The 49051-nt window shown below is 73.7% G+C and carries 48 protein-coding genes and 2 pseudogenes; 28 read left to right on the forward strand and 22 right to left on the reverse strand.

All coding sequences use genetic code 11. The features are described 5' to 3' along the window. The coding region (locus TR48_RS40320) for a MerR family DNA-binding transcriptional regulator (protein ID WP_439654465.1) at positions 1–163 on the reverse strand (163 nt) is incomplete at its 3' end. A gap of 431 nt (positions 164–594) precedes the next feature. Here TR48_RS40320 and TR48_RS12015 point away from each other — a divergent pair. From TR48_RS12015 to TR48_RS12025, 3 genes are read left to right on the forward strand one after another with little or no spacing between them, the layout of a single operon-like run. After that, positions 595–1899: an NAD(P)/FAD-dependent oxidoreductase gene (locus TR48_RS12015; RefSeq protein ID WP_042366135.1), complete on the forward strand. Its 1305-nt coding sequence runs from the start codon at positions 595–597 to the stop codon at positions 1897–1899. 42 nt (positions 1900–1941) lie between these two features. Next, positions 1942–2331 carry a hypothetical protein gene (locus TR48_RS12020; RefSeq protein WP_042366068.1) on the forward strand — a complete coding sequence of 130 codons (390 nt, stop codon included), beginning with the start codon at positions 1942–1944 and terminating at the stop codon, positions 2329–2331. Further along, positions 2328–3887 carry an SDR family oxidoreductase gene (locus tag TR48_RS12025; RefSeq protein ID WP_042366069.1) on the forward strand — a complete coding sequence of 520 codons (1560 nt, stop codon included), beginning with the start codon at positions 2328–2330 and terminating at the stop codon, positions 3885–3887. The genes TR48_RS12020 and TR48_RS12025 overlap by 4 nt, the downstream gene beginning before the upstream one ends. A 301-nt stretch (positions 3888–4188) precedes the next feature. Here the strand turns inward: TR48_RS12025 and TR48_RS12030 are convergent, their stop codons facing one another. Further along, the gene (locus TR48_RS12030; RefSeq protein WP_042366070.1) at positions 4189–4638 is read right to left on the reverse strand and encodes an ATP-binding protein; all 450 of its coding nucleotides are present in this window, start codon (positions 4636–4638) and stop codon (positions 4189–4191) included. Beyond that, positions 4635–5015 (reverse strand): STAS domain-containing protein, encoded by a 381-nt coding sequence (locus tag TR48_RS12035; RefSeq protein WP_042366071.1) that lies wholly within the window; start codon positions 5013–5015, stop codon positions 4635–4637. Before TR48_RS12035 ends, TR48_RS12030 begins: the two co-directional genes overlap by 4 nt. A 445-nt stretch (positions 5016–5460) precedes the next feature. Between TR48_RS12035 and TR48_RS41830 the strand changes: the two genes are divergently transcribed. From TR48_RS41830 to TR48_RS38810, 4 genes are all read left to right on the forward strand, one after another. Next, entirely contained in the window at positions 5461–5868 is a 408-nt protein-coding gene (locus TR48_RS41830) for an ATP-binding protein (RefSeq protein ID WP_052442599.1), read from the forward strand. Positions 5869–5939: 71 nt separating this feature from the next. Then, positions 5940–6839 carry a SigB/SigF/SigG family RNA polymerase sigma factor gene (locus tag TR48_RS12045; RefSeq protein ID WP_052442600.1) on the forward strand — a complete coding sequence of 300 codons (900 nt, stop codon included), beginning with the start codon at positions 5940–5942 and terminating at the stop codon, positions 6837–6839. A gap of 225 nt (positions 6840–7064) precedes the next feature. After that, entirely contained in the window at positions 7065–7295 is a 231-nt protein-coding gene (locus TR48_RS12050; protein ID WP_042366072.1) for a DUF6458 family protein, read from the forward strand. Between the two features lie 65 nt (positions 7296–7360). Beyond that, complete coding sequence (locus TR48_RS38810) at positions 7361–7783, forward strand: SsgA family sporulation/cell division regulator (RefSeq protein WP_052442601.1); 423 nt, start codon at positions 7361–7363, stop codon at positions 7781–7783. A 75-nt stretch (positions 7784–7858) separates the two neighbouring features. Here the strand turns inward: TR48_RS38810 and TR48_RS12060 are convergent, their stop codons facing one another. Further along, the gene (locus TR48_RS12060; protein ID WP_052442602.1) at positions 7859–10318 is read right to left on the reverse strand and encodes a SpoIIE family protein phosphatase; all 2460 of its coding nucleotides are present in this window, start codon (positions 10316–10318) and stop codon (positions 7859–7861) included. Continuing rightward, positions 10315–13977, reverse strand: coding sequence for a HAMP domain-containing protein (locus tag TR48_RS12065; RefSeq protein WP_042366140.1), 3663 nt, complete (start codon positions 13975–13977; stop codon positions 10315–10317). The genes TR48_RS12060 and TR48_RS12065 overlap by 4 nt, the downstream gene beginning before the upstream one ends. Positions 13978–14335: 358 nt before the next feature. On the opposite strand from TR48_RS12065, the gene TR48_RS12070 reads away from it, so the two are divergent. Beyond that, positions 14336–14689 carry a PRC-barrel domain-containing protein gene (locus TR48_RS12070; protein WP_042366073.1) on the forward strand — a complete coding sequence of 118 codons (354 nt, stop codon included), beginning with the start codon at positions 14336–14338 and terminating at the stop codon, positions 14687–14689. 489 nt (positions 14690–15178) lie between these two features. Here the strand turns inward: TR48_RS12070 and TR48_RS12075 are convergent, their stop codons facing one another. After that, a complete protein-coding gene (locus TR48_RS12075; RefSeq protein WP_052442603.1) occupies positions 15179–16243 on the reverse strand; it encodes a mechanosensitive ion channel family protein in 1065 nt (354 codons plus the stop codon). A 256-nt stretch (positions 16244–16499) separates the two neighbouring features. Between TR48_RS12075 and TR48_RS12080 the strand changes: the two genes are divergently transcribed. The 5 genes and pseudogenes from TR48_RS12080 to TR48_RS12095 all read left to right on the forward strand — a co-directional run bounded on the left by TR48_RS12080 (position 16500) and on the right by TR48_RS12095 (position 19691). Beyond that, entirely contained in the window at positions 16500–16964 is a 465-nt protein-coding gene (locus tag TR48_RS12080; protein WP_042366074.1) for a CBS domain-containing protein, read from the forward strand. A 119-nt stretch (positions 16965–17083) separates the two neighbouring features. Continuing rightward, positions 17084–17250, forward strand: a pseudogene (locus tag TR48_RS45415) (BBE domain-containing protein); the annotation flags it as partial. 52 nt (positions 17251–17302) lie between these two features. Next, positions 17303–18055 carry an alpha/beta fold hydrolase gene (locus TR48_RS12085; protein ID WP_042366075.1) on the forward strand — a complete coding sequence of 251 codons (753 nt, stop codon included), beginning with the start codon at positions 17303–17305 and terminating at the stop codon, positions 18053–18055. Then, complete coding sequence (locus TR48_RS12090; protein ID WP_042366076.1) at positions 18049–19296, forward strand: cytochrome P450; 1248 nt, start codon at positions 18049–18051, stop codon at positions 19294–19296. The genes TR48_RS12085 and TR48_RS12090 overlap by 7 nt, the downstream gene beginning before the upstream one ends. Positions 19297–19463: 167 nt before the next feature. Then, positions 19464–19691, forward strand: coding sequence for a hypothetical protein (locus tag TR48_RS12095; protein WP_042366077.1), 228 nt, complete (start codon positions 19464–19466; stop codon positions 19689–19691). 25 nt (positions 19692–19716) lie between these two features. Here TR48_RS12095 and TR48_RS12100 read toward each other — a convergent pair whose 3' ends face one another. Then, positions 19717–20748: a PP2C family protein-serine/threonine phosphatase gene (locus TR48_RS12100; protein ID WP_052442604.1), complete on the reverse strand. Its 1032-nt coding sequence runs from the start codon at positions 20746–20748 to the stop codon at positions 19717–19719. Between the two features lie 404 nt (positions 20749–21152). On the opposite strand from TR48_RS12100, the gene TR48_RS12105 reads away from it, so the two are divergent. Then, positions 21153–22094 (forward strand): hypothetical protein, encoded by a 942-nt coding sequence (locus TR48_RS12105; protein ID WP_042366079.1) that lies wholly within the window; start codon positions 21153–21155, stop codon positions 22092–22094. 94 nt (positions 22095–22188) lie between these two features. Here the strand turns inward: TR48_RS12105 and TR48_RS12110 are convergent, their stop codons facing one another. Beyond that, a complete protein-coding gene (locus TR48_RS12110) occupies positions 22189–24039 on the reverse strand; it encodes a gamma-glutamyltransferase family protein (protein WP_042366080.1) in 1851 nt (616 codons plus the stop codon). A 499-nt stretch (positions 24040–24538) separates the two neighbouring features. Between TR48_RS12110 and TR48_RS12115 the strand changes: the two genes are divergently transcribed. The 5 genes from TR48_RS12115 to TR48_RS12135 all read left to right on the forward strand — a co-directional run bounded on the left by TR48_RS12115 (position 24539) and on the right by TR48_RS12135 (position 29570). Next, a complete protein-coding gene (locus tag TR48_RS12115) occupies positions 24539–24961 on the forward strand; it encodes an SSI family serine proteinase inhibitor (protein WP_042366081.1) in 423 nt (140 codons plus the stop codon). A gap of 10 nt (positions 24962–24971) precedes the next feature. After that, positions 24972–25202 carry a hypothetical protein gene (locus TR48_RS12120; protein ID WP_042366082.1) on the forward strand — a complete coding sequence of 77 codons (231 nt, stop codon included), beginning with the start codon at positions 24972–24974 and terminating at the stop codon, positions 25200–25202. 111 nt (positions 25203–25313) lie between these two features. Next, positions 25314–25889 carry an adenylate kinase gene (locus tag TR48_RS12125; protein ID WP_042366083.1) on the forward strand — a complete coding sequence of 192 codons (576 nt, stop codon included), beginning with the start codon at positions 25314–25316 and terminating at the stop codon, positions 25887–25889. Between the two features lie 168 nt (positions 25890–26057). Then, complete coding sequence (locus tag TR48_RS12130; protein WP_042366084.1) at positions 26058–28589, forward strand: SpoIIE family protein phosphatase; 2532 nt, start codon at positions 26058–26060, stop codon at positions 28587–28589. Between the two features lie 90 nt (positions 28590–28679). Further along, a complete protein-coding gene (locus TR48_RS12135) occupies positions 28680–29570 on the forward strand; it encodes an NAD-dependent protein deacetylase (RefSeq protein ID WP_042366085.1) in 891 nt (296 codons plus the stop codon). A gap of 191 nt (positions 29571–29761) precedes the next feature. Here TR48_RS12135 and TR48_RS46800 read toward each other — a convergent pair whose 3' ends face one another. From TR48_RS46800 to TR48_RS12155, 4 genes are all read right to left on the reverse strand, one after another. After that, the gene (locus tag TR48_RS46800; RefSeq protein WP_042366086.1) at positions 29762–30331 is read right to left on the reverse strand and encodes a Clp protease N-terminal domain-containing protein; all 570 of its coding nucleotides are present in this window, start codon (positions 30329–30331) and stop codon (positions 29762–29764) included. 2 nt (positions 30332–30333) lie between these two features. Beyond that, positions 30334–30570 (reverse strand): hypothetical protein, encoded by a 237-nt coding sequence (locus TR48_RS12145; RefSeq protein WP_042366087.1) that lies wholly within the window; start codon positions 30568–30570, stop codon positions 30334–30336. Between the two features lie 71 nt (positions 30571–30641). Next, positions 30642–30923 (reverse strand): hypothetical protein, encoded by a 282-nt coding sequence (locus TR48_RS12150; RefSeq protein WP_052442606.1) that lies wholly within the window; start codon positions 30921–30923, stop codon positions 30642–30644. Between the two features lie 199 nt (positions 30924–31122). Beyond that, a complete protein-coding gene (locus TR48_RS12155; RefSeq protein ID WP_042366088.1) occupies positions 31123–31773 on the reverse strand; it encodes a TetR/AcrR family transcriptional regulator in 651 nt (216 codons plus the stop codon). A 109-nt stretch (positions 31774–31882) separates the two neighbouring features. Between TR48_RS12155 and TR48_RS12160 the strand changes: the two genes are divergently transcribed. After that, entirely contained in the window at positions 31883–32914 is a 1032-nt protein-coding gene (locus TR48_RS12160) for a medium chain dehydrogenase/reductase family protein (protein WP_042366089.1), read from the forward strand. Positions 32915–32964: 50 nt separating this feature from the next. On the opposite strand, the gene TR48_RS12165 is transcribed toward TR48_RS12160, so the two are convergent. Next, positions 32965–33441: a MarR family winged helix-turn-helix transcriptional regulator gene (locus tag TR48_RS12165; protein WP_042366090.1), complete on the reverse strand. Its 477-nt coding sequence runs from the start codon at positions 33439–33441 to the stop codon at positions 32965–32967. Positions 33442–33508: 67 nt separating this feature from the next. Here TR48_RS12165 and TR48_RS12170 point away from each other — a divergent pair, with 67 nt between their 5' ends. Together TR48_RS12170 and TR48_RS12175 are read left to right on the forward strand one after the other, a co-directional pair. Continuing rightward, positions 33509–34462 (forward strand): alpha/beta hydrolase, encoded by a 954-nt coding sequence (locus TR48_RS12170; protein WP_042366091.1) that lies wholly within the window; start codon positions 33509–33511, stop codon positions 34460–34462. Positions 34463–34521: 59 nt separating this feature from the next. Beyond that, positions 34522–35331: an MBL fold metallo-hydrolase gene (locus tag TR48_RS12175; protein WP_042366092.1), complete on the forward strand. Its 810-nt coding sequence runs from the start codon at positions 34522–34524 to the stop codon at positions 35329–35331. 45 nt (positions 35332–35376) lie between these two features. On the opposite strand, the gene TR48_RS12180 is transcribed toward TR48_RS12175, so the two are convergent. Together TR48_RS12180 and TR48_RS12185 are read right to left on the reverse strand one after the other, a co-directional pair. Then, positions 35377–37803, reverse strand: coding sequence for an ABC transporter permease (locus tag TR48_RS12180; RefSeq protein WP_084729272.1), 2427 nt, complete (start codon positions 37801–37803; stop codon positions 35377–35379). After that, positions 37800–38528 carry an ABC transporter ATP-binding protein gene (locus TR48_RS12185; protein ID WP_042366144.1) on the reverse strand — a complete coding sequence of 243 codons (729 nt, stop codon included), beginning with the start codon at positions 38526–38528 and terminating at the stop codon, positions 37800–37802. Before TR48_RS12185 ends, TR48_RS12180 begins: the two co-directional genes overlap by 4 nt. Positions 38529–38726: 198 nt before the next feature. Between TR48_RS12185 and TR48_RS12190 the strand changes: the two genes are divergently transcribed. Continuing rightward, a complete protein-coding gene (locus tag TR48_RS12190) occupies positions 38727–39971 on the forward strand; it encodes a sensor histidine kinase (RefSeq protein WP_042366093.1) in 1245 nt (414 codons plus the stop codon). After that, complete coding sequence (locus TR48_RS12195; protein WP_042366094.1) at positions 39968–40684, forward strand: response regulator; 717 nt, start codon at positions 39968–39970, stop codon at positions 40682–40684. The genes TR48_RS12190 and TR48_RS12195 overlap by 4 nt, the downstream gene beginning before the upstream one ends. A 57-nt stretch (positions 40685–40741) precedes the next feature. Here TR48_RS12195 and TR48_RS12200 read toward each other — a convergent pair whose 3' ends face one another. Beyond that, positions 40742–41971 carry a serine hydrolase domain-containing protein gene (locus tag TR48_RS12200; RefSeq protein ID WP_152627929.1) on the reverse strand — a complete coding sequence of 410 codons (1230 nt, stop codon included), beginning with the start codon at positions 41969–41971 and terminating at the stop codon, positions 40742–40744. 646 nt (positions 41972–42617) lie between these two features. After that, a pseudogene (locus TR48_RS46975) lies at positions 42618–42719 on the reverse strand (HAD domain-containing protein); the annotation flags it as partial. 148 nt (positions 42720–42867) lie between these two features. Between TR48_RS46975 and TR48_RS12205 the strand changes: the two are divergent. Then, positions 42868–43098, forward strand: a complete 231-nt coding sequence (locus TR48_RS12205; RefSeq protein ID WP_042366095.1) for a hypothetical protein — start codon at positions 42868–42870, stop codon at positions 43096–43098. Positions 43099–43121: 23 nt separating this feature from the next. Here TR48_RS12205 and TR48_RS12210 read toward each other — a convergent pair whose 3' ends face one another. The 4 genes from TR48_RS12210 to TR48_RS12225 form a co-directional block, all read right to left on the reverse strand. Continuing rightward, the gene (locus tag TR48_RS12210; RefSeq protein WP_152627931.1) at positions 43122–43529 is read right to left on the reverse strand and encodes a hypothetical protein; all 408 of its coding nucleotides are present in this window, start codon (positions 43527–43529) and stop codon (positions 43122–43124) included. 164 nt (positions 43530–43693) lie between these two features. Continuing rightward, a complete protein-coding gene (locus TR48_RS12215) occupies positions 43694–44506 on the reverse strand; it encodes an SAM-dependent methyltransferase (protein ID WP_042366097.1) in 813 nt (270 codons plus the stop codon). 60 nt (positions 44507–44566) lie between these two features. Then, a complete protein-coding gene (locus tag TR48_RS12220; RefSeq protein ID WP_042366098.1) occupies positions 44567–44833 on the reverse strand; it encodes a DUF397 domain-containing protein in 267 nt (88 codons plus the stop codon). After that, positions 44830–45702 carry a Sco1979 family transcriptional regulator gene (locus TR48_RS12225; protein ID WP_042366146.1) on the reverse strand — a complete coding sequence of 291 codons (873 nt, stop codon included), beginning with the start codon at positions 45700–45702 and terminating at the stop codon, positions 44830–44832. Before TR48_RS12225 ends, TR48_RS12220 begins: the two co-directional genes overlap by 4 nt. A gap of 157 nt (positions 45703–45859) precedes the next feature. On the opposite strand from TR48_RS12225, the gene TR48_RS12230 reads away from it, so the two are divergent. Then, a complete protein-coding gene (locus TR48_RS12230; protein WP_084729282.1) occupies positions 45860–46315 on the forward strand; it encodes an ATP-binding protein in 456 nt (151 codons plus the stop codon). Between the two features lie 3 nt (positions 46316–46318). Here TR48_RS12230 and TR48_RS12235 read toward each other — a convergent pair whose 3' ends face one another. Next, the gene (locus TR48_RS12235) at positions 46319–46675 is read right to left on the reverse strand and encodes a DUF8825 domain-containing protein (RefSeq protein WP_042366099.1); all 357 of its coding nucleotides are present in this window, start codon (positions 46673–46675) and stop codon (positions 46319–46321) included. A gap of 454 nt (positions 46676–47129) precedes the next feature. Between TR48_RS12235 and TR48_RS12240 the strand changes: the two genes are divergently transcribed. Both TR48_RS12240 and TR48_RS12245 read left to right on the forward strand, forming a co-directional pair. Continuing rightward, a complete protein-coding gene (locus TR48_RS12240) occupies positions 47130–47747 on the forward strand; it encodes a hypothetical protein (protein WP_042366100.1) in 618 nt (205 codons plus the stop codon). 42 nt (positions 47748–47789) lie between these two features. Beyond that, positions 47790–48965, forward strand: a complete 1176-nt coding sequence (locus TR48_RS12245) for an AI-2E family transporter (RefSeq protein ID WP_236652112.1) — start codon at positions 47790–47792, stop codon at positions 48963–48965. Positions 48966–49051: the final 86 nt, after the last annotated feature.

A 49051-nucleotide genomic window follows, 5' to 3' on the forward strand; every position in this document is an offset into this window, starting at 1 on the left:
CCTCGGTGCGCTGCGCCGGGCCGATCCCGTAGCGGCGCTCCCACGAGCGCACCGTCACCGGCGACACCCCGAGCCGCCGCGCCACCTCGCCCGTCGGCAGGCCGCTCTCCTCCACCGCATCCTCCACGGCCTCGTCCTCGGCGCCGGCGCCCCGGGGGCTCACGCGGCGACGGAGGGGAAGGCGTGACCGGGCATGGCGTCCTCCTGGTACTCGGTTCTCGCCACATCACCCTGGCCGTCGGCACGGACAGCAAGCTCCATGCATCGATGGTGCATCGCTTCACCCGCTCCCGCCACGCGAGGCCCACGCTCCGCGCGGAGCCGAAGCGGTCGCGGGATCCCGGACGGCTGCGCCTGCGGCGACAGCCGTGGCGCGCGGCGGGCTGCCGCGCATGCGTGACTGGGTCGCGTCAGCGCGCGTGACGACGGGCGCGCCCCGCGCGCAGTGAGCGCACCCGGTTCTCGCCCGCCTGCCCCACCCGCGCGCGGGCGCTTCGGGCCCGGCACGCCCGCGCGCGGGTCGATGCGGAATCGCTGCGCATCGACTCCGCTGGGGCGGGCGGCGACGGTGGGCGCGAGAGGGTGGTGGTGCAGATGTCGCGGACCGTGCGGGTGGACGCCGTCGTCGTGGGTGCGGGGATGGCCGGGCTGGCCTGCGCCGCGGACCTGTGCGCGGCGGGGCTGGAGGTCATGCTGCTGGAGGCGTCCCGGCAGGTGGGCGGCCGGATGGCCTCCGACCGACGCGACGGGTACGTGCTCGACCACGGCTTCCAGGTCTTCAACACCGCGTACCCACAGGTCCGGCGGCGTGTGGACCTGGCTGCGCTGCGGCTGCGCCCCTTCGACCCCGGATACGTGCTCGCAGACGGCGACCGGCGGCTGGCGCTGGCCGACCCGACCCGTCGCCCGGGCGACCTCCTCGGCGCCGTCGCCGGGCTGCTGGGGGACGGACAGCGGCCGCGCGACCTGGCGGCCCTCGCCGCCCTGAGCGGGCGGGACATGCTCGTGCCCGCCCGGTTGCTCAAGCGCGGGCCGGACATGACCACCCGTCAGGCCCTGCGGGGCGCCGGGCTCGACGACGACTTCGTCGACGCCGTCCTCGCGCCGTTCCTGCACGGCGTCTTCCTGGAACCGCGGCTCGACACCTCCGCCCGCTTCTTCCACCTGGTGTGGCGCAGCATGCTGCGCGGCTCGCTGTGCCTGCCCGAGCGCGGCATCGGCGCGGTGCCACGGCAGCTGGCCGACGGGCTGCCGCTCGGCACGCTGCGGCTCGGGGCGGGCGTCGAGCGGCTCACCGACGACGGCGTGGCCCTGACGGGCGGCCTCGCCGTGCACGCCCGCGCGGTCGTCGTGGCAACCGGGCCGACGGCCGCGCGGGCACTGCTCCCGGCGTTGCCGCCGGTGCCGACGCACGCCGTCACCACCGTGCACCACGCGGCGCCCGAGGTTCCCTGGCCGCGCAAGGCCCTCCTGGTGGACGGGGACGGCCCGCTGCTGCACACCAGCGTCGTGAGCAACGTCCAGCCCGCGTACGCCCCGCGCGGCGTCGCCCTGGTCTCCACCTCGCTGCCCGGCGTCGCCGACGAGGAGCAGCTCACGGCCGCCGAGGCGCGCCTGGCCGACCTGTACCGGACCTCCACGCGCGCGTGGGAGCGGATCGCGGTGCACCGCGTCGCCGAGGCGCTGCCCGCCTCGCCCGCGCCGTGGCCGCTCAGCCGCGGCACCCGCCTCGCGCCGGGCCGCTATGTCTGCGGCGACCACCGCGCCACCGCCTCTGTGCAGGGCGCGCTCGCCTCGGGGGCCCGCGCCGCCCGCGAGGTGCTGCGCGACCTGTCGACGGCGCAGACCTCCCCCCGGAAGGCGCGGACCCCGGCCCCCGCCGACACGGCGGCCGGCTGAGGAGTCGTCCGCACGAACCGACCGACCCCGAAGGAGACCGCGATGAGCGAGCACGACCTGCTGCTCGGCGACACCGTCGGCACGATCGTCGCCACCGGCGTCGACGCGCTGATCGAGCTCGTGGCCGACGGCGTCATGTGGCGGGGCACGCCGATGGCGGGCTCCACCTGGGCGGCGCGAAACCTGCCTCGTCCTCTCGAGGGCCGCGCGGACCTGCGGGACCGGCTGGCCGTGAGCGGGTTCCTGCATCTGGAGCGGGCGTCGTACCGGGTCGGCGAGCGGTGGGTGCCGGCCGGGGCCGTGCGGCTGCGGCTCGAGTCCGTCTCGGCCTGGTGGCTGCGCGGCGCCGCCGGCGTGCCCGAGGCCTCGTCGGCGACGACGGCCGACCGGAGCGGGACGCCGGAGCCGGCGGTCGCCGAGGTGGCGTCATGACGGCGCGCGGGGCGAGCGGCGCCGCGACTGGTCCCGGCGCGCTGTGCCTGGTCACCGGCGCGACCGGTTACATCGGCGGGCGACTGGTAAGGGAACTGCTCGACGCCGGATACCGGGTGCGCTGTCTCAGCCGGAACCCGGACCGGCTGCGCGACCAGCCGTGGGCGGGCCACGTCGAGACGGTCCGCGCCGACCTGGGCGACCCGGCCTCGCTGACTGCGGCTCTGGACGGCGTCGACGTGGTGCACTACCTGGTCCACTCCCTGGGCACCGGGCCCGACTTCGAACAGGCGGAGGCCGCCGCCGCGCGCAACCTCGCCGACGCGGCGGCCCGCGCGGGCACGCGCCGGATCGTGTACCTCGGCGGGCTGCTGCCGCGCGGCGTCGAACCGGCCGCGCTCTCCCCGCACCTGCGCTCGCGGGCGGCGGTCGGGGAGATCCTGCGGTCCGGCGCGGTGCCGACGGCGGAGCTGCGCGCCGCGGTGGTGCTGGGCTCGGGCTCGGCCTCGTTCGAGATGCTGCGCCACCTGACCGAGCGGCTGCCGGTGATGGTGACCCCGCGCTGGGTGCGCACGCTGATCCAGCCAATCGCCGTGCGCGACGTGCTGCGCTACCTGGTCGCCGCGGCCGCGCTGCCGCCGGAGGTGAACCGCAGCTTCGACATCGGCGGCCCCGAGGTGCTCAGCTACCGCGAGATGATGCTGCGATACGCCCGTGTCGCCGGGCTGCCGCGCCGTGTGATCGTCCCTGTGCCGGTGCTGTCGCCCGCCCTGTCCAGCCACTGGGTGGGTCTGGTCACTCCCGTGCCCAGGGGGCTGGCGCGGCCGCTCGTCGAATCGCTGCGGCACGAGGTGGTCTGCCGGGAGCACGACATCGCGCGGTTCGTCCCCGACCCGCCGCAGGGCCTGGTGGGCTTCGACGAGGCCGTCGCGCTCGCGCTGACCCGGATCAAGGACGCCGAGGTGTCGACCCGCTGGTCCTCGGCGGCGCTGCCCGGCGCGCCGAGCGACCCGCTGCCCACCGACCCGGGCTGGGCGGGCGGTTCGCTCTACGAGGACGTGCGCCAGGCAGCGGTGGCGGCGAGCGCCCGCGACCTGTGGCAGGTGGTCGAGGGCATCGGCGGCGAGAACGGCTGGTACTCCTTCCCGCTCGCCTGGGCGCTGCGCGGCTGGCTGGACCGGATCGCCGGCGGGGTGGGCCTGCGGCGCGGACGCCGTGATCCGCACCGGCTCCGCGTCGGGGACTCGCTGGACTTCTGGCGGGTGGAGGAGATCGAGCCGGGCCGGCTGCTGCGGCTGCGCGCGGAGATGCGGCTGCCCGGGCTGGCCTGGCTGGAACTGCGGGTCCAGCCGGACGGGCCGCGGCGCTCGCGCTACGTGCAGCGCGCCGTCTTCCACCCCCGCGGCCTGGCGGGCCACCTGTACTGGTGGAGCGTGGCGCCCTTCCACTCGGTCGTCTTCGGCGGCATGACCCGCAACATCGCCCACGAGGCCGCCCGGCACGACCACGCGCCCGCCAGCCGCGGGCACGCGGGCCTCGCCGGCGGCCTGTCCTGACGCCCGCTCCCACCCCATGGTCTGCTGCACGAACGATGCACCCTGCGCCCCGCCGCCCGCATCCGCTTTCCTGACCCCGCGGGGCCTCCTCCGGCGGCATTCCAAGGCCCCGCACCGAGGCGGCCGAGGACGCCCGACCCCCGTCCCCGGCCGCCCGCCCGCGTGCGGCGGCATCGGGAGCTTCTCGGCCGCAGCCCGCGCAGGGCCGTACACCGGCCGGTAGCACCTTCCCTGGCCGCCCTCGCTCCTGGACGGCCACGGAGGACCGGCACGACGACCCGCCCGGCTGCAACCGGCCGGGTCAGCGGGCGAAGCGGGCCCAGACGGTCTTGCCGGAGGACTGGGGCGTGCTGCCCCAGGTGGTGCTGAGGCGGTGGACGACCTGGAGGCCGTGGCCGCCCGGCTGGGACGGGTCGCCCGGTTTCTGGAGCTCGGGGGGACGGGACTCGCCGTCCGTCGCGCCGACGACGAGCGTGTCGCCGTCGAGGGTGACCACGAGTTCCCGGACGCCGCCGCCGTGCGTCATCGCGTTGGCGACGAGTTCCGAGACGACGAGCAGGACGTCCTCCGCGCGCTCGCGCTCCTCCGGGTCGGCGGCCTCGGGATCCGCCCAGCCCCACTCCGCCAGCGCGCTGGCGGTGAAGGCGCGGGCCCGACGGACCGGGCCGCTGACGTCGCGCAGCCCAAGTCGGCGCACCTGCGGGCCGGGCGTAGAGCGCTGCAGGCCGGACTCGGCGCGCGGCGCGTTCATGCGTCCGCCAGCGCGGTCGCGAGGTCGCTGTGCGTCTCGAAGACGCCGTCCGCGCCCGTGAGTTCCAGCAGCCGGCGCAGCTGCGGGCCGGGACCGGCGAGCAGGAACCGGCCGCCGTCCTCGGTGGTGGCGAGCCGCGCCTTCAGCAGCACGTTCAGTCCGGTCGAGTCGCAGAAGCCCAGCTGTGAGCAGTCGACGACGACGCAGGTGACGCCGGCGTCCGCGAGCGAGCCGATGGCGCGCGCCAGCGCCGGCGCGGTGTCGTGGTCGAGCTCGCCCACGACCTCGACTACTCCGGCCCCGCCCTGTCTGCGGACCGAGACGGTCAACTGCTCCTGGTCGGGGTCCTCGTGGGGAGTCTCGGGCCGTTCGGACATGCGGGCGGTCTCCAAGGGTCGGTGGTCGTCTCAGCGCAGAGGCTACCGCGCACGTTCCCCGGCCGGGACGGCGCCATGCACGGACCGGGTGCACGTTTGCGGCCGCCGAACGCGGTCAGACGCCTGGCGTCCGGGGTGGACGCGGGGCCCGGACCGTTGTGGAGCCCCCGGCACCCTCACCCGGGTGCCGGGGGCTCCGGCGTGTGCAGGCCGCGTGCGGGGCCGCGGACAGGCCGGGGCGAGACGGAGACGGGGTGGCGAGGTGGACTGCGGCCAGACGGACAGGACTTGGCACAGGACGTGGCCCGCAGAAGGGCGGGACGCCCGAAGGTGCGCCCGGCTGACGCTGCGGGACAGCGCGGCGCCCGCCTCAGCGGCGCGGCGATTCTCCCGGCTCACGCTCGACACCTGGGGGTTGTGGAACGGCGCGGAGGAGCCGGCGGGCGTGAGCGACATCGTGCTGGTGGTCTCCGAGCTGGTGACCAACGCCGCCCGGCACGGCGGCGGCGCACAGTGGATCATCCTGTCCGCGCCGGGCGAGGACACGATCCGGGTCGAGGTGGCTGACGTGAACCGGCGGCTGCCGGTGGTGCGCCGGTCCCCCGTCCCCGCTCGCCCGGGAGGCCACGGACTGCGGCTGGTCCAGCACGCGGCCGACCGCGTCGGCGTCAGGCTCTGGGAGCACCGGCCGGGCAAGTCCGTCTGGGCCGAGTTCCACCGGATCCTCCCCCACGCCCTCACTGCGGTCCTCCCGCCTGACGAGGCGACAGCAGGCAGCGCGGAAGAGCCACTCGCCCCGGATCATCACAGAACGGTCACGGCCGTCCTGCATCATCCGGGGGAACGGGGGTAGGCGGCGGGAGAAGCCCGAAGAAACCGAGCCCTGCCGCAGCGGCGGCGGGGCCACGTCGACGGAGGAGCCTCATGCCCCGCACTGTCACCGCACCCGCTGCCGGCGGCCGCGCACCGGAGGCCCGTGACACCGGCAACAGTGCCGTCACCCCGGTGGACGCCGCTCTGCCCGAGATGCCCGCCGACCCCTCCGCTGTGGACACGGCCACGGCGAAGGAGCTGTCCCGGGTCCTCTTCGTGCGGCTGCGCGCCCTGGAGGAGGGGACGGCCGAGTACTCGTACGTCCGCAACTCGCTGGTCGAGCTCAACCTCAGCCTGGTGCGGTACGCGGCGTCGCAGTTCGCGCACCGCAGCGAGCCGATGGAGGACATCGTCCAGGTCGGCACGGTCGGACTGATCAAGGCGATCAACCGCTTCGACCCGGACCGCGACGTCGAGTTCCTCACCTACGCGCTGCCGACCATCGCCGGCGAGATCAAGCGGTACTTCCGGGACTCGAGTTGGGCCGTGCACGTGCCGCGCCGCCTGCAGGAGCTGCGCCTGCGCCTCGCCAAGGCCAACGACGCGCTCGAGCAGGAGCTGAACCGGGAGCCCACGACCAGGGAGCTGGCGGAGCACCTCGGCCTGCCGGAGCAGGAGGTGGTCGACGGTCGGCTCGCCGCGAACGGCTACACCGCGGGCACGTTGGAGGCCCCCGGGACGGCGGACGCGGACCAGGACAACCCGCTGGAGCAGCGTATCGGCATCGTCGACGACGGCTTCGACCAGGTCGAGGCGGTCACCTCGCTCAAGCCGCTGATCGCGCGGCTGCCGGAGCGGGACCGGCTGATCCTCGGGCTGCGCTTCGTCGACGAGTTGACCCAGTCGGAGATCGGCAAGCGGATCGGTGTCTCCCAGATGCAGGTCTCCCGGCTGCTCGCGAACACCCTGGCGAACCTGCGTGCGGGGCTGGACGCCGACGAGACCGGCTGACCCGCTTCCCCCGCACGGCACTTGGGCCCGCCCGCGCGACACCGCGCGGGCGGGCCCTCGTCATGCCCGCCCCACCTTCCCGGCACCGTTCCCGGCACCCGTCTCCCGCACCGTTTCCCGCACCGTTTCCGCCGACGGTTCCGGGGCAGGCGCGAACTGACGAACTGTCGGTCCCGACAGCGGGGCCGCGCACCACCGAACTACCGGAAAGGGAAGGGTGAGCTCATGGGCATCGGAGGCTGCATCCTCGTCTTCGCCGCCGGGGCGGTCCTCGCCTTCGGCGTCGACTGGCACGTCAAGGGAATCGACATACCCGTGGTCGGCGTGATCCTGATGATCGCCGGGCTGCTCGGACTTCTGACCTACAGCGCGGTCCTGCGGCGCCGCCGCCTTCTCGTCGACCGTGCGCCGGACGCCGAGATCGTGGAAGAGCGCCACTACCGCCAGGACTACTGACCGCTGCTCCGCCCGCAGCACCCGCCGTCCCCTCCTTCCGCCCCGCCCCGCCCCGAGGAGCCGCGTTGTTCTCCGAGATCGAGCATGCCGTCCCGCTCGTGCTGGTCGTCGACCCGTCCACCTCCGGGCTCCGGGTGCCCGCGCTGCTGGGCTACCGGCGCGACGACCCGTTCGCGGTCCGGCTCACCTTCCCCGGGATCCTCGGTCCGGACGAGAAGGACCTCACCTGGCTGCTCTCGCTCGAACTGCTGGAGGCCGGGCTGCTGACCGCCGTCGGCGACGGCGACGTGCGGGTGGTCCCGGCGTCGGCGGGAGCGATCCGCCTGCACCTGCGCTCCGGTGCCGCGGAGGCCGTGCTGGAGGCGCCGAGCCGCCGGGTGGAGCGGTTCCTGCGGGCCTGCCGCCAGTGCGTCCGCCCCGGCGAGGAGGAGACCGGCTACGACTGGGACGGCGCCTGGGCCGACCTGCTGCGCCGCGAGTGCTCCTGACGGGCCGCCACGCGACCTCGAACGCCCAGGGCCCGCGCGCGGCCCGCCCGTCCCGCGGCCGGTCGCCTCGGCCGGCTACGCGGGGCGGTGGATGCCGACCAGGCAGGTGTCGTCGTCGGTGTTGGAGCGGCTGTGGGCCAGCAGGTGGTCCAACTGCTGGGCCACGCTGCCCGACGCGGGGAAGGACCCGCCGCGCAGGGTCGCGTGGAGGTCCTCGAAGCCGCTGCTGTCCTTGCGCTCGATCAGGCCGTCGGTGAAGAGCAGCAGGGTGGCGCCCTCCGGCAGCGGCATCTCGTGCTCCTCGTAGTCGGCGTCGGGGACCGCGCCGAGCAGGATGCCGTGGCCGAAGTCGACGGAACGGGAGGCGCCCTGGTGCAGCAGCACGGGCGGCGGGTGACCGGCGCTGGCCCAGCGCAGCAGGCTCTCCCCGGGGTGGTAGATCCCGCAGACCGCCGTCGCCGTGACGTTGTCGGTGAGGTGGAAGGCGACGTCGTTGAGCCAGGCCAGCAGCTGCGCGGGCCCGGCGCCGGTGGTCGCCAGCCCGCGCAGCGAGTTGCGCAGCACGACCATGCCGGTGGCCGCCTCGATGCCGTGACCGGCGACGTCGCCGACCGAGAGCAGCACGTCCCCGTTGGGCAGCGGCACCGCGTCGTACCAGTCGCCGCCGACGGCGTGCTCCTGGTGGGCGGGGCGGTAGCGGACCCCGATGGTCAGCCCGGCCATGGCCACCGTGCCGGGTGTGGGCGGCATGATGGCGTGCTGGAGCCGCAGCGCGAGCCGCGCGCGCTCGTCGGCCTCGGCCTGGGTGTGGGCGAGTTGGTCGAGGGTGGCGCTCAGGGCCACCTCGGTCCAGTGGTGCGCGGAGATGTCCTGGCAGACGCCGCGGATCGCGACCAGGGTGCCCGCCTCGTCGGCGACGGGCTCGGCCACCACCCGCACGTGCCGCACCACGCGGTCGCCGCGATGGAAACGCACCGCGACGTCCCGCGGCTCCCGGTGCAGGGTGACGCCGGCGAGGAAGGCGTCGAACGCCTCGCGGTCGTCGCGGTGCACGCGCGCCCGCAGGTGCGACAGCGGCAGCGGCTGGCTGTCGGGCGCGAGGCCGAACAGCTCGAACAGCTCGGGGTTCCAGGTGGCCCGTGAGGTGAGCAGGTCGTCCTCGAACCCGCCGATGCGGCCCAGGCGTTGGGCGTGCTGCAACAGCGTGCCGAGCCCGGCGTCGTCCTCCTGGGCCCGCCAGGTCAGCAGCACGGCGTCGTGGATCCGGCTCACGCCCACCCGCGCCTGGTTGATGACGGGGATGTCGCCGATCTCGGCGACCAGCGCCAACCGGTCCGCGCGGAACGGCTCGCCGGTCGCGTAGACGTGCTCGACCTTCTCCGCCGGGCCGCCCGCGCGCCCGAACCCCGGGTACGCCTGGAGCAGCGGCCGCCCCTCGACGAGGGCGGCGGGCCGCCCGGCGGGGTCGGCGAAGCGGTCGTTGAGGTAGGCGATGCGGAAGTCGGTCAGCCGCCCGTCGCCGTCGAAGAGCGGGGTGAGCACCAGCGCCGGGTCGTGGAGGCTCTCGGCGATCTGCCGCGCCACCGGGTCGACGTGCGGGGTCGCGGGTTCGTCGCCCTCAGTCCCGGCGGCCGGGGCGTGGGGGGCGCCGCCCGGCTCGTCCAGGGTGTGGGCGGCGAGCTCGGCCAGGGCCAGCAGCTGCCGCTCGACGCGGCGGTCGCGGACGGGCGCTCCCGAGGTCCAGCTGATCTCCAGCGCGCCGAGCACCCGGCCGCGGCGGACGGCCGGAGCCACGACGGTCACCGCCGCCGAGCCGGGGGCCTCCTCCTGCTCGGCTGCGGCGGCCCAGACGATCGTTCCGCCGCGCACCGCCTCGCCCACGGCGTCCGCGGGAGCCGCCGGGGCCGGCGAGCCCCCGGGCGTGAGCCGCACTCCGGCGCGGCCGGCGAGCAGGAGACCGCCGTCCTCCCGGGCCGCCCACAGCTGGACGCCGTCCGCACCGAACGGCTGCAGTGCGTGCTCCAGGATGGCACTGGCCGCACGCTGGCCGTCCTCGGCGTGCCAGCGGGGCAGCCCGGCCGCGGGCGCTCCTCCAGGACCGGGCGGCCCGCTCGGACCTCCGGGCCCGGTCACCGACCCCGGCAGCGTCGCCGTCGTCTCCCCCGTCGACGCCCGTGTTCGCGCGCCCGGCGTCCCGCCGTCGCGAGCCGCAGCGCCCGCGAGGATCTCGTCCGCGCAGCGCAGCACGGCCCGGCCTCCGGTGCGGGCCTGCGTGTGCAGGTGCCGCAACGCCTCCTCCGGTCCGCAGCACAGACGCTCCATCAGCACGCCGGTGGCCCGGTCGACCAGGACCCGCGCGTCGTCGCCCTTCCCGGCGGCGTCCAGCACGGCTTGCACCCGGTCGAAGGCTTCCGCGAGCCGCCCGAGGCCCGACGCGGCCGCCGCGCCGGGCCTCGGGCGCGGACCCACCCCGCCCTCCGGGCGCGGACCGGGCGCCTCGTGGCCGGTGGCGGGGTCCTCCTGGTGACCTGTCACAGGTCCAGCACCTCGCGGATCGTGGCGATCAGCTGCTGCGCGGCGACGGGCTTGGTCACGTAGGCGTCCGACCCGGCAGCCAGACTCTTGTCCCGGTCCCCCGGCATGGCCTTGGCGGTGACCGCGATCACCGGCAGCGTCGCGTACCGCGGCATCGCGCGGATCGCGGCGGTCGCCTGGTAGCCGTCCATCTCGGGCATCATCACGTCCATCAGCACCAGGTCCACCTCGGGATGGGCGGTCAGGGTGTCGATGCCGAGGCGTCCGTCCTCCGCGTGGAGCACCCGCATGCCCTGCATCTCCAGGATCTGGGTGACCGCGAAGACGTTGCGCACGTCGTCGTCGACGACCAGCACCGTGCGCCCCGCCAGGCGTGTGTCGACCTCGACGGCGGCCGCGGCGGTCCGGGCCGCGATCGGCACGGGCACGGGCGTCTGGGCGGCCAGCCGCTCGCGCACCCGGTCCCGCAGCTCGTCCAGGCTGCCGGTGACGTCCAGCGGCCGGGTGCCGGCGCCGCGCAGCGTCTGCTCCTGCGCCCCGGACAGGCCGCGACCGTGGACGACCAGCGGGATGTCGCGCAGCGCGTGGTCGTCGTCGAGGGCGTGCAGGAACCGCCACATCCGCGGGTCGGGGTCGTCCAGTTCGACGACGATGCAGTGGTGGTGGTCGAGCGCGAGCACGGCGGCCGCCTCGGTCACCCCCGTCGCGGTGCTCAGCCGCACCGGGCTGCCGTCCGGGTCGGCCGCGGTCAGGTCGCCGACGGCGCTCTCGGCGACGAGCGTCAGCAGCCCGCGCGCCTCCCGTTCCACGATCAGCAGCCGCCGCTCGGAGGTCGGTTCGACGGCCGTCAAGCCCTCCGGCGGCCAGGGCTCACCGCCCGGCTCGCCGTTCCGCCCCACCTGGGCGGGCACCTCGGCGTCGGCGTGCTCGGGCGACTCGGGGTGCCGCAGCGGCAGGTGCAGCACGAAGCTGCTGCCCTCGCCCGGCCTGCTGGTGACGGTGATGACGCCGCCCAGCAGCCGCGCGAGCTCCCGGCTGATCGACAGGCCCAGCCCGGTGCCGCCGTAGCGGCGGCTGGTGGTGCCGTCGGCCTGCTGGAAGGCCTCGAAGATGGTGGCCAGCTGGTCCTCGGAGATGCCGATGCCGGTGTCGTGCACCTCGAAGGCGATGAACGGGCCGTAGCCCTCGACGCCCTGCGGCAGCTCGTCCGGCCCGGGGCAGGAGATCCGCAGCTCGACCGTGCCGCGTTCGGTGAACTTGACCGCGTTCGAGAGCAGGTTGCGCAGCACCTGACGCAGCCGCGACTCGTCGGTCACCATCGCCGACGGCGTGCCCGGCAGCACCGCGACGCGGAACTGGAGCGCCTTCTCGCTGGTCAGCGGGCGGAAGGTGGCCTCGACGTAGTCGAGCAGGCCGCGCAGCGCCACCTCCTCCAGGCTCAGGTCCATGCGGCCCGCCTCGACCTTGGACAGGTCCAGGATGTCGTTGATGAGCTGCAGCAGGTCCGAGCCTGCGGAGTGGATCACGCCCGCGTACTCGACCTGCTTCGGCGTCAGGTTGCGGCCGGGGTTCTGCGCCAGCAGCTGCGCCAGGATCAGCAGGCTGTTGAGCGGCGTGCGCAGTTCGTGGCTCATGTTGGCCAGGAACTCCGACTTGTACTTCGAGGCCAGGGCGAGCTGCTGGGCGCGCATCTCCAGCTCCTGGCGGGCCTTCTCGATCTGCAGGTTCTTGGTCTCGATGTCGTTGTTCTGCGAGACCAGCAGCGCCGCCTTCTCCTCCAGCTGGGCGTTGGAGCGCTGCAGTTCGTCCTGGCGCGCCTGCAGCTCACCGGACTGCGCCTGCAGTTCGGCGGCCAGGCGCTGCGACTCGCCCAGCAGCTCCTCGGTACGGGCGTTCGCGAGGATGGAGTTGACGTTGACGCCGATGGTCTCCATCAGCCGGTCCAGGAAGTCCCGGTGGACCGCGCTGAACGGCGTCACCGACCCGAGCTCGATGACGCCGAGGACCTGGTCCTCCACCACGATGGGCAGCACGACCAGCGCGGCGGGCGCCATCTTGCCCATCCCGGAGGAGATGGTGGCGTAGCCGGCCGGGAGGCCCTCGACGTCGATGGGACGCCTGCTGCGGGCGGCCTGGCCGACGAGGGTCTCGCCGAAGGCGTAGCTGGTCGGCTCGCCGGGCGCGCGGCCGTAGGAGCCGATGGCGTACAGGCGCGGGCCCTCCGGGGCCTCGGCTGCCACGTAGAAGGCGCCGTACTGGGCGTCGACCAGCGGGGTCAGCTCGTCCATGACGAGCTCGGCGACCAGCGGCAGGTCCCGGCGGCCCTGCATCAGCGCGGAGAGGCGGGCCAGGTTGGTCTTGAGCCAGTCCTGGTCGCGGTTGGCACGGGTGGTCTCGCGCAGCGACTCCACCATGGCGTTGATGTTGTCCTTGAGGTCGGCGACCTCGCCGGAGGCGTCCACGGCGATCGAGCGGGTCAGGTCGCCCTGGGCCACGGCGCTGGTCACCTGGGCGATCGCGCGGACCTGCCGGGTGAGGTTGCCGGCCAGCTCGTTGACGTTCTCGGTGAGCCGCTTCCAGGTGCCCGAGACGCCCTCGACCTCGGCCTGCCCGCCGAGACGGCCCTCGCTGCCGACCTCGCGGGCCACGCGGGTGACCTCGGCGGCGAACGAGGAGAGCTGGTCCACCATCGTGTTGATGGTCGTCTTGAGCTGCAGGATCTCTCCGCGCGCGTCGACGTCGATCTTGCTGGTCAGATCGCCCTGCGCGACGGCCGTGGTGACCTGCGCGATCGAACGGACCTGCGCGGTGAGGTTGTCCGCCATCACGTTGACGGACTCGGTCAGGTCCTTCCACGTCCCGGAGACGCCGCGGACGGTGGCCTGCCCGCCCAGGTTGCCCTCGGTGCCCACCTCTCGGGCCACCCGGGTGACCTCGTCGGCGAAGGCCGACAGCTGGTCCACCATCGTGTTGATGGTGGTCTTGAGCTCCAGGATCTCGCCGCGCGCGTCGACCTCGATCTTGCGGGTCAGATCGCCCTGCGCGACCGAGGTGGCGACCTGGGCAATGGCCCGGACCTGGCCGGTCAGATTGCCCGCCATGAAGTTGACGGAGTCGGTCAGGTCGCGCCACACCCCCGCGACGCCGGGCACCTCGGCCTGGCCGCCGAGGCGGCCCTCGGTGCCGACCTCGAGCGCGACGCGGGTGACCTCGTCGGCGAAGGAGGAGAGCTGGTCCACCATCGTGTTGACGGTGCTCTTGAGCTCCAGGATCTCGCCGCGCGCGTCCACCTCGATCTTCTGCGAGAGGTCGCCGCTGGCGACGGCGGTGGCCACCTGCGCGATGTCGCGCACCTGGGTGGTCAGGTTGCCGGCCATGGCGTTGACGTTGTCGGTCAGCGCCTTCCAGGAGCCGGAGACGCCCGGGACCTCGGCCTGGCCGCCGAGACGGCCCTCGGTACCGACCTCGCGGGCCACGCGGGTCACCTCGGAGGTGAACAGCGACAGCTGGTCGACCATCCCGTTGAAGACCGCGGCGATCTCGCCGAGCAGTCCCTCGCCCTCGTCCGACAGCCGGGTACTGAAGTCGCCGTCCCGGACGGCCGTCAGACCCGCCAGCAGCTGACCCAGCCCGGCCTCCGGCGTACCGGCGGCCGCCACCTCGAGCCGTCCACGTTCCGCGCCCGACACCGCAGCCACCCGTCCTCCCGGCCCTTCGCCGGTTCCTGGAACGAACCGGACCGGCCACTCGCGAACATTCCGCCCAGCCTATGGGGACCGACCGGTTCGCGGGCACGCCTGACGCGAACACGGCGAGGAGGTCCGGGGCGGACTCCGTGCAGGTGCGGCCCCATGGTTCCGGGCATCAGGCGGTGCCGACCGCCTCCGCAGCCCGGTCCGCACATGAGAGAAAGGCCACGCCGGCGGACACACCCCGTGTCGGCCCGTGAGCTCGGGGTAGGCGCGCCCCATGAGCCGGTCCGGCCGGACCGGCCCCTGACACCGTGGAGGTGCCCCCGTGAACCGGCAGCTGTGGAGCTACCCGACCGACAGCGGCCTGGTGGCCGGCGAGGACGTGACCGGCTACCGCGTCGAGGCGGCGGACGGCCCGATCGGCCACGTCGAAGCGGTCCTCGACCGCGAGGAGCAGCGCTCACTGATCGTCGACACCGGCACCTGGATCTTCGGACGCCGCGTGGTCGTCCCGGCCGGCGCCGTCGCCCGCGTCGACGGCGCGCACGGGACGGTGTACGTGGCCCGAACGAAGGACCAGGTCAAGGACGCCCCCGCCTTCGAACGCAACGACGACGACTTCTGGGCCCGCCTCGGGAGCTACTACGGCGGCTTCCCCGGCATGGGCCCCCTGATCTGACGCTCCGCCTCCGCGTACGCCCATCCGCGCAGGCGGACGGATGGGCGTACTTTGACCCAGATCATGCGTCGACCGGACTCCGCCGGCGCGTACGCCTCGTCCGGCTCGATGCGGTCGAGACGGTAGGCGAGACGTCTGGCGACCGCGGCGCTGCGAATGCTGGCTCGTCGTCGCAGGGGATCTCGACGCGGTGGATCTGCCCCAGGTCCAGCAGGACCCGGGTGAGCGCGCGTGCCGCCTCGTTCTGACGCCGCGCCCTGTGTGGTCGACGTGGCACCAGTAACCGATCTCGACCGCCCCGGGACCGAGCTGGTCAAGAACCGCGGCCGTGCCGAGAATCGTCCGCTCGTGCTCGTCGAAGACGCTGAACTGGGAGCTGCGACCGCTCGGCGTTCGACTGCACTCGCGGACTACCCCCCACCTGCACGGGAGTGCAACGCGATAACGCGCTCTGCGCATTGAGCCGCTCTGCGCACTGAATTGGACAGTTCAGCCTCCCGCCCGGTCCGCCAGGTCGCCCGTGCTGACCAGGACGCGCGGAAGGGCGTGGGGTTGTTCGTCGCGGAGATAGGCGGCGAGCTGTTCGCGGACCAGGCAGCGCAGTTCGAAGGCGTCGGAGGCGTTGTCGGCGGTCATCAGGGCCCTGACGACCAGGGTCGTCGGGGTGGTGTCGACGACCTGCAGGGCCTGGCCGTCGCCGTTCCAGAGCTTGGTGGAGAGCAGCACCTCGGAGAGGCGCTCGCGCAGGTCGGCGATCTCGGTGCGGTAGTCGACGTGGATCAGCGCGGTGCCGGTGATCGCCGGGTCGCGGCGGGACCAGTTCTCGAACGGCTTGCCGGCGAACGCGGACGCGGGCATGACGATGCGGCGCTGGTCCCAGGTGGCGACCACCACGTAGGTGAGGGTGATCTCCTCGACCGTGCCCCACTCGCCGGCGACGACGACCTCGTCGCCGATGCGCATCATGTCGCCGAAGGCGAGCTGCATGCCGGCGAAGAGGTTGGCCAACGTGCTCTGCGCCGCGATGCCCGCGATCACTCCGATCAGGCCCGCGGAGGCGAAGACGCTGGTGCCGATCGTCCGCACGGTGCGGAAGGTCATCAGGATCGCCGCGACGGCGAGGACCGCGCACAGCGCGCCGGTGATGCGGCGCATCAGGTCGGCTTGGGTGCGCACCCGGCGCACCCGCGCCGCGTCCCTGGGCTGGACGGTGTAGCGGGCGAGGCCGAGGTCGAAGCCGACGCTCGCGACCTGGTAGACCAGCCAGGCCGCGGCGGCTATCAGCAGGACGAGCAGCGTGTGCCGGGCGACGCCGTCCGCGTCGCCCGCCCAGCGGAAGCGGCTCCCCGCGATCAGCAGCGCGAGCGGCACGAGCGTGGCCAGCAGCGGGCGGCGACAGCGTCCCAGCAGCCGCACGGACGCGCCCCGCGCCGCGCGGCCGCGGATCGTGCGCCGCGCCACCCGTTCCACCGCCTCCACCGCCAACCACGCCGCCACCATGGCTGCGGCGATCGCGATCAGCGGCACCGTCACCGACTCGACGGCTGGATTCACGTGACCTCCCCGGGGTCCTCCCGCGCTTGCGCGCCTGTTCTGGCCGCGCCTAACCGGGCCAGCGCGGCCCAAACGGGGAGGAGGAGTGGCCCGGATTACATCCGCTCCGGCGCCTCGGTCCCGAGCGGCGACAGGCCCAGCGTCAATCGCGGCGTCGGACAGCTCCCCCTCCCCGGGCTGTTCGCCGGGAAGCGGATGTGGGCATGAAGAAGGGAAAAGGGGGAGGCGTCGGCCGGCCAGCGAAGGAGGACATGACGTGAGCCTGACCGTTGCACAGGTCCTTTCCGCCAAATCCGACGGTGGTCGCACCGTCCACACGATCGGCAAGGACAGTACGGTGCTCGCCGCGCTCGGGCTGATGGCCGAGAAGGGGATCGGAGCTCTCGTGGTCGTGGCCGACGAGCAGATCGTCGGGATCGTCACCGAGCGGGACTACGCCCGCAAGGTGGAGCTCTGCGCCCGCTCGGCCGCAACCACGCGCGTCGACGAGATCATGACCGCGAAGGTCCGGTACGTCGAGCCCGCCCAGAGCGCGGACGAGTGCATGGCGCTCATGACCGAGCACCGTATGCGTCACCTTCCGGTCCTCGACGACGGCCGGCTGAGGGGCATCGTCTCCATCGGCGACCTGCTCAAACAGCAGATCGCCGACCAGCAGTTCACCATCGACCAGTTGGAGCACTACATCCAGGGCGCGCCGAGCCCCGTCCACCTGCGGTAGAGAGAGCCGCGCGGACGCTTCAGGGCCGGGTCCGCGCCGGGGGTCCGGCCCTTGGCGCGTGCGCCGGTTGGTCCCGTCGGGGGGTTGGGCGACACGCAGAGACGACGCCCCCGAACGCGGTCACCCACGGCTCCTCCATCAACTACCCGGACGTCGACCTCGCCCTCAACACCTCCGGCGTCGCCTGATCCACCCTCTACTACGGCGACGACCACCCCCGCCTCCAGCGCGTCAAGGCCCACTGGGACCCCGCGACGTCTTCCGCCACGCCCTCTCCGTCGACCCTGGCCCACCCGTAGGATCACGAAGGCCTGGACGCTTTCGCGGAAGGATGGTTGATGGAGCTTCAGCGAGTCGGAGCCGGAGCGCACGCGGTGTTGGTGCTGCACGGGTGGTTCGGGTCGTCGCGGGCTTGGGGGACGCTGCTGCCGCATCTTAACCAGGATGCCTTCAGCTACGTCCTCCTGGACTACCGCGGCTACGGAGCACGGCGCGGGGAGAGCGGGCGGTTCACCCTGGCGGAGGCGGCGGCGGACGTGCTGGCCGCCGCCGACACGCTGGGGCTCGACCGCTTCTCGCTGCTCGGGCACTCCATGGGCGGCACGGTCATGCAGAGGGTGTACGCGGACGCGCCCGCGCGGGTGCGGGCGATGGTCGGGGTCTCCCCCGTGCCGGCGAGCGGCTTCCCCTTCGACGAGGCGGGCTGGCAGCTCTTCTCCGGCGCGGCCGACGACGCGGGCCACCGGCGGACCATCATCGACCTCACCACCGGCAACCGGCTGACCGGCGTCTGGCTGGACGCGATGGTCCGGCACTCGCTGGAGCACTCCGACCGCGACGCGTTCGCCGCCTACCTGCCCGCGTGGGCGCAGACCGACTTCCACGCCGACATCGAGGGCAGCGAGGTCCCGGTCAAGGTGATCGTCGGCGAGCACGACCCGGCGCTGGGGGCCGACACCATGCGGGCGACCTTCGCCGCCTGGTACCCGAACCTGGAGACCGAGGTGCTCGGCAACGCCGGGCACTACGCGATGGACGAAACGCCGGTGGCTCTCGCCCGCTCCGTCGAGCGGTTCCTCGCGCGATGGTGACGGCCCGTCCGGACGTCTTCGACCCGCGGGTGTTCGCTCGCGGCATCCCGCACGACGCGTTCCGCGTGCTGCGCGACAGCGCCCCGGTGGCCTGGCAGGACGAGCACGAGGTGTTCGACTGGCCGGCGGGGCCCGGGTACTGGGCGGTCACCCGGCACCGGGACGTGAAGGAGGTGCTGCGCACGCCGGAGGTCTTCTCGTCCTGGCTGGGCGCGACCCAGATCCGCGACCCGGAGCCGGACGACCTGGGCTTCATCCGGCGGATGATGCTCAACATGGACCCGCCCGAGCACAGCCGGATCCGCCGGATCGCCGCCGGGGTGTTCACCCGGCGACGGCTCGAGCGCTCCTACGGGCAGGTCACCGCGCGGGCCGCCGCGCTGCTGGACACGGTCGCCGCGCGCGGCCGCTGCGACCTGCCGGTCGACGTCACGGACGACTTCCCGCTGACCAACCTGGCCGAGCTGCTGGGCGTGCCGGGGGGCGACCGGCGTCTGCTGCTCGACTGGACGAACCGCGTCATCGGCTACCAGGACCCCGAACACGCCCAGGTGGTGCGCGACGCACAGGGACGGCCCGTCAACCCCCGCTCCCCCGCGATGCTCCGCGACATGTTCGACTACGCCCAGGAGTTGGCCCGGCGCAAGCGCGCCGAGCCCGGGGACGACCTGATGACGGCGCTGGTCCGCGCCGAGGTCGACGGGCGGGCGCTGACCGACGCCGAGCTGGAGATGTTCTTCTTCCTGCTGGTGGTCGCGGGCAACGACACCGTCCGCAGCGCGCTGCCCGGCGGCGTCCTCGCGCTGCTGGAGCACCCCGACCAGTACCGGCGGCTGCGGGCTGAGCCCGCCCTACTGCCGAGCGCCGTCGAGGAGATGCTGCGCTGGCACCCGCCGGTGCTGAGCTTCCGCCGCACCGCCGCGCGCGACACCGAGCTCGCCGGGCAGCGGATCCGGCGCGGCGACAAGGTCGTGGTCTACCACGTGTCGGCGCACTACGACGAACGGGTCTTCCCCGATCCGCACCGCTTCGACATCACCCGCAGCCCCAACGACCACCTGGCGTTCGGTCAGGGGCCGCACCTGTGCCTGGGCGCGCACTTCGCTCGGCTGCAACTGCGGGCGTTCTTCGGCGAGTTCCTGCGACGGCCCGAAGCGTCGCTGGACGGGACGCCGGTGCGGCTGACATCCAACTTCATCAACGGCCTCACCCACCTGCCGGTCCGCATGCCGACCGGGTGACAGCCGGCGCGCGGGGGCCCGGCGCACGGGGCCCGCGGGCGGACCGTGAGGCCGCCGAACAGGTGACTTCTCCGGCGGGACGCCAGGGCGGGGCGCGGCCCGGGCATCAGTAGGCACCAGGCGGCCCGCAGCCGAGTGGCGTCCGGCCGTCGACGAGAGCCTCGTCCGTGATCCGCCTGACCCCCCTGGGGGCGGCAGCCCTGCTGCCGCTCCTGATCGTCGCCGCGGCCCCGGCTGGGTCGGCGCCACGACCCGCCGGGGTCCACACCGGCGGCCTGCCCGACTGGTCGCTGGTGCTCGACGACGCGTTCGACGGCGCCGCGCTGAACACCGCGATCTGGCGTCCGGGGCTGGCAGTGGCGGTCCTGACGCCGAGGCTGAAGCGCGGGGGCTGACGCCCGGGCCCGGCGTCGGCGGGGCTCAGGCGGTGCGTTCCAGGACGAGCACCACCGCGTCGTCCTTGAGCGCCTCGGCCCAGGCGCCCACGTCCTGCTCGATGAACTCCGCCACGCGCGCGGGGCTGCGGCGGTGGCCCGTGTGGCCGGTGAAGTGGGAGTCGAGGCGGGCGGTGAGGGGGTAGAACCTGTCCTGCGCGTCGCGGGCCTCGGTGATGCCGTCGGAGTAGGCGACGAGGAGGTCGCCGTCGGCGAGGCGGTGGGTGACCTCGTCCTGGCGCGGCGCGCCGAGCATCGGGCCCAGGCCCAGCGGCAGGGCGAAGGGGGCGTCGAGGGGACGCACTCCGTCGGCGTCCATGAGCAGCACCGGCGGGTGCCCCCGGTTGAGCAGACGCACCACCGGCTCGTCGGCCGGGAACTCGAGCAGCACCGCGGTCACGAAGAGTTCCTCGTCGTGGGCGTCGGTCGAGTCCAGCACCAGGGCGGTCTCGATCCGCTCCGCGACGTCTCCCAGGCTCTTCTGGACGGCGGCCGCCTCCCGGAAGGTCGCCAGGGCGGTGGCGACGGTGGCGACCGCGCCGTTGCCCTTGCCGCGCACGTCGCCGAGGATCATCCGGGTCCCCCAGGCGGACTGCCGCACGCCGTACAGGTCCCCGCCGACCAGCGCCTCCGCGTCCGCCGCGCGGTAGAAGCCGGCCATCGCCACGGGCCCGACCCGACGTGGCAACGGGCGCAGCAGGGCCCGCTGGGCGGCCTCCGCGAGCGCCTGGACCCGTTCGAGCCGCCGACTCGAACGGGCCGTGGACACCGTGAAGAACACCGCCGCCCCCGCGATCACCGCGTTCGCGCCGAAGTCCACCCCGAAGTGGGAGCTGTAGGCCCGGCCCTGGTCGATCTGGAGGGCGATCATCCCGGCGGCGCCCGTCGCGGCCACGGCGACCACCCAGCCCGTCCGGTAGTACAGCGCGGCGAGCGGGGCGGCGGCGCTCAGCAGGGACAGATAGGAGTAGGCGCTCGGCGTCGCCAGCTCGAGCGTGATGCTCAGCGCGATCAACACCCAGGGCAGCGGAGCGGCCCACCGGGCCCGAGAAACGGTTTCCGTCACAACTTCCTGAGTACCACGCCGCCCCCGACTCCGCCGTTCGGCCGCACGCACGGGCCGCGGGCCAGCGCCCGTGGCGGTCCCGGCCGGATGCGGAGCACTGTTCCGCGACCAGGGACCGTTTCCGCTCGTCCACGATCGCGTGAGAGACCGTCACGGTCCTTTGACCACGACCGGCCCACGGGGTCGTTTTCCTGTGCCTCAGGCGTAACGCCGCGCTCACGGCATGTGTATGATCTGCGACCCCGGCCCTGCTCCACTGCGACTCCACCGCGACTCCACCGCGGAACAGGTGCGGCTCAATCGTTACATCCCGGGCTATCTTCACCAAACCTACTCAGTGGCTAGGATCCGGACTCATGGCACTATTTGGGCGCTCCAAGTCGTCTCCACGCCTGATGCCCGAGCTGGACGACGGCGAACTGGGCAGGCTGTGCAAGCAGCTCAGCCCCTCCACCATGCGCAGCATGGCCGACTTCAACGTGGAGGCCGCGGAGCGCCTGCTCAAGGACGCGGACACGGACTGGGACCGGCGCTGGCACCGGCTCTCGGTGCTGGCCGAGTCGACGGCGGACTTCAACTTCGACCGGTCCTGGCAGATGCGCCGCTCCCGCAGCGTGGACGCGATGCTCTTCGGCGCCTGGGTCGCCGCGGTGCGGGTGAGCCGAGGGGAGCCGGCCACGGAGCTGCCGGAGGCGGTGGAGGCCTGCCGCCACGCCAGCGAGCTGCGCCCGCAGGACCCCCTGCCGTTCGTGGCCCTGCTGGGCATACTCCGGCTCATGCGCCGTCCGTCGCACGAGCTGAACGAGGTATGGCAGGGCGTCGTGATCCGCGACCCGTGGAACCGCGAGGCGCACCTTCAGGTGCTCGCGTACCTCTCCCCCGAGGAGTGCGGACTGCCGGGCCAGGCACGTGAGTTCGTCGACGCGCAGCAGACCAGGATGCCGGCCGACGCTCCGGCCACGGCGCTCGAACTCACCGCGTCCGTCCGGGAGTTCCACCGGGCCACGTCCGGGAACCAGCTCAACGGCATTCTGGCCGACATGTGGTGGGACCGGCCGCACGCCGCCGCGGTGCTGGACCGCGCCCTGACCCTGTGGACGCGGCCGGGCTTCCTGCGCCACGCCGCGGCGCTGGCCGACCTCAACCTGCTCGCGTACGCCCTCACCCAGGCGGGGCGGATCTCCGAGGCGGGGGCGGTGTTCGAGCAGCTCGGGACCACGGTGGTGGGGTGGCCCTGGCTGGAGCGGGGCGAGCCGGTCGAGCAGTTCGCCGCCTGGCGCAACCGGGTGCTGCGCTGAACCACCCCTCGCTCCGCCTGGACGCGGGGCCCGGCGGCCGCGCGGGGCCCGGCAGGGAGGCCGGGGCCCGCGCGCCTACCGGGCCCGGTGGGGTTCAGCGCCCCACCGCGTAGCCCTGCATGCCGCGCGGGTTGGCGGCGGCCGAGAGCACACCGGTGCGCGGATCGCGGGCGACCGCGCACAGGCGGCCCTCCGACCAGGGGTCGGCGAGGGTGACCTGGTGGCCGCGGGCCCGGAGCTCGGCCGCCACCCCGGTGCCGATCCGGTCCTCGACGACGAGGCTGCCGGGCCGCATGCCACGCGGATAGAAGGAGCTGGGGAAGGCGTCGGTGTGCCAGTTGGGGGCGTCGACCGCACCCTGCAGGTCCAGGTGTCCGGCGACCTCGGGGCGCAGCGCCACCGCCAGGAAGAAGTGCAGGCTCCACTGGTCCTGCTGGTCCCCGCCCGGGGTGCCGAAGGCCATGACCGGCTCGCCGTCGCGCAGCGCAAGCGAAGGGGTGAGCGTCGTGCGCGGCCGGCGGCCGGGGGTGAGCGAGTTGGGCAGGCCCTCCTCGAGCCAGGCCATCTGGAGCCGGGTGCCGAGCGGGAAGCCGAGCTCGGGGACGACCGGGTTGGACTGCAGCCAGCCGCCGCTGGGCGTGGCGGAGACCAGGTTGCCCCAGCGGTCCACCACGTCGAGGTGGCAGGTGTCTCCTCGGGTGAGCCCGTCGCGGGCGACGGTCGGCTCACCCGCCCCGGCGAGCAGCATGCCGGAGGGCAGCGCCCCGGAGGGCGGCGTGCCGAGCGCGTCGAAGCCGTCGTCGGCCACGGCCGCGGCCAGGCGCTCGATGTGGGCGGGCAGGCGCGGGCGCTGTCCCGCCGGGGAGCCGGGTCGCAGCTCCAGGCTCGCCCGGTCCCCGATCAGGGTCCGGCGGGCGGCGTTGTACTCCCGGGAGAGCAGCGCGTCGAGCGGGACCTCGGCCGCGTCGCCGTACCAGGCCTCGCGGTCGGCCATGGCCAGCTTGGTGGTCTCGACCAGGGCGTGCACGTAGCCCGCCGAGCCGTACGCGGTCGCGCCGGTGCCGAAGTCGTCCGGGAGCAGGGCGAGTTGCTGCAGCAGCGCGGGGCCCTGGCTCCACGGTCCCGCCTTGCACACCGTCCAGCCGTTCCAGTCGAGGGTCACCGGCGCCTCGTACCCGGCCCGGTAGGAGGCGAGGTCGTCGCCGGTCAGGACGCCGACGTGGCGCTCGCCGGAGGTGTCCGTGGTCGGCCGGGCGGCGGCGCGGACCAGTGCCTCGGCGACGAAGCCCTCGCGCCAGACGCGGCGGGCGGCCTCGATCTGCGCCTCCCGGTCCGCCCCCGCCGCCTCGGCCTCGGCGATGACGCGCCGCCAGGTGGCCGCGAGGGCGGGGTTGCGCAGCAGTTCGCCGCCGCGCGGGGCGCGGCCGCCGGGCAGGTAGAGGGCGGCGGAGCTGGTCCACTCCCGCTCGAACAGTTCGCGCACGGTCTCGACAGTGGCGCCGACGCGCTGCAGCGCCGGATGCCCGGACTCGGCGTAGTGGACGGCGTAGCGCAGTACGTCGGCCGGGCGGCGGGTGCCGTGGTCGCGCAGCACCAGCATCCACGCGTCGAAGGCCCCCGGCACGGCGGCGGCCAGCGGGCCGGTGCCGGGTACCAGGTCCAGGCCGAGCCCGGTGTAGTGGGCCGTCGTGGCCCCCGCAGGAGCCGGTCCCTGACCGCACAGCACCGTGGGCACTCCGCCCGCCGGGGCCAGGATGACGGGTACCTCCCCGGCCGGTCCGTTCAAGTGCGGCTCGACGACGTGCAGCACGAAACCGGCCGCCACGGCGGCGTCGAACGCGTTCCCGCCGTCCTCGAGGACGGCCATCGCGCACTGCGAGGCGAGCCAGTGCGTGGTGGAGACCATGCCGAAGGTGCCCTGGAGGGTGGGACGGGTGGTGAACATCCGTGAGTACTCCCAGCGTGCGTGAGGCGTCCAGCGTGCGAGAGGCAGGGCGGCCACTCTGACATGAAAGTGGCACCCATGGGGAGAGGGCATTACCCATGGAGATCACCGGCCTGGATCACCACTCGGCCCCCGGCGCGAAAGCGCTCGCGCGGCGCGCATGCCGGACACATGCCGGACGTTCGGGCGTGGCCGGTCCGCCGGGCTTGCGCGGGCGCGCGGAACCGCCCCGGTCGTCCCCGCGCCCGCGCGCGGACGCGGGGATCGCGGGACGGAGCTGGGCCCCCGCCCGCACCGAGCGTGCGTCAGGAACCCACCGCACGCGGAGCGAGCGGGACAGAACGGAACACGGCGAGTCTGATTCCGGCCATTATGACATGTGCATGACATGACCTGTTCGGCCCATCAACTGCACGACGTGACAAAACCCTGTGGCAGTGTCCTCGCTCGGGACGAACCGACCGCTCAGACGGTCACGGAACGCAGCTCGGAGGACACCATGCGTCACATCTCGCGCCGACTGGCCACCACCGCCCTTCTCACCGCCACGGGTCTGATCGCGCCGGCCGCACCCCTGGCCCTGGCCGATCCCACCCCCGGGACGACGGGCCCCTCGGTGCTGGTGCTGACAGTGACCCCCGGCACCCCGGACGCACCGGGGGTCGGCCACTCGGCCGTGCTCCAGTGCGGCGACAAGCCGGGTGGGACCCACCCGACGCCCGCCGCCGCCTGCGCGGCACTGCGGGCCGACGGGCTCGACTTCACCTCCAGGCCCACGGTCCAGATCATGTGTCCCGACATCGTCCGCCCCGTCACCGTCGCCGCCACCGGCGTCTGGGACGGCACACCGGTGGACTACCAGCACACCTACACCAACGAGTGCCTGATGCAGCGCGCGACCGGCGTGCTGTTCGCCCTCTGATCGGAGTGCCATGCAGAGCTCACCCACGTTCCTGAGAAACACCGGCCGACACGACGGCAGCGTGGAGCGGTGGCTCCACGACCTCACGGGCTTCGTGGTCGCGGGGATCGCCCGGCTCGACCGCCCGTGGCAGGAACACGCGCGGCGCAACGCCTTCGAGGCGGTTGCCGCGCTCCGCAGAGACCGCAGGGAGCGCCTCTTCTTCCCCGCCCCCCAGCGCACCGCACCGACCTCGCGCTGATCGAACCGCACACCCGGATCGGGTACGCCGATCGGGTATACCGCACCCTGGCGCCGGGAACAGATGGACGATCAGATGCCATCCTCCGCCACGAAAGGCCCCCGACGTCAGATGCGACTCGTCCTCATCGGCCCGCCCGGAGCGGGCAAGGGCACCCAGGCAGCCATGCTGAGCTCCGCCTTGGGCGTCCCCCACATCTCCACCGGCGACCTCTTCCGTCGGCACCGCGACCTGGGCACGCCGCTCGGGCGGGAGGCGGAGCGCTACCTGGACGCAGGTGAGCTGGTGCCGGACGCGGTCACCGTCGGCATGGTGCGGCTGCGCCTCGACGAGCCCGACGCCCGGCACGGGTTCATCCTGGACGGCTTCCCGCGGACGGTCCCTCAGGCCGACGGACTCGCCCTGCTCCTGGACGAGTCCGCGGTGAAGCTCGACGCCGTCGTCGAGTTCACCGCGCCCGAGGACGTCCTGGTCGGCCGGCTGCTCGCCCGCGGGCGTCCGGACGACACCGAGGACGTCGTCCGCAACCGTCAGCACGTGTACCGCCGTGACACCGCCCCGCTGCTGGCCTACTACGCCGACCTGCTGCTCTCGGTCGACGCGGTGGGCGGAGCGGAGGAGATCGCCGACGAGGTGCTGACCCGCCTCCAGGCGGCACCGCAATCCGAACGCCGCCGCGGACGCTGATCGGCTCACGGTCCGGGCCGCCCCGGGGCCCGGACCGCCGCACCTCCCGCCTCCCCCTCGGCGGCCCCGCCCGCACGTGCTCCCCGCGTGCACGTGCGGGGCCGCCACCTGCGGTTTCGCCTTGACACACCAGGAGGCCGAGCGTACAGAGAAGGGGTGCGCCAGGATGTGCCCGATGATCCGGGAGGGGCGGCCGGGACCGGCCGTCGCGGCGGCGGAGCCGGTGGACCCACGTCGGCCGCCGACCGCCACTGCGACGACCTGCTGGCCGACGCGGTGGAACGCACGGTGCGGGGCACCGGCGCCTACGGCGCCATGGTCTACCTGCGCTCGCGCGACCGCCGCTCGCTGGTGCTGAGCACCGTCGTGGGCGTGCCCGTCGCCACGCTGGAGCCGTTCCGCAGGGTCTCGGTCAAAGGCGCGCTGCCGGGGGCGCTGGCCTTCCGGTCCCGGCGCACCGTGCACCTGGCGGGGCCCGAGGAGACCATGCGCCGCTTCCCGCAGCTGCTGATGGGCCTGCCCTACGCCTTCGCGTCCGCCTACACCCCGGTGATGGACGGCGAGGAGGTCTTCGGTGTGCTGTGCGCGCTGTGGCCGGCCACCGACCAGGGCGTGCCCGCGACGGCGCGCCGGCACCTGCGGCAGACGGCGCGGCGGCTCGGCGGGGAGCTCTCCAAGCTGCTCGCCGACGGCGGGACCGTCGAGGGCCGGACCACGGTCGTGGAGCTGCCCTGGCTGACGGGCCAGGCCGTCCGGCTGGGCCTGTTCGACCTGGACCTCGAGACCCGCGCGCTCGACCTCGACGACGCACTGTGCTCGCTGTTCGGCCTCGCCCCGGGAACCCGTGACAGCCGGGCCGAGGCGCTCGCCGCCGCGATCGCCCCCGACGACCTGCCGAGGGTCCGGGCCGCGCTGCGGCGCGCCTACCGCACGGGCCGGTTCCCGCCGCTGCTCCTGCGGGTCGTGGACGCCTCGCAGCACGTCCGGCCGGTCCAGGTCTGGGCGCGGGTGCGCGAGGGGGTCACCCACGGCGTGCGCGGACCGCACTTGGTCGGCGCGGTGCTCGACGTCGGGTCCACCGCCGCTGCCGCCCAGACGGTCGAACGGATGCGGCAGGGCGTCTTCTCGCTCGACGGCGACGGCCGGGTCCTGTACGCCAACCTCGGCGCCGAGCTGATGCTGGGGGTCCGTCGGGAGACGCTGCTGGGCAAGACCCTGTGGGAGATGCTCCCCTGGCTCGGCGACCCGGTGCACGAGGACCGCTACCGGGCGGCGGCGATCTCCCGGCAGCCCACCGCCTTCCTGGCCTGCCGCCCGCCGGACCGCTGGCTGGCGTTCACCCTGCAACCGGACGCCCAGGGCATGACCGGCACGGTCGTGCCGGGGGCGCTTCCCTCGGGCGGCCAGGGCCTGCGGGCGGCTGAGGGCGGCGCGGTGCCGGTGGCCCAGACCGGGGAGGCGGCCAGGCCCGGGGGCGCGGGCGCGATCTACCACCTGCTCCAGCTGGCCGGCGCCCTGGCGCAGGCGGTGTCGGTCCGTGAGGTGTGCGCGGCGGTGGCCGAGCAGATCGTGCCCGCGTTCGGCGGCCAGGAGCTGGCGATCTACGTGGTCAAGGAGAACCGGCTGCACCTGGCCCTCCAGGTGGGCTATCCGGAGGGCTTCCTCGATCCGTTCGAGGGCACGCCCATGCGCGCGCGGCTCCCCGGGGTGGACACGCTGACCAGCGGCGCCCCGATCTTCTTCGCGTCCGTCGACGAGCTCGCCGGGGCCTACCCGGGCATCCCGCTGGACCAGATGTGCGCGTGGGCGTTCCTGCCGCTGATCGCCTCCGGGCACCCGGTCGGCAGCTGCATCCTCGGCTTCGACGAGCCGCACCCGTTCACCTCGGAGGAGCGCGGCGTGCTGACCGCCCTCGGGGGCCTGATCGCGCAGGCGCTGGAGCGCGCCCGGCTGTACGACGCGGAGTTCGCCCTCGCCCGGGGCCTGCAGCAGGCGCTGCTCCCCCACGCCCTGCCCCGGCTGGACGCGGTGCGCATCGCCGCCCGCTACCTGCCCGGCACGCGCGGGATGGAGATCGGCGGCGACTGGTACGACGCGATCGTCACCGACCGCGGGCTCTGCCTGGTCATCGGCGACGTCGAGGGCCACAGCGTGGCGGCGGCCGGCGTCATGGGACAGCTGCGCAGCGCGGTCCGCGCGTTCGTGGCCAGCGGGCACCCGCTGGAGCAGGTACTGGAGCACGTCAACCAGCTTCTGCCCGACCTCGGCTCGGGGCTGCTGGCCAGCTGCTGCCTGGTCGAGCTGGACCCCGTCTCGGGCCGGGCCCAGGGGGTCCGCGCAGGTCATCTGCCGCCGCTGCTGCGTCACCCCGACGGCCGCACCGACGTGCTCGACCTGGGCGGCGGGGTGCTGCTGGGCGTGGACCCGCGGGCCACCTTCCCGGTCGAGGAGGTGGTGCTCACCCCCGGCTCGGTGCTGGCCCTGTACACGGACGGCCTGGTCGAACGCCCGGACGGCCCGATCGACCACGGCATCGACCGGCTGCGCGCCGCGTTGGCGCACGCCGACGTGTCCTCCCTGGAGCAGCTCGCCGACCGGCTGCTCGCGGACGCGCTGCCCGCGACCAGTCGCCTGGACGACGTGGCGATGCTGCTGGCCTCGGTCGACCGCTGGGGCCCTGGCCGCCTGACGCCCGGCTGACACGTCCACCACGACGTCGCCCGGGCCGCCCCGACATCGAGCGGGCCTGGCGACCACTCGGACGGGTGAGGATCGCCGTACTCTGCATGCATGCGGATGCGACCAACCCTGACCTGGACGCCCACCGGCCCCCCGCAGGCCCCGGCGGCGACCAGCGTGGAGGCCGTCGCCTCGGTCGTGGGCGAGGGCCGCGTCCTGGTCCTGAGCGGCGCCGGGCTGTCCACCGAGTCCGGGATCCCCGACTACCGCGGGGAGGGCGGCACGCTGCGCCGCCACACCCCGATGACCTACCAGGACTTCGTCGGGAGCGACGAGGCCCGCCGCCGCTACTGGGCGCGTAGCCATCTGGGCTGGCGCGCGATGACCGGCGCCCACCCCAACTCCGGCCACCACGCCGTGACCACGCTGGCCCGGCACGGCTACCTCACCGGCGTGGTCACCCAGAATGTGGACGGCCTGCACCGCGCCGCAGGGACGGCCGAGCTCGTCGAGACCGTCGAGCTGCACGGCAGCCTCGACCGCGTCGTCTGCCTCGGGTGCCGCGAGACCACCGCGCGCGCGGAGCTCGACCGCCGCCTGCGGGAGGCGAACCCGGACTTCGCGGCGACCGCCACGCGGATCAACCCGGACGGCGACGCGGACCTGCCTGACGCCCTCGTACGCGCCTTCCGTCCCGTCCCCTGCGCCGCCTGCGGCGGCGGGACGCTCAAGCCCGACGTCGTCTTCTTCGGCGAGAACGTCCCGCGCCCTCGGGTGGACCAGTGCTACCGCCTGGTGGACGGCTCCGACGCCGTACTCGTCCTCGGCTCCTCGCTGACGGTCCTCTCCGGCCTGCGCTTCGTCCGCCGCGCGGCCGAGACCGGCACCCCGGTGCTCATCATCAACCAGGGCGCCACCCGCGGCGACACTCACGCTGCCCACCGCGTCGACCTCCCGCTCGGCCACGCCCTCACCGAACTCACGCGCCTGCTGGGGCTCTAGCCGAAAGCGCAGGCGGAAAAGAAGTGCCCCGGCCGAGCACGACGGCCGGGGCTGAGACCCCGCACACGGGGGTACGGCGGGGTCCTGGTTCGATGGTCCCCGAACCGGAGGGCGGGGCGGTACCTCCGCCCGGCGGTCAGGACACCGCCGATCGTCGGATTCGAGTAGTGCAGAGGCGTGCTGACCGACCCTCAGACGAGAGTCGCGCGGACGCGCTCGGACAGCGCGGCGAGATCGAAGCCGTGCGCCCGCACGAGTCGGGTGGCCGGGGAGTCCTCGACGCGCAGCAGCCCGAGCAGGAGGTGGCCGGGGAGGATCTCCCGGCTCTTCAGCGCGAGGGCCTCGCGCAGCGAGAGCTCCAGGGCCTTCTTGGCCTGGGGGGTGAACGGGAGGTGCCCGCCGGTCAGGCTTCCGCTGCCGCGCCGACGGCGGCCGGCCGCGCCCCCGGCGCCACTGAGGGCGCCGACGCCGAAGACCGCCTCCACCTTCTCGCGCACCGCGTCGAGGTCGATGCCGATGGTGTCCAGCGCCTCGGCGTCCAGCTCGGGGCCGGGCGCCGCGCGCCGACCGCGGACCGTGTCGCGGGCGGTCCGCAGGTCGAGTCCGCCCTCGACGAGCACCGCCACGGCGGCGTCGTCCGGCAGTCCGAGCAGGCCCAGCATGAGGTGTTCCGGGCCGGTCGTGGAGCTCTCCAGCATCCGCGCCTCCTCCTGGGCGAGGACGACAGCGCGCCTGCAACCGGCGGTGAACCGCTCGAACATCGTCAGTCTTCCTTCCTGCGGCCGAAACGGCCGCCGCTGCCGTGCTTCTTGTGGACCGCCTGGCGGCTGACGCCGAGGCAGTCGGCGATCATCTGCCACGTCCATCCCTGCGCGCGGGCGTTGCCGACCTGCAGGTCCTCCAGCCGCTCGGCCAGCTCACGCAGGGCGCGCACGGCCTTCAGCCCGACCGCCGGATCGCGGCTGCTCGCGGCGTCCGCGAGCGTCCTGGTTTCGCTCATGCCTGTCAATGTAGGTTGACAGAGAAGGCCCTGTCAACCCTGGTTGACATAGGAGGGGGCGTGCGAGCGGGTCAGCCGGCGCGCAGCACCGCGTCGCAGTCGAGACAGTGCCGACTGCGGTGCTCGGGCGGATACCAGGGCGCGCCGGGGCCTGCGGGCACGTAGGGCTCGGGCTCCAGCCCGTCCGTGTCGAGACCGCACAAGGTGCGCGAGAGCGGGTCGCCGGGCGCCTCGGGGTCGGCTGCGGCGGCGTGGACCGCGCGCACGCGGGCGCCGATGTCGGCCTCGCCGACCTCGGCGTCCACCACCTCCGTAGCGGGCTCCAGCTCCAGCAGCACGAGGATCGCGGTCACGACTCGATCGTGCGCCTTCCCCCGCGCCCGCGCATCCGCTGCGAGCCCGCGCGGCCTGCGACATGCGCACGGACCAGCCGCAGGGACGCCGCCCAGGCCGGGGACGGGCGCAGCGCCGATGCCGGCGCGTACAGGACGACGAGCGGCTTGCCGCGCCGATGCCGACGATCGCCCGCCGGGCGCGCGCGCTGACGCGCGGTCAACGCCCGGTCAGGGCGCGGACCTCGGCCTCGTAGAGCTGCTCGGGGTCGAAGCCCATCCCGGCGAAGTGGCCCGCGAGTTCGAGGGATAGCACGCCCGTCAGGCGGGTCCAGAAGGCGAGCGCCAGGCGGAGCGCCGACGGCGGGGCCGGATGCCCGCCGTCCCAGGCGCGGTGCTCCGCGAGATGGACCTCCAGCGCGGAGGGTGCCGAAGCGACGGGGGCCGCGGCCGCGCCGGCGTCCAGGAGGACGGCCATGATCTCGGCGGCGATGGCCGTGGTGTCCTCGGGGGCCTCGTACCCCGGCACCGGCGTGCCGTAGACGAGGAAGTAGCGCTGCGGGTCCGCGAGCGCCCACCCCCGCAGCACCCGCGCCAGCGCGGGGAGGTCGGCGCCCGCCTCCGCCTGGAGGCGGACGGCGTCGGCCAGGCTCCGGTAGGCGTCCCGGACGAGCGCGGTGATCAGCTCGTCCCGGCCGGCGAAGTAGCGGTACAGCGCGGGGCCGCTCAGGCCCATCCGCTTGGCGATCGCGCTCAGCGAGAGCGCCGACGCGCCGGCGGACCGGATCTGCCCCCAGGCATGCGCCTTGATCTCCTCCTGCACCTGGGCCCGATACCGCTCCCTGGGCGTCCCCGCATCCGACTCGACCACAGCCCCACCACCTTTCCGTTAGAGGGTATCACTGATGCTCTTGACTCTTGCGGACGCAATGAGTTAGAACCTATAACGGAAGCAAGAACCTCTACCGATCGGAGTCGTCATGAGCCGCGAACAGCTTGTCCAGGTCGTCCTGCCGGGCATCGTCGAGCCCGAGGGCCTCGAGATCCGCGAGGCCTCCGTCCCGGAGCCGGGGCCGGGCCAGGTCCTGATCGCCACGGAGGCGACCGGCGTGTCCTTCGCCGAGCAGCAGATGCGCCGCGGGCGCTACTACGACCAGCCGCCGTTCCCCTTCGTGCCCGGTTACGACCTGGTGGGCCGCGTCCTGCGCACCGGCCCGGGCGTCGACCGCGGCCTGGCCGGGCGGCGGCTCGCCGCACTGGTCAAGGTGGGCGGCTGGGCCAGCCACGTCCTGGTCGACGCCGGGGACACGGTCGAGGTCCCGGACGGCCTCTCCCCTGCGGAGGCCGAGGCGGTCGTCGTCAACGGCGTCACCGCCTGGCAGATGCTGCACCGCAAGGCGCGCGTCCGGTCCGGTCAGACGGTCCTGGTGCACGGGGCCGGCGGCGGCGTCGGCTCGGTCCTCTCCCAGCTCGCGATCGCCGCCGGGGCGAGGGTCATCGGCACCGCCTCTCCCCGGCACCACGACGGGCTGCGCGCCATCGGCGCGGTTCCGCTCGACTACCGCACCGAGGACATCCCCGGCCAGGTCCGGCGGCTGGCGCCCGGGGGCGTGGGCGCCGTCTTCGACCACCTCGGCGGCCGCAGCGTCGTCGACTCCTGGCGCCTGCTCGCCCCCGGCGGCGCGCTCGTCGCCTACGGCAGCGCCTCCACCCGCGACGACACCGGCTCCAAGCAGTGGCCCGTGCTGAAGATCCTCGCCCGGACCTGGATGTGGAACGCCCTGCCCAACCGCCGGCGGGCGACCTTCTACAACATCTGGGCCGGTCGCGCGCTCGCCAAGGACCGCTTCCGCGCCCGGCTCCGCGCCGACCTCACCGAGGTCTTCGACGCCGTCCGCCGCGGCGGGGTCACCCCGGACATCGGCGCCCAACTCCCGCTCACGCGGGCCGCCGAGGCGCTGCGCCTGGCAGAGTCCGGCACCGCCAGCGGCAAGATCATCCTCGTCCCCTGAGCGGGGCCGCCCCCGTCCGCGCTCCGTGCTCGAGCGCAGCCAGCCCCCGGTCAGCCCGTGGGCAGGCCGACCTGGCCCCGCTCGAGCGCGGAGCGCAGCTCCGAGAGGACCCGTACCGCGGCAAGCCCGGACGGGCCGTCGAGGGCGCCCGCGGTCAGCTCGGCCAGCGTCTCCGCGAAGGTCGCCTCAGCCGCCCCGACGAGCTCCCGCCCGCCGTCGGTCAGCTCCAGCAGCGACGAGCGGCGGTCCGACGGGTTGGGGCGCCGCACGACCCACCCCTGCTTCTCCAGACGGTCGACTCCCTTGCTGGTCGCGCCGATCCCGATGGCGAACTCGGCGGCGACGTCAGCCACTCGGGCGCCGGCGTGGTCGCGCAGGTAGCGCAGGAACTCGAACTGCGAGGTGACGATCGCGTGCCGCTCGCGCAGGCGGTCGTTCAGCGCGTTGTAGAGGCGCGTCTCGCAGCGAACGAGGTCGGCGAAGAAGCCGGGGAGGTCGACCCCGGCACCGCTTGACTTGGACGCCATGGCATATAGTCTGACATAAATTCCTGGGCATATAGTTCTGGGGAATGCACATGCCGTGGAGGCGACGATGAGCAGGCGACAGCGCGCGGAGATCGACGCGATGATCCGGCGGCCCCACCCCGTGGGCCCCAAGTCGGTGGCGGAACTCCGCGCCGGGTTCGAGGCGCTGATGGCCGGGATGATCGTCCCGGCCGGGATCAGCACCCGGGCGGCGTCGCTCGGCGACCGGCGCGCCGTGCTGGTCGAACCGGTGGAGCCGGACGGTGCTCCGCACGCGGGGACGATCCTCTACTTCCACGGCGGCTCCTACGTCGTCGGCTCGCCGGAGACGGCCATGTCGCTGACCGGGAACCTGGTGGCCCGCACCGGCTTCAGGGCGTTCTCGCTGGACTACCGGCTCGCCCCCGAGCACCCGTTCCCGGCCGCCGTCGAGGACGGGGTGAGCGCCTACCGCGCGCTGCTGGACAGCGGCGTGGACCCCGCGGCGATCGCCTTCGCCGGGGACTCCGCGGGCGGCGGCCTCACCGTCACCACCTGCCTCGCCGCCCGCGACGCGGGTCTGCCCCTGCCCGCCGCCCTCGTCGCGTTCTCGCCCGGGCTCGACATGACCCGGACCGGCGCGAGCATGGAGACCCGGGCGGGCGCCGATCCGTTCTTCACGCGCGAGGGCATGGAGCACACCGGAGCCATGTACCTCGCGGGCCAGGACCCGCGCCAGCCGCTGCTCAGTCCCGCCACCCTCGCCGACCTGACCGGCCTGCCCCCGACGCTGCTCCAGGCGGGCACCAACGAGATGCTCCTGGACGACTCCACACGTCTGGCAACCCGGGCGAGGGAGGCCGGCGTCGACGTCGTCCTGGACGTCACCGCCGACGTCCCCCACGTGTTCCAGGCCTTCGCCGGCGTCCTGGACGAGGCCGACCAGGCACTGGACCGCGCCGCCTTCTTCCTCGGCCAGCACCTCCGCCGGCACGTCGGCACCGGCCGCGGCGGCCGCACCGTCTTCGAGCCGACGGGCTGAGGCGCGCCTACGATGGGAGGGCGGTTGCGAGCGGCCCCGTCCCAGGAGGGAGATCGCTCATGCCCGTTCATCGGATCCGGCCCGACGTCAGCGTCCTCGGCGACAGCCTCGAGGTGCCCGGGATCGGGTACATCCCCGTCAACGCCTTCGTGCTCCACGCGGGTCAACCCGTCGTCGTCGACACCGGTCTGGGCCTGCCGGACCGCGACTTCCTGCGGACACTCGCCGAAGTGGTCGACCCGGCCGACGTGCGCTGGATCTGGCTCACGCACCCCGACCGCGACCACACCGGCGGTATCCGGGCGCTCCTGGAGGCAGCCCCGGAGGCGAAGCTGGTGACGACGTTCATCGCGGTCGGGATCATGTCCTGCGAGTCACCGCTGCCGCTGGACCGGATCCATCTGCTCAACCCCGGGCAGTCGCTCGACGTCGGCGACCGGACCCTGACCGCGTTCCGGCCGCCGTTGTTCGACAACCCCGCCACGGTCGGCTTCTTCGACGATCTCACCGGTGTCTGCTTCAGCTCGGACTGCTTCGGCGCGCCGATGCCCACCGCCGACGTCGCCGAGAGCACGGACGCCCGCGGGGTGCCCGCCGAGGACCTGCGTGCCGCGCAGCTGATGTGGGCGAGCGTGGACAGCCCCTGGGTCGAGAACGTCGACCCGAAGCGCTTCTCCGACACCTTCCAGCCGCTGCGGGACCGCGCACCCGAGCTCGTCCTGTCGACGCACCTGCCGGCCGCGGACGGGATCACCGGGCCGATGATCGACACGCTGAGCTCGGCGGCGGGGCTCTCCCCGTTCGTCGGCCCCGACCAGGCGGCGCTGGCCCAGATGCTGGCCGGCTTCGAACCGCCTGCCGGCCCCTGAACGCGGCCCTCGCGCGCAGCGCGGACCTCGCCCGGTGGGCAGCCCTCACTCGGTGCGCAGCGCCACCGCCGTGCGGGTCCGGGCGGCCCAGCCGGCCGGACCCATCGCGCCCAGCACCGCGATGACCAGACCGCCGAGGCCCAGCAGGACCAGCGCGGGCGCCTGGTACACGTCCAGCACCGCGGACGGCAGGCGCAGGCCCGCGCTGTCGCCCATCGCCGGGACCACGATCCGCTGGAGCGCCACCCCGAGCGGCACCCCCAGCGCTCCGCCGACCGCGCCGATGAGGACCACCTGGGCGACCACCATCGACACGGTCTGGCGCGGCGTCATGCCGAGCGCCTTGACCACCCCGAGGTCGTGCACCCGCTCGCGGGTGTCGAGCACCACCGCGTTCAGCACGCCGAGCCCCGCGACGACCACGAGCATCAGGGTGAGCAGCCCCGTCAGGGCGTCCAGCATGATCAGGAGTTGGCTGGCCCCGCCGCCGTCGCCGACCTGCGCGATCGCGCCGGTGGGCCGCAGCGCCGCGTCGAGGGCGCGCACGTAGGCGCTGCGATCGATGCCGGAGGCGAGCGCGACGGAGAAGTAGGCGGCCTTCAGGTGCGGCTCGGCGGCCGCCAGGGTCCTGGCGTCGGTGAGCAGGTCCATGCCCCGGTTCTCGGTGACGAAGACCTCGCCGGTGATCTTCACCGGGACCGCCGTGCCGTGGTCGGTGATCACGACGGTGTCGCCGACCCTGGTCCCGGTGGCGGTCAGGAACGGGGTGGGCGCGACCGCCTCGCCGGGCCGGCGGAACCAGGTGCCGGAGACCATCTGGTAGCCGGCCCAGGAGGCGTCCCCGAGGAAGGCGGTGACGTCGACACTGCCCGTCGTACCGGCCGCGGTGACCTCGGTCTGCGCCACGCCGAAGCAGGCGCGGGTGCCGTGCGTGGCCTCGATCGCCCGGGCCATGGCCGCGGTGTCGACGCCGCCGCGCGCCGCGGGGGCACCGCCGCTCGCGCCGGTGCCGGTCGCCTCGCCTCCGATGGCGGACGGGGCGGCGGGGCCGCCCCACCGCGGCGGGGCCGAGGTGAGCACGGTGACGTCGGCGTTGCTCCTCTTGGCGTCCTGGATGCGCTGCAGGGAGCTGCCGAGGCCGAAGGCGAAGGTGACGGCGGTCGCGCCGAAGAGGATCGCGGTGACCATCGCGACGGCCCGCGCCGGACGGGAGAAGGGCTGCGCGAGGCCGAGCGTCACCGGGCGGGGCAGCGGCAGCGAGCGCGCGACCCGGGCGGCGCGACGGCCGCGTCCGGTCTTCGGCGTACGGCCGACGGCGAGCGCGTCCACGGTGCGCAGCCGGCCGGCGCGCAACGCGGTGACCAGTGCGGTCGCGGACACCATGAGCAGCGTGCCGCCGATCACCGCGACGTCGACCGAGGGAGCGACGGAGAGCGAGGCGGCGCCGTAGAGCTGCTCGGTGGCGGCCAGCACCTGACCGGCCGCCAGGTTGCCGAGCAGGGCGCCGAGCGCCGTCCCGACCGCCGCGGGAATCAGCGCCTGGCCCGTGTACGCCCGCACGACCTGGGCCGGGGTGAAGCCGATGGCCTTCAGGATGCCGATACGCCGGGCTCCCGAGCCGACGGCCCCGGCCACGACGTTGCCGACGATCAGCACGGACATCAGGATGCCCAGCAGACCGAAGGCGGTCAGGAACGGGACGAAGAGCCCGGTGCTGTCGTCGCTGGTGCGCTTGACGTCGAGCCAGGTGCGGCTGCCGCTCAGCGAGCCGGGCGGCGCGAGCGCGGCGACCGCGTCGCGGTCGGCGGCGAGCTGCGCCGTGGTCGACGCGGAGGCGAAGCGGTAGAGCATCTGCAGCCCCGCCTCCGCGCCCTTCGTACCGGTGAGAGCGGAGACGTCCGACGGCTCGACCCAGCCGTCCGCGGTACGGCTGACGGAGCGGGCGACACCGACGACCTCGAGCTCGGTGACGCCGCCGGAGGCGCTCGGGAAGTCGACCTTCTGTCCCAGGCCGAGCTCGGGGCCGGAGTAGTCGGCCGACACGACCAACTGGCCGGGGCCCGAGACCCAGTGGCCCGCGCTCAAGGTGACGTCGTCGACCGGGCCGCCCGCGTCCCCGCGGCCGACCAGCTTCATCGGGTCCATGGTCACGTCGGCCGGCAGGTCCAGCCCCGGACCGCCGGACGGGTCCGCTGTGACGGTCCGGAACGGGCCAGCGGCGGCGGTGACCCCCGCGGCGTGGGCGGTCGCGCCGAGCCGGTCCGCGCTCGCCCCGGCGGAGTCGAACTGGGCCGCGAGGTGCGCGCCGTGCTGTCGGACGAAGGCGTGCTCGAACGGCGCGTCGGAAGCGACCAGCAGCGAGCCGCCCAGCACCGAGGCGGTGACCGCCATCATCGCGGCCAGCCCGGTGACGGCGGTCTGCACCCGGCGACGGCGGACCCCCGCCCGGATGACCCGGCCCAGCGCGCTCATCGGGCCACCGCCCCGGCGCCCTCGACTCCGGCCGCGGCGCCGGGAACCACGCGGGTGTCGGAGGCGATCCGGCCGTCGGCAAGGCGCACGACGCGCGTCGCGCAGCTCGCGGCAAGGCTCTCGTCGTGGGTGACCACGACGACGGTCTGGCCGTCGGCGTGCAGCTCCCGCAGCAGCGCCCTGACCTCCTCGCCGGAGGCGGAGTCCAGCGCGCCGGTCGGCTCGTCCGCCAGCAGCAGCGGCGGACGGTTCATCAGCGCGCGTGCCACCGCGACACGCTGGCGCTCGCCGCCGGACAGCCGACCGGGGTAGGCGCGGGCGTGCCGGGCGATGCCGAGGACGTCCAGCAGTCCGCTCGCATGCCTGCGCGCCTCACCGCGGCCGACGCCTGTCATCTCGGCGGGCAGCACCACGTTGTCGAGGACGGTCAGGTCGTCCAGCAGGTTGAAGAACTGGAAGACCATGCCGACCTTCGCACGGCGGTAGCGTGCCGCACCCGCCTCCCCCAGGGAGTCCACCCGGACGCCGGCGACGGTCACCGTCCCGGCGTCGGGCCGGTCCAGGCCCGCGATCAGGTTCAGCATGGTGGACTTGCCGCTGCCGGAAGGCCCGAGGATCGCCACGGCCTCTCCCGCCCGCACGGTCAGCGAGACGTCGCACAGCGCTGCCGGTCCGTCCACGAAGCGGCGGTGCACTCCGTCCAGTTCGATCACAGGCTCGGTCATGGTCATTTCCCCTTCTCACCCCTCCTGCCCGACGCCGACAACGCTAGGGTCGGGCGGTGACCGGCCACTTCGGCCCCGGGAGGCATATCCGGTACGCCTCACGGACGACGGCCTGCGGGATCATCCTTTTGATGTAGTCGGGAGAGGGAGAGCGTGAGCAGCAGGCCGGGAACCGCAGGTCGGACGGGCCTTCGGGGCTTGCTCCTACCGTCCGCCGATCCGCTTCGCCGCCTGACGCTCCGTCAGCGACTGCTGGACACAGGCCTCGCTCTGGCTTTCGTCCTGGTCGCGGTCCGCTACTCGCTCGAAACGCCCAACCGACCGGCCAGCCCGCTGGCCGTCACCTTGCTGGCGGCGGTCGCGGCCGGGGCGCCCGCCTGGCGCCGCCGGGCTCCACTGGCCGCGCTGTGGCTTCAACTCGCCTGCGACCTGACTCTACTGGCATGCCACGCGTTTCCTGACGTGCTGTTCGCCGTGTCCTTGGTCGGCGCCATCGCGCTCTACAGCGCGGTCGCGCACAGCCCGCACCGGCGGCTGTCCCTGGCCGCAGCCCCCGTCGCCGCCACGGTCCTGGTCCTGCTGATCTCGCGAGCGCGGCTGCCCCACTTCCCCACCTGGGTGGTGGGCGCGCTGTTGCTGTTCCCGGTCGTGGTCGCGGCGCTCGGGCAGCGGCTGTGGGCGCGGCGGGCCGAGGAGAGCCGGGCCCGGGTGCGGGCCCTGGAGCTGGACCGGATCGAGGCGCTGCGCGAGGCCGTCGAGCACGAACGCGCCCGTATCGCCCGCGAACTGCACGACGTGGTGACCCACAACGTCAGCGTCATGGTGATCCAGGCCGGCGCTGCGCGGATGGTCCTCGACCAGAAGCCCGAGCTTGCCAAGGAGGCGCTGCTCGCCATCGAGTCCGGCGGCCGCGCCGCGATGACCGACCTGCGCCACGTGATGGGCCTGCTGACCATGGGCGACTCGGACGTGCCGGAGGGCTCCGGTGGCTTTGCCGCCTCTGCTCGCTCCGGCGTCACCACCTCCGAGGCCGAACTCGCCCCACAGCCCGGCCTGGACGGCCTGGAGGCGCTGGCCGACCGGATCCGGCTGACCGGGATCCGGATCGACCTCGCGGTCACCGGCGAGCGGCGGGCGCTGTCGCCCGGCGTGGAACTGACGGCCTATCGGGTCGTTCAGGAGGCCCTGACCAACATGGTCAAGCACGCAGCGGGAGCCACCGCGTTCGTCCAGGTCGACTACGGCACACAGGAGTTGTCGGTCGTCGTGGCGAACACCGAGGGACGCCCCGGCGCGGCCGCCGCCACCGGCAGCGGCAGGGGCCTGCTCGGACTGCGCGAACGCGTCGCCCTCTACGGTGGGACCTTGCAGACCGGCCCCCGACTCACCGGCGGCTACCGCGTGAAGGCGCTGATTCCGCTGGACTCCCTGGAGGACGCATGACCACCCCGCTGCGCGTCGTGATCGCCGACGACCAGGCACTCGTGCGCACCGGCTTCACGATGATCCTGGGCGCTCAGGGGATCGAGGTCGTCGCCGAGGCCGACACCGGCACGGCCGCCGTCCAGGCGGTCCGCCGCACCCTGCCGGACGTGGTGCTGATGGACGTCCGCATGCCCGAGATGGACGGCCTCGAAGCGACCCGGCGGATCCTCGCTTCGGACGGGGAACACGTCCCACGGGTGATCATCCTGACCACCTTCGACCTCGACCAGTACGTCTACGCCGCCCTCAACGCCGGCGCGAGCGGCTTCCTGCTCAAGGACATCCGGCCCGAACACCTCGTCACCGCCGTCCGCACCGTCCAGACCGGCGACGCGCTGCTCGCCCCGGCCATCACCCGCCGCCTCATCTCCCGCTTCGCCCAGCGCGACGACGCCTCCCTCCCGGGCGGCGGCCCGGACCGGGCCAGCCAGCACAGCCGTCTCTCCTCCCTCACCCCGCGCGAGACCGAGGTCCTCCTCCTGATCGCCCAGGGCCTCAGCAACAGCGAACTCGCCGCCCACCTGCACCTCTCCGAAGCCACCGTCAAGACCCACGTCGCCCGCATCCTCGCCAAACTCCAGCTCCGCGACCGTGTCCAGGCCGTCGTCCTGGCCTACCAGACCGGCCTCGTCACCCCGACCCTCGACCCTCAGCCGACCACCCGCCCCTGACGCAAGCTTCGGACCTCGTCGCGCACTGCGGCGTTCTCGTCTGCCTGCTGGCTGGCGTCAGAAGGGGCCGAGCGTCAGGGGGTTGGACGGGACGAGGCGCTGGGAGATGGCCTCGGCGACGTTGGTGGCGGGGTTGGGGACGGTGGCCGGGGTGGCGGGGGTGTCCGTGGCCGAGACGGCGATGGTGAGGTGGCGGGCGGGCAGGTAGGCCATGATCGCGGCGTAGCCGAGGAAGGAGGGGTTCTGGATGATCCAGCCGTTCACCACGATCACGGACATGCCGAAGTGCGCGGCCCTGGTCTGCGGGAAGCAGAGCGGGCAGCGCGTCGTCTTCTTGCCGAGCCCGATCGTGCCGGGGTTGAGCAGCGTCCGGTAGCCCTGGCGGGTGAGCGTCCGGCCCGATCCGATGCCCTCGCCCGAGCGGGCGAGGTCGCAGACATCCTGGGTGATGACCGCGCCCGGCGCGGTGGTCCAGGAGGGGTTCCAGAAGGTCGACTCCTCGTACGTCCCGCGCGCGGAGGTGAAGGCGTGCAGCACCGGGGTCGGGATCTCGGGGGTGTAGCCGTTCGACGTCGCGCGCAGCCCGAGAGGGCGGTAGATGCGCTGTTCGAGCAGATGATCGAGCCGGGTGTGGGTGATCCGCTGCAGCGCCTCGCCCAGCAGCACGAAGTTGGCGTGCGAGTAGCTGATGTTGGTGCCGGGCCTGTAGAGCAGCGTTCTCAGGTTCGCGTAGCGCAGGACCTCCTCGGGCGTCCAGTGCTGGAACGGGTGCGCCAGCAGGGCGGCCTGGAACGCGGGGTTCTTGACGTAGTCCTGGAAGCCGGAGGTGGTGCTGCCGAGCATCCGCAGCGTGATCCGGTGGGCGTACGGGACCTCCGGCAGCCAGCGTGAGATGGGGTCGTCGAGGCTGATCCGCTTCTCGTCGGCGAGCTGCAGCAGGATCGTGCCCATGTAGCTGATGCCCACGGAGCCCGCGCGGAAGCGCATGTCGGGGCGGGCCGGGACGGAGGTCATCGACGTCCCCAGGGCTCCGGTCCACACGTCACGGCCGTTCTCGGTCACCCGGGCCACCACGGCCTGGAGCTTCAGGTCGCGCCCGGCCTTCCGGACGGCGTCCTGCACGACGCGGGCCTGGCCACGTGCCGGGTCCGCGGAGGCGGCGCAGTCGGATCCGCGACCCGCGCCGGCGGCGGAGGCGTCGGCCGCGCCGGCGGTCCCCGCCAGGAGCGGGGCCGTGGAGAGCAGCAGCGCGGCGGCGCACAGCAGTGCGGTTCGCTTACGAGTCATGCTTCACCATCCGTGCCCACCCCCTCGAGCCCGCGCAGGACACTCCCACCGCCACCCCGATGGCCCACGACGGGAGGGCCGCCCGCACGCATGATGCGATGCGGCGGACGCCGCATCCCACCGGAGGTGTTCCCGTCGGAGCGTCAGTGGCCCGACGCGGAGGCGCAGCGGCGGCTGAGCCGCCGCAGCGGGGCCGGGGCCCACCGGGCGCGGGAGCCGGTGATGCGGAAGAAGCCCGGCACCGAAGGCCTGGAACAAACAGCCGCCGGGGTTATTGACGGCAGGTGAGGTCCGGGCGGCGGCCACGGAAGAACGGGGTGCGGTGCTCCGCTCCGTGGAGCACCGCACCCCGTTGCCCGCGGCCGGGGGGATAACCGCGGGCGCCTCCGAGCAGGCCCCGCCGAGGTGAGGAACCGGCGGGACCCGGGCCCGTGAGCACGAACCCGCGCACCAGCATCGCCGCGCGCGACCGCCTCGCCGCGCGGCGCGACACGCGCGCACGGAACCGGCACAACATGCGCACGGGACTGTCGCCGGGGTCGCGGCGCCTCAGGCGACCCGGCCGACGGCGGCGCGCGCAGCGCACCGGCGCAGCGCCCGCTCGCCCAGCACCAACGCGACGAGAGCGAGGACGAAGGCGGCGACGGGGCCGAGGTGGGTCGGGGGAGCCCGGCGCGGGCCCGCCGAAGGGGATCAGCGGGCCGTCGACATCGAGAAACAACAATGGCCGAAGCCCCCCGCCAACCACGTCCACGATCCGCACCGTACCCTCCCCCGACCGGCCCGTGGCCCGCTGGCCGGTCGGTGCATAAACGGTGCGTATGCGCACCAGATTCGTGCAGCTCTGGTGCAGGCAGGACGAGATGTGATCGACCGAGAAGAGAGAAGGGCGTGCCATGACCGAGCTTCCCCCGCACCCGAACAGCGAGCGGTTCTCCGTGACGCTGTGCCCGCCTGCGGTGACGGCCGTGAACGAGCTGGCCGAGAGCGGCCAGGTGAGTAAGTCCGATGTCGTCAACCGGGCGCTGCTGCTGCTCGACTTCGTCGAGCGCGAGCGGGCGAAGGGGCACGACCTGATGATCAGGAACAACGACAGCGGAGCGCTGGAGCGCATCCACATCCTGTGACCCTCGGCTTGCCTGAAACAGCCTCAGAAGCAGTTCAGGAGCGAGAGGTCCGCCATCGCGCAGAGCAGGTGGCCGCCGTGGGCGGCCGGGAGGAAGTCGGTGGGGTGGGTGAACGGGCCCGTGATGAGCAGGAGTTCGCCGCGGGCGCGGGCCGTGCGGCGCCAGGGGCGGGTGGACAGGAGCGGCCCGCTGTACCAGAGGCGGCCGTCGGGCGCGGTGACGGCGAGGTGGAGGTCGTTCAGGATCGCCTGCCAGCGGGGGGCGCCCTCCAGGCCGGAGGCCGCCTCCGCCGGGAGCCAGCCGGTCGCGGGCGGGTGGTCCGGGCGCGAGGGGAAGACGAGTGTGGGGTGGCTGCGCCACAGCTCCGGCCAGACGGCCATCGCCTCGGCGTAAGGATCGGGCCACCCGCCCGGCGCGGGCATCGAGGTCACCACGGCCGCCCTGCCGAATCAGGGCCGTGCCGCCCCAGCGCCGCCTCGGGGCGGCGTCGGGGCTGCGGTCGCGCCGTGGGCGCACCGGCTGGAGGGGTCATCTGAGGCTGAGGCATGTCGTTCCCCGAGCGGGAGGGGCGAGGCGGCCCCCGGCGGCGTGGGGGTCAGGGCTTGATGCCCACCCCGACCCACAGGCTGACCTCGGCGTCGGTGGGCTCCTCCGCCGACGCGGCGTCCGGGCGCCAGCGGTGCCCGACGGAGATTCCCGGCTCCAGCAGGTCCAGGCCCTCGAAGAAGCCCGCGACCTCCTCGCGCGCGCGGAACTGGACCGGAGTGCCGGCGCCGTTGTAGACGTCCTCGACCTTCTCCCAGCTGACCGGGTCGAAGTCGGGGGTGCAGTGGCTGATCGCCAGCGCGCTGCCGGAGGGCAGCGCGCCGAGGAGGGTCCGCACGATGCGGTGCGGATCCTGCGCGTCCGGGACGAAGTGCAGCAGCGCGTTCAGGGACAGGGCGACCGGCCGTTCGAGGTCGAGGACCTCGGACAGCTCGGGGCTGGCCAGCAGCGACTCCGGGTCGTTGACGTCCGCCTCGATGTAGGTGGTGCGCCCCTCGGACGTGCTGCGCATCAGGCGCTCGGCGTACTTGAGCACCAGCGGGTCGTTGTCGGCGTAGACCACGCGCGCGGCCGGCGCGACCGACTGGGCGACCTGGTGCAGGTTCGGCTCGGTCGGGATCCCGGTGCCGATGTCCAGCCACTGGCGGATGCCGTGCTCGCGCGCGAGGACGCGGGTGGCGCGGTGCATGAACGCGCGGTTCTCGCGGGCGCAGGTGAAGATGCTGGGATACACCGCGACGACCCGTTCCGCGGCCTGGGCGTCGACCTCGAAGTGGTCCTTGCCGCCCAGGTAGTAGTCGTACATCCGGGCGGAATGCGGCCTGTTGGTGTCGAGGCCCCTCGCGGGACGGGTGTCGCTCATCGGTTCCCCTTCGATTCGAACGTCGGTGTGGTGCGCGCCGACCGGGCCCTGGGGCCTGTCTCAGCCGGCCAGCAGGTGGTCCGCGAGGCCCGCCTTGGCTCCCTGGATGAACGCGCCGATCTCCTCGGTGGTGTAGATCAACGCGGGGCCGGCGGGGTCGGTGGACTGCCGCAGCGCGACGCGGCCGTCGGCCAGTCGCTTCGCCTCGACACACTGTCCGCCGTTGGGGCCGCTCCAAGGCTTCTCCCAGCCCTGCTCGCCGAGTTCGGGGGCCGGCATCCCGTTGTAGACCGCTCTGTCGGCGCCCGCACTGTCGGTGGTGGTCATGAGTACTCCTTACGCATGCGGTTGAGCAGAGACTTGCTCTGCGCGGACGAGGTCAGCAGCGCCATCCGGTTGTGCGCCTCGAGATGGGCGACGACGTCCGCGCGCTGGTCCAGGTAGACCGAGGCGGACAGGATCTCGCTGTAGACGACGTCGGGCAGCTCCCGCTCCTGGAAGCGGAAGTAGGTGAAGGGCGCGCACGCTCCCACGTGGGCGCCCGCGGTGAACGGGACGACGTCGATGCTGACGTGGTCGCGTTCCATGGCCGTGAGCAGCACGTCGATCTGGTCGCGCATCACGTCGGCGCTGCCGACGACGCGATGGAGGACGGCCTCCTCCATGACCACCCACAGGGTGGGCGCGTCGGGGCCGTCCAGCAGGCCCTGCCGCCGCAGCCGCAGGTCCACCCGCCGGTCCAGCTCCTCCTCGGAGTCGTTGGGGAAGCCGCCCTGCAGGACCGCCCGCGCGTAGGCGTGCGTCTGCACCAGGCCGGGGACGTAGTGCGGTTCGTAGGTGCGCAGCGTGACGGCCCCGGACTCGAGGCTCACGTAGGCCGAGAACCAGCCGGGCAGCACGTCACGGTAGGCGTACCACCAGCCGGGCTCGTTGGCCTGCTCGGCCAGCGCGATGAACTCCTCGATCTCCTGCGCGTCCGCGCCGTACTTCTCCAGCAGCCGTTCCACGTACAGGGGTTTGAGGGCGACCTCGGCTTTCTCCAGGCGGCGCACGGTCAATGGGGTCACACGCAGGGCCTTGGCCGCTGCTTCGAGCGAGACGCCCGCGGCCACCCGCCGCTCCTGCAGCCGCCGGCCGAGGATCATGCGCAGCACGGTGGGCGCGCCCGTGCCGGCCGTCGAACGGTTCTCGGACACGTGCTCCACCTCCCCGACGATCTGTCGACTCGTCGATCCGTCAGCGTTCCGATTTTGACAGAGACTTGGCATTGATGACACCAGGAGGATGACATCGCGCTGAAATTATCAGGGAGTTGGTTGCGCCGTGCGCGGGGCGGCGAGCATAGTCGGATCCGTGAGTGCTCACCGACAGCAGACGACCGAGCTCCTGCCCTCCCGGCACTTAGCCACGGCGGGCCTACGACGATCCCACTGGCTGGAGCTCCCGGCTCAGCGCTCCAGCGTCGGCATCGCGCGGCACCGCCTCACCGAACACCTGGATGCCTGGTCCGTGCCCAGGCGGACGCTTGACGACGCGGCTCTGCTGCTGTCCGAGCTGGCCACCAACGCCGTGGTGCACACGGCAAGCACGAGAATCCTGTGCGGCGTCGCCCTCTCCCCCGACGGCCGCCTGCGCATCGAGGTCCACGACGACCACGGTGTGTGCTGCGAGGCCCCCGATGCCCCGAACCTCGACGAGGAGAGCGGCCGGGGCCTGCTCATCGTCCAGGCCCTCGCGGAGTCCTGGGGCGTGAAACCCTCTGCCACCACCGACGGCAAGGTCGTCTGGGCGACGCTGAAGGCCGCCTGAGCGTCAGCAGCCAGGGCTCCCGTCCGGGCTTCGGTCCTGGCCCCGGTCCGCGCGCCTGCGCGCGGCGGTCTTGCGCGCCTGCGCGGTCTCCCTGGCGCAGCCCGCGGCGTGGGCCCGGACGGTCGTCGGGTGCTGGCGCACCGCGGTGCGCAGGTCCTGCACCGCCTGCCGCAGCCTGCCGAACTCCGCTATGTCCTCCTCCGTCCACCGAGCCCGCTGGAGTGCCTGCCGCGGCTCGGGGAACCGCGCGCGGTACTCGGCGGTCTTGCTCTGCGCGAAGTCGGCGAGCGCATTGTCCGCCGCATCCAACTCACGTTGGAGCTGGACGAGGTCGTCCGGGGCTGGAAGGGCGTCGGGCATATGACAGAGCTTACGAAGTCGACACGATGACGTCACTAGGCGTCCGATAAGTGACGTAGCGTCATCAATGGGCGGCAAATGCGGTGTTGGGACTCCACCATACCCCGGCCCCAGCCCTCCCACGCCCCGATCCGCCAGGCTCGACCCCCGCCCCGGCGTCGGCTTCACCCGCGCACCCCCGCCCCCGCCCCCGGCGTCGGCTTCCTCCGCGCACCCTTTCCCGTCCCGGACGGGCGGCAGGCGGCGCCGGGGCGGCTCGCCCCAGGACTCCCGCAGGACACCCGAACGGCCGCACCGCCGCCTTGTCACCCGTTCGGGCCATGCCGGACGGAGCATCAGGTGTCGCGGGGCGGGAGGTGTGCACGTGTAATCGGAAGGGCGCTCCGTCGCCGGACCGGCCGCGGACACCCACGCAGGCGACGCCCAGGCGAGTCCGAGTCGGAGAGGACCACAGATGTCGAGCACGAGGCGACCCATCTTCCACTACACCGCGGGCATCACCGCCGCTCTGGCACTCTTCGCGCTCGGCGTGCTCGGACTCAGCGCCTGCACCAGCTCCGCCGCGGGCAACTTCTCGGGCAGCACCGTCATGACCACCCAGCCGCCGGCCACCGGGAACTTCTCCGGGAACGCACCCTCGGCGCTCCAGTCGCTCGCCTCGGCGGGTCAGGCCTCCGCCGCGTCCGCCTCGGCGTCCATGGAGGCGCGGGCCTCCGCGTTCGCCTCCTCCGTCGCTGCCGAGTCCGCCCGCACGCAAGCCGCCTACCAGGGGGCTCTGAAGAACGTCACGGGGCGCGGGAACGCGACCGCGGACGTCTTCCTCACCGGACTGCCGAAGGCGCAGACCGGCGGCCTCAACGCCGCGATCGTGAACATCACGAACCACACCGGTCCCACCGCCTCATTCGCCGTGCAGGTCGACTGGACCGACACCTCGGGGCACGTGGTCGACAGCGTCGTGGTCGGCACCGAGCATCTCGCCCCCGGGGCGAAGGCCACACCGGTCGCGTTCAGCTCGAAGGACGCCAACCTGACCCTGATCCCGATGGTCGCCAAGGCCCAGCGCTTCTGAGCCGCCGCCGGGACCGGGGACGGGGAGGGGAGAGGAGACCGAGTGGCGCACCGGACGGCTCGACCGCCGAGGCCGGCGCCCCGGCGCCGCGGCACCCCGCAGTTCCCCGCGGCCCTGGACCGGCTCGCCCGCGGGGCGCGGCGGGTGCGGGTCGTCGACCTTGACCGGGTCACCTCCGGTCCGCACGTGCCGCGCAGCCTGCTGGTGGTCACGGGCTGGGCCTGGCGTCTGCTGGTGCTCGGCACGGCGGCGTACGTGGTGTTCCGGCTGCTGGCGAGGTTCCAGCCGGTCGCCGTCGCGATCTTCCTCGCGCTGGTGATCGCGGCGTTGCTGCGTCCGCTGGCGGACCGTCTGCACCGGGTGATGCCCAGGATCTGGGCCGTCATCTGCGCCTACGTGCTGTGCGTGGTCCTGATCGCCGGGGGCTTCGCCCTGACGGGCTTCCTGGTGGCCGGCGAGTCGGGGCATGTGACGACGCAGTTCGACTCCGGCATCCACCGCCTGGAGGTGTGGCTGGAGGGCGCGCCGTTCCACGTGCGCCCGACCGCGCTGACGGACCTGCAGCACAAGGTCACCACGTTCATCTCGGCCCACCGGACCACGCTCATCCAGAGCGCCCTGAGCGGCGCGACGCAGGTGGTGGAGGCGCTGACGGTGGCGGCGCTCGGCCTGTTCTGCTCGGTGTTCTTCGTTCATTCGGGCGAACGCATGTGGGCGTGGTTCCGCGACCAGCTGCCGGCGGGCGGGCGCGCGGGCTGGGACCGGGCCGGACGGGCGGCGTGGCGCACCTTCGCCGGCTACATCCGCGGCATCATCCTCGTGGCCGGGACCAACGCGATCCTGGTCGGCATCGCGCTGTTCGCGCTGGGCGTCCCCTTCGCCGTGCCGCTGGCGGTACTGGAGTTCCTGGCGGCGTTCGTGCCGCTGATCGGCTCCCCTTTCGCGCTCGCCGTCGCGAGCGTGGTCGCGCTGGCCGCCAAGGGTCCGGTGACGGCGCTGATCGTGCTGGCCCTCATCGTCGTCATCGGGCAGATCGAGGGCCATCTGCTGCACCCGCTCATCATGAGCTGGGCGGTGCGGCTGCACCCGGTCGTGGTCGCCGTCTCCGTCATCCTCGGCACCATCGCGCTCGGCTTCGTCGGCGCGGTCGTGGCCGTGCCGTTCGTCTCCGTCGCCTGGGCCGTCATCCAGGCCGTGCGCACTCCGGCCCCCGACTGACCCGCGACCGCCTCCACCCTGCAGTCCGCTCAACCTCCCTCCCGCCGGCCGCCATCGGCCCGGCCACCCTCCTGGCCGCCCGTCGG

It is taken from the genome of Streptacidiphilus neutrinimicus, assembly GCF_000787815.1.
GTDB classification, from domain to species: domain Bacteria; phylum Actinomycetota; class Actinomycetes; order Streptomycetales; family Streptomycetaceae; genus Streptacidiphilus; species Streptacidiphilus neutrinimicus.

Coding starts and splice junctions, on each gene's coding strand:
- TR48_RS12045 (WP_052442600.1), top strand. CDS start 5,940: ATGCCCCGCACTGTCACCGCACCCGCTGCCGGCGGCCGCGCACCGGAG.
- TR48_RS12085 (WP_042366075.1), top strand. CDS start 17,303: ATGGAGCTTCAGCGAGTCGGAGCCGGAGCGCACGCGGTGTTGGTGCTG.
- TR48_RS12160 (WP_042366089.1), top strand. CDS start 31,883: ATGAGCCGCGAACAGCTTGTCCAGGTCGTCCTGCCGGGCATCGTCGAG.
- TR48_RS12035 (WP_042366071.1), bottom strand. CDS start 5,015: ATGTCCGAACGGCCCGAGACTCCCCACGAGGACCCCGACCAGGAGCAG.
- TR48_RS12145 (WP_042366087.1), bottom strand. CDS start 30,570: ATGAGCGAAACCAGGACGCTCGCGGACGCCGCGAGCAGCCGCGATCCG.
- TR48_RS12025 (WP_042366069.1), top strand. CDS start 2,328: ATGACGGCGCGCGGGGCGAGCGGCGCCGCGACTGGTCCCGGCGCGCTG.
- TR48_RS12050 (WP_042366072.1), top strand. CDS start 7,065: ATGGGCATCGGAGGCTGCATCCTCGTCTTCGCCGCCGGGGCGGTCCTC.
- TR48_RS12175 (WP_042366092.1), top strand. CDS start 34,522: ATGCCCGTTCATCGGATCCGGCCCGACGTCAGCGTCCTCGGCGACAGC.
- TR48_RS12120 (WP_042366082.1), top strand. CDS start 24,972: ATGCAGAGCTCACCCACGTTCCTGAGAAACACCGGCCGACACGACGGC.
- TR48_RS12185 (WP_042366144.1), bottom strand. CDS start 38,528: ATGACCGAGCCTGTGATCGAACTGGACGGAGTGCACCGCCGCTTCGTG.
- TR48_RS12125 (WP_042366083.1), top strand. CDS start 25,314: ATGCGACTCGTCCTCATCGGCCCGCCCGGAGCGGGCAAGGGCACCCAG.
- TR48_RS12240 (WP_042366100.1), top strand. CDS start 47,130: ATGTCGAGCACGAGGCGACCCATCTTCCACTACACCGCGGGCATCACC.
- TR48_RS12200 (WP_152627929.1), bottom strand. CDS start 41,971: ATGACTCGTAAGCGAACCGCACTGCTGTGCGCCGCCGCGCTGCTGCTC.
- TR48_RS12090 (WP_042366076.1), top strand. CDS start 18,049: ATGGTGACGGCCCGTCCGGACGTCTTCGACCCGCGGGTGTTCGCTCGC.
- TR48_RS12110 (WP_042366080.1), bottom strand. CDS start 24,039: ATGTTCACCACCCGTCCCACCCTCCAGGGCACCTTCGGCATGGTCTCC.
- TR48_RS12205 (WP_042366095.1), top strand. CDS start 42,868: ATGACCGAGCTTCCCCCGCACCCGAACAGCGAGCGGTTCTCCGTGACG.
- TR48_RS12195 (WP_042366094.1), top strand. CDS start 39,968: ATGACCACCCCGCTGCGCGTCGTGATCGCCGACGACCAGGCACTCGTG.
- TR48_RS12215 (WP_042366097.1), bottom strand. CDS start 44,506: ATGAGCGACACCCGTCCCGCGAGGGGCCTCGACACCAACAGGCCGCAT.
- TR48_RS12015 (WP_042366135.1), top strand. CDS start 595: ATGTCGCGGACCGTGCGGGTGGACGCCGTCGTCGTGGGTGCGGGGATG.
- TR48_RS12030 (WP_042366070.1), bottom strand. CDS start 4,638: ATGAACGCGCCGCGCGCCGAGTCCGGCCTGCAGCGCTCTACGCCCGGC.
- TR48_RS12115 (WP_042366081.1), top strand. CDS start 24,539: ATGCGTCACATCTCGCGCCGACTGGCCACCACCGCCCTTCTCACCGCC.
- TR48_RS12170 (WP_042366091.1), top strand. CDS start 33,509: ATGAGCAGGCGACAGCGCGCGGAGATCGACGCGATGATCCGGCGGCCC.
- TR48_RS12180 (WP_084729272.1), bottom strand. CDS start 37,803: ATGAGCGCGCTGGGCCGGGTCATCCGGGCGGGGGTCCGCCGTCGCCGG.
- TR48_RS12020 (WP_042366068.1), top strand. CDS start 1,942: ATGAGCGAGCACGACCTGCTGCTCGGCGACACCGTCGGCACGATCGTC.
- TR48_RS12235 (WP_042366099.1), bottom strand. CDS start 46,675: ATGCCCGACGCCCTTCCAGCCCCGGACGACCTCGTCCAGCTCCAACGT.
- TR48_RS12220 (WP_042366098.1), bottom strand. CDS start 44,833: ATGACCACCACCGACAGTGCGGGCGCCGACAGAGCGGTCTACAACGGG.
- TR48_RS12165 (WP_042366090.1), bottom strand. CDS start 33,441: ATGGCGTCCAAGTCAAGCGGTGCCGGGGTCGACCTCCCCGGCTTCTTC.
- TR48_RS12105 (WP_042366079.1), top strand. CDS start 21,153: ATGGCACTATTTGGGCGCTCCAAGTCGTCTCCACGCCTGATGCCCGAG.
- TR48_RS12135 (WP_042366085.1), top strand. CDS start 28,680: ATGCGGATGCGACCAACCCTGACCTGGACGCCCACCGGCCCCCCGCAG.
- TR48_RS46800 (WP_042366086.1), bottom strand. CDS start 30,331: ATGTTCGAGCGGTTCACCGCCGGTTGCAGGCGCGCTGTCGTCCTCGCC.